This is a genomic window from Kitasatospora sp. NPDC054768 (genome assembly GCF_053612025.1).
Genome location: NZ_JBSHBN010000060.1, coordinates 1 through 49494 on the forward strand (window position 1 = coordinate 1; position 49494 = coordinate 49494).

Annotated in this window: 37 protein-coding genes and 1 riboswitch; of the genes, 20 read left to right on the forward strand and 17 right to left on the reverse strand. The window is 74.7% G+C overall.

What is annotated here, in order from left to right:
- The 9 genes from ACWGKU_RS19485 to ACWGKU_RS19525 all read left to right on the forward strand — a co-directional run.
- On the forward strand, positions 1–1568 hold a 1568-nt coding region (locus ACWGKU_RS19485; RefSeq protein WP_452191495.1), incomplete at its 5' end, for a hypothetical protein.
- The gene (locus ACWGKU_RS19490) at positions 1558–3177 is read left to right on the forward strand and encodes a CpaF family protein (RefSeq protein ID WP_401050689.1); all 1620 of its coding nucleotides are present in this window, start codon (positions 1558–1560) and stop codon (positions 3175–3177) included. The genes ACWGKU_RS19485 and ACWGKU_RS19490, both read left to right, overlap by 11 nt.
- Complete coding sequence (locus tag ACWGKU_RS19495; RefSeq protein WP_401050687.1) at positions 3177–4142, forward strand: type II secretion system F family protein; 966 nt, start codon at positions 3177–3179, stop codon at positions 4140–4142. The genes ACWGKU_RS19490 and ACWGKU_RS19495 overlap by 1 nt, the downstream gene beginning before the upstream one ends.
- The gene (locus ACWGKU_RS19500) at positions 4139–5017 is read left to right on the forward strand and encodes a hypothetical protein (protein WP_359913793.1); all 879 of its coding nucleotides are present in this window, start codon (positions 4139–4141) and stop codon (positions 5015–5017) included. Before ACWGKU_RS19495 ends, ACWGKU_RS19500 begins: the two co-directional genes overlap by 4 nt.
- A gap of 110 nt (positions 5018–5127) precedes the next feature.
- A complete protein-coding gene (locus tag ACWGKU_RS19505) occupies positions 5128–5418 on the forward strand; it encodes a hypothetical protein (RefSeq protein ID WP_401050685.1) in 291 nt (96 codons plus the stop codon).
- 38 nt (positions 5419–5456) lie between these two features.
- Complete coding sequence (locus ACWGKU_RS19510; protein ID WP_401050682.1) at positions 5457–5831, forward strand: TadE/TadG family type IV pilus assembly protein; 375 nt, start codon at positions 5457–5459, stop codon at positions 5829–5831.
- Positions 5832–5950: 119 nt separating this feature from the next.
- On the forward strand, positions 5951–6328 hold the full coding sequence (locus ACWGKU_RS19515) for a pilus assembly protein (RefSeq protein WP_380635259.1): 378 nt from the start codon (positions 5951–5953) through the stop codon (positions 6326–6328).
- A gap of 163 nt (positions 6329–6491) precedes the next feature.
- Positions 6492–6938, forward strand: a complete 447-nt coding sequence (locus ACWGKU_RS19520) for a hypothetical protein (RefSeq protein WP_452177484.1) — start codon at positions 6492–6494, stop codon at positions 6936–6938.
- Positions 6938–11011 carry a LysM peptidoglycan-binding domain-containing protein gene (locus ACWGKU_RS19525; protein WP_452177485.1) on the forward strand — a complete coding sequence of 1358 codons (4074 nt, stop codon included), beginning with the start codon at positions 6938–6940 and terminating at the stop codon, positions 11009–11011. The genes ACWGKU_RS19520 and ACWGKU_RS19525 overlap by 1 nt, the downstream gene beginning before the upstream one ends.
- Before the next feature lie 193 nt (positions 11012–11204).
- Here ACWGKU_RS19525 and ACWGKU_RS19530 read toward each other — a convergent pair whose 3' ends face one another.
- Positions 11205–11780, reverse strand: a complete 576-nt coding sequence (locus tag ACWGKU_RS19530; protein ID WP_401055771.1) for an HAD domain-containing protein — start codon at positions 11778–11780, stop codon at positions 11205–11207.
- A 419-nt stretch (positions 11781–12199) separates the two neighbouring features.
- On the opposite strand from ACWGKU_RS19530, the gene ACWGKU_RS19535 reads away from it, so the two are divergent.
- Positions 12200–14482 (forward strand): hypothetical protein, encoded by a 2283-nt coding sequence (locus tag ACWGKU_RS19535; RefSeq protein ID WP_452177486.1) that lies wholly within the window; start codon positions 12200–12202, stop codon positions 14480–14482.
- A gap of 207 nt (positions 14483–14689) precedes the next feature.
- On the opposite strand, the gene ACWGKU_RS19540 is transcribed toward ACWGKU_RS19535, so the two are convergent.
- The 4 genes from ACWGKU_RS19540 to ACWGKU_RS19555 form a co-directional block, all read right to left on the reverse strand.
- Positions 14690–16060, reverse strand: coding sequence for a S53 family peptidase (locus ACWGKU_RS19540; RefSeq protein ID WP_359913771.1), 1371 nt, complete (start codon positions 16058–16060; stop codon positions 14690–14692).
- Between the two features lie 209 nt (positions 16061–16269).
- Entirely contained in the window at positions 16270–17028 is a 759-nt protein-coding gene (gene fabG, locus ACWGKU_RS19545) for a 3-oxoacyl-ACP reductase FabG (protein WP_359913768.1), read from the reverse strand.
- Positions 17029–17097: 69 nt separating this feature from the next.
- Positions 17098–18297 (reverse strand): thiolase family protein, encoded by a 1200-nt coding sequence (locus ACWGKU_RS19550; protein ID WP_452180408.1) that lies wholly within the window; start codon positions 18295–18297, stop codon positions 17098–17100.
- 49 nt (positions 18298–18346) lie between these two features.
- Positions 18347–19510, reverse strand: coding sequence for an acyl-CoA dehydrogenase family protein (locus tag ACWGKU_RS19555; protein WP_452180409.1), 1164 nt, complete (start codon positions 19508–19510; stop codon positions 18347–18349).
- A gap of 173 nt (positions 19511–19683) precedes the next feature.
- On the opposite strand from ACWGKU_RS19555, the gene ACWGKU_RS19560 reads away from it, so the two are divergent.
- Positions 19684–20376, forward strand: coding sequence for a TetR/AcrR family transcriptional regulator (locus tag ACWGKU_RS19560; protein WP_452180410.1), 693 nt, complete (start codon positions 19684–19686; stop codon positions 20374–20376).
- Positions 20377–20598: 222 nt separating this feature from the next.
- Here the strand turns inward: ACWGKU_RS19560 and ACWGKU_RS19565 are convergent, their stop codons facing one another.
- From ACWGKU_RS19565 to ACWGKU_RS19595, 7 genes are all read right to left on the reverse strand, one after another.
- Positions 20599–22023, reverse strand: coding sequence for a sugar porter family MFS transporter (locus ACWGKU_RS19565; RefSeq protein WP_359901736.1), 1425 nt, complete (start codon positions 22021–22023; stop codon positions 20599–20601).
- Positions 22024–22167: 144 nt separating this feature from the next.
- On the reverse strand, positions 22168–23139 hold the full coding sequence (egtD, locus tag ACWGKU_RS19570; protein ID WP_452180411.1) for an L-histidine N(alpha)-methyltransferase: 972 nt from the start codon (positions 23137–23139) through the stop codon (positions 22168–22170).
- Between the two features lie 44 nt (positions 23140–23183).
- Positions 23184–23933: an ergothioneine biosynthesis protein EgtC gene (egtC, locus tag ACWGKU_RS19575; protein ID WP_359901730.1), complete on the reverse strand. Its 750-nt coding sequence runs from the start codon at positions 23931–23933 to the stop codon at positions 23184–23186.
- Positions 23933–25366, reverse strand: coding sequence for an ergothioneine biosynthesis protein EgtB (gene egtB / locus ACWGKU_RS19580; RefSeq protein WP_452180412.1), 1434 nt, complete (start codon positions 25364–25366; stop codon positions 23933–23935). Before egtB ends, egtC begins: the two co-directional genes overlap by 1 nt.
- On the reverse strand, positions 25363–26745 hold the full coding sequence (gene egtA / locus ACWGKU_RS19585; RefSeq protein ID WP_401044465.1) for an ergothioneine biosynthesis glutamate--cysteine ligase EgtA: 1383 nt from the start codon (positions 26743–26745) through the stop codon (positions 25363–25365). The genes egtB and egtA overlap by 4 nt, the downstream gene beginning before the upstream one ends.
- A gap of 189 nt (positions 26746–26934) precedes the next feature.
- A complete protein-coding gene (locus ACWGKU_RS19590; protein WP_452180413.1) occupies positions 26935–27975 on the reverse strand; it encodes an aminotransferase class I/II-fold pyridoxal phosphate-dependent enzyme in 1041 nt (346 codons plus the stop codon).
- Positions 27976–28136: 161 nt separating this feature from the next.
- Positions 28137–28655 carry an SRPBCC family protein gene (locus tag ACWGKU_RS19595; protein WP_452180414.1) on the reverse strand — a complete coding sequence of 173 codons (519 nt, stop codon included), beginning with the start codon at positions 28653–28655 and terminating at the stop codon, positions 28137–28139.
- Between the two features lie 248 nt (positions 28656–28903).
- On the opposite strand from ACWGKU_RS19595, the gene ACWGKU_RS19600 reads away from it, so the two are divergent.
- The 3 genes from ACWGKU_RS19600 to ACWGKU_RS19610 all read left to right on the forward strand — a co-directional run bounded on the left by ACWGKU_RS19600 (position 28904) and on the right by ACWGKU_RS19610 (position 35788).
- Positions 28904–29710, forward strand: a complete 807-nt coding sequence (locus ACWGKU_RS19600) for an SAM-dependent methyltransferase (protein ID WP_401044471.1) — start codon at positions 28904–28906, stop codon at positions 29708–29710.
- A 169-nt stretch (positions 29711–29879) separates the two neighbouring features.
- Positions 29880–31997 (forward strand): putative bifunctional diguanylate cyclase/phosphodiesterase, encoded by a 2118-nt coding sequence (locus ACWGKU_RS19605; protein WP_452180415.1) that lies wholly within the window; start codon positions 29880–29882, stop codon positions 31995–31997.
- A gap of 428 nt (positions 31998–32425) precedes the next feature.
- Positions 32426–35788, forward strand: coding sequence for a protein kinase domain-containing protein (locus ACWGKU_RS19610; protein WP_452191497.1), 3363 nt, complete (start codon positions 32426–32428; stop codon positions 35786–35788).
- 149 nt (positions 35789–35937) lie between these two features.
- Here the strand turns inward: ACWGKU_RS19610 and ACWGKU_RS19615 are convergent, their stop codons facing one another.
- Positions 35938–36567, reverse strand: a complete 630-nt coding sequence (locus ACWGKU_RS19615) for a GTP cyclohydrolase II (protein WP_387727691.1) — start codon at positions 36565–36567, stop codon at positions 35938–35940.
- Positions 36568–36910: 343 nt separating this feature from the next.
- Here ACWGKU_RS19615 and gdhA point away from each other — a divergent pair, with 343 nt between their 5' ends.
- From gdhA to ACWGKU_RS19630, 3 genes are all read left to right on the forward strand, one after another.
- On the forward strand, positions 36911–38317 hold the full coding sequence (gdhA, locus tag ACWGKU_RS19620) for an NADP-specific glutamate dehydrogenase (RefSeq protein ID WP_380539453.1): 1407 nt from the start codon (positions 36911–36913) through the stop codon (positions 38315–38317).
- A 200-nt stretch (positions 38318–38517) separates the two neighbouring features.
- Positions 38518–39393, forward strand: coding sequence for an AraC family transcriptional regulator (locus ACWGKU_RS19625; RefSeq protein ID WP_452177906.1), 876 nt, complete (start codon positions 38518–38520; stop codon positions 39391–39393).
- A 217-nt stretch (positions 39394–39610) separates the two neighbouring features.
- Positions 39611–40375 carry a VOC family protein gene (locus tag ACWGKU_RS19630; protein ID WP_452177905.1) on the forward strand — a complete coding sequence of 255 codons (765 nt, stop codon included), beginning with the start codon at positions 39611–39613 and terminating at the stop codon, positions 40373–40375.
- Here the strand turns inward: ACWGKU_RS19630 and lnt are convergent.
- Together lnt and ACWGKU_RS19640 are read right to left on the reverse strand one after the other, a co-directional pair.
- A complete protein-coding gene (gene lnt / locus ACWGKU_RS19635) occupies positions 40351–41985 on the reverse strand; it encodes an apolipoprotein N-acyltransferase (RefSeq protein WP_452177904.1) in 1635 nt (544 codons plus the stop codon). The two genes, ACWGKU_RS19630 and lnt, sit on opposite strands and share 25 nt — an antisense overlap.
- Positions 41986–42064: 79 nt before the next feature.
- Positions 42065–42199: a hypothetical protein gene (locus ACWGKU_RS19640; protein WP_401044857.1), complete on the reverse strand. Its 135-nt coding sequence runs from the start codon at positions 42197–42199 to the stop codon at positions 42065–42067.
- Between the two features lie 134 nt (positions 42200–42333).
- On the opposite strand from ACWGKU_RS19640, the gene ACWGKU_RS19645 reads away from it, so the two are divergent.
- Positions 42334–43479 carry a tetratricopeptide repeat protein gene (locus ACWGKU_RS19645; RefSeq protein ID WP_401044854.1) on the forward strand — a complete coding sequence of 382 codons (1146 nt, stop codon included), beginning with the start codon at positions 42334–42336 and terminating at the stop codon, positions 43477–43479.
- A gap of 27 nt (positions 43480–43506) precedes the next feature.
- On the opposite strand, the gene cobN is transcribed toward ACWGKU_RS19645, so the two are convergent.
- Entirely contained in the window at positions 43507–47130 is a 3624-nt protein-coding gene (gene cobN, locus ACWGKU_RS19650; protein ID WP_452177903.1) for a cobaltochelatase subunit CobN, read from the reverse strand.
- On the reverse strand, positions 47127–47303 hold the full coding sequence (locus tag ACWGKU_RS19655; protein WP_380539474.1) for a hypothetical protein: 177 nt from the start codon (positions 47301–47303) through the stop codon (positions 47127–47129). Before ACWGKU_RS19655 ends, cobN begins: the two co-directional genes overlap by 4 nt.
- A gap of 47 nt (positions 47304–47350) precedes the next feature.
- Positions 47351–47436: riboswitch (cobalamin riboswitch) on the reverse strand.
- Between the two features lie 328 nt (positions 47437–47764).
- Here ACWGKU_RS19655 and ACWGKU_RS19660 point away from each other — a divergent pair.
- Positions 47765–49132 (forward strand): hypothetical protein, encoded by a 1368-nt coding sequence (locus tag ACWGKU_RS19660; protein WP_401044847.1) that lies wholly within the window; start codon positions 47765–47767, stop codon positions 49130–49132.
- Positions 49129–49494: precorrin-8X methylmutase (locus tag ACWGKU_RS19665; protein WP_452191499.1), on the forward strand; the 366-nt coding region annotated here is incomplete at its 3' end. The genes ACWGKU_RS19660 and ACWGKU_RS19665, both read left to right, overlap by 4 nt.

Consider the following 49494-nt stretch of genomic DNA (forward strand, 5'->3'; position numbering starts at 1 on the left):
GCCGCCGCCACCGCTCCCGGGGGCGCGGCGCCCGGGGCCACCACGCCGGGCCCCGGCGGCGCCGCCTCCGGGGCCCCGGCGGCGACGGGCGGCGCCTGATGGCCGTGATCGCGGTGGTCGGCGGCCCGGGCGCACCGGGAGCGACCACCACCGCCCTGGCGCTGCTGCTGTCGTGGCCGCTGTCGCCCGGCCGGCGGATCCTGCTGGTCGAGGCCGACCCGGACGGCGGCGCGGTGCTCGCCGGCGCCCTGGAGGGCCGGGTCGAGGCGGTGTACGGGCTGCGCAACCTGGCCGTCGCCGACCGGCGCGGACTGCTCACGCAGACCATCTGGGAGCAGCTGATCGACCTCTCGCCCGAGGGCAACGCCGAACGGCTGCTGCTGCCCGGGCTGACCGACCCCACCCAGGCGCCCGGCCTCGCCTACACCTGGGAACCGCTCGCCGAACTGCTGCACGGCGTGGAACGGCAGGGCTACGACGTCATCGTGGACCTCGGCCGCTCCGGGGCCACCGGCCACAGCGCGGTGCTCGCCCGCCGTGCCGACGCGGTGGTGGCGACGGTGCGCACCACGCTGCGCGGGCTGAGCTCGGTCCGGCCCCGGCTCGCCGCCCTGACCGAGGACCTGGCCACCGCCGGTACCGGGTCGGACGCGCTCGGGCTGCTGCTGGTCGCCGAGGGGCCGTACACGAGGGCGGAGGTGACCCGCGAGCTCGGGCTGCCGGTGCTCGGGGTGCTGCCGCACGCCACCCGGACGGCGAAGGTGCTCTCCGACGGCGGGGACACCGGCGACCGGCGGTTCATCCGCTCGGAGCTGATGCGCACGGCGCGGTCGGCGGCGGACGAGGTGCAGCTGCTGATCCGCCGTCGGCGCCAGCGGCTCGCGCCGGGAGCGGCGCAGGACGCGGCGTCGGGCCGGCTGACGGCGGGCGGCCCGGCGGCGGCCCCGGTCGCGGCGGCGGTGCCGATGCCGCCGGTCCCGACGGCTCCGGTGCCGGCCCCGCCGATACCGGCCCCGCCCGTGCCGATGGCGCCGCAGCCGTCGGTGTCCGTGCCCGTTCCCGGGACCGGGCCCGTGCCGTCGTCCGGGGCGGGGCCGTCGTCCGGGGTGGGGCCGGTTCCTCCGCCCGCGTCCGCGCCGGGCCCGTACGGGCAGTCGGCCTACGGGACGGGCGGCCAGTCCGACCACGGGCAGCCGGGGTACGCCCAGCCGGGATACGGTCCGGGCGGCCACGGCCCGTCGCCGTACCCGCCGGGAGGGTACGGCACGGCGGCCCACGGCCGGTCCGTGCACGGCCGGTCCGGCTACGGGACGGCGGAGGGCGAGCAGCCCTCGTACACTCCGCCGCAGCCCGTCCCGCCGGTGATCACCACCGGCCCGGTGGCGCCGCTGGCCGGGCTGGCGCCGCAGCCGGCCGCGCCGGCACCCTTCCCGGCACACGTCCGGTCCGCCCCGTACGGCGAACCGGAAGACCAGTACCCGCTCCAGCAGCCGACAGTGACGAACCGTCAGGACGACATGGGCGGGCCGTACCCGAACAACCCCGGGGAGGTGCTCCGTGCGCGGTAGCCCCCTGCACCAGCGTCCCGCCTCCGATCCGGCCGCGCTGCCCTGGGCCGCGCCGCCGCCCGGACCGGTCGTCCCGCCGCACGGGTACCGGCCGGGACCGGTCGCGCCCCAGCCCGCCCCGGCGCAGCCCGTCGTGCCCCAGCCCGTTCCGCCCGGCGCGGCCGGGCCCGCCGCCGTGCCCTCCCAGCTGCCCTCGCTGGACCTGCGCGGCTCCGTCACCCGGCCCGCCGTCGACCCGCAGGTCGCCCGGGAGCTCAAGCGCCAGGTCGCGGCCGAACTGCACCAGCAGATCACCCGGTTGACCGCCGCCTCCGGCTCCGATCCGGACCGCGCCACCCGCCGTCAGCGCGGCCGGGCGCTGATCGAGGAGGCCGTCGCCCGGTGGTCCGACGCCTATGCGCAGACCCACGGCATCCCGCCCACCCGCGAGCAGGACCGCGCCCTCGCCGAGGCCGTCTTCGACCTGCTGTTCCGGGCCGGCCGGCTCCAGCCCTACCTGGACGACCCGGAGATCGAGAACATCCTGATCAACGGCTGCGACGACGTCTGGGTCTCCAAGGTGCACCAACCCCTGCGCCAGGTACCGCCGGTGGCCGAGAACGACGCCGAACTCATCGAACTGCTCCAGGACCTGGCCCGCCAGCACGGCGGCGGCGAGCGCAGCCTCTCCACCGCCAGCCCGACCCTCGCGCTGCGCCTGGAGGGCGGCATGCGCCTCCAGGCGCTCACCGAGGTGACGCCCCGCCCGTACATCGCGATCCGGCGCCACCGGGTGGCCTCGGCGACGCTGCCCGAGATGGTCGAACTCGGCACCCTGGACGCCACCCTGGCCGCCTTCCTGGCCTCCGCGATCCGGGCCCGGAAGAACGTGATGATCACCGGTACCCAGGGCGTCGGCAAGACCAGCCTGCTGCGCGCGATGGCCGCCGAGATCCCGCCGGACGAGCGGATCGGCACCCTGGAGTCGGAGTTCGAACTCTGGCTGCACACCCTCGGCCACCTGCGCCAGGTCGTCCCGATGGAGGCCCGCGAGGGCAACGGCGAGCGCGTCGAGGGGCGCCTGGCCGGGGAGTTGACCATCGGCGACCTCATTCCGGCCGCGCTGCGCATGACGCTCTCCCGGATCATCGTCGGGGAGGTCCGCTCCGGCGAGGTCGTCCCGATGCTGCGGGTGATGACCAACGGCGAGGGCGGCTCGATGTGCACCCTGCACGCCCGTGGCCCGCACATGGTCGTCGACCGCATCGCCGAACTCTGCCTGGAGTACGGCTCGCACATGACCGACTCGCTCGCCTACCGGCTCACCGCCAACGCCCTGGACCTCATCGTGCACGTCACCATGGTCGACGAGACCGCCGTCGGCGGCCGCCGGCACCGCTTCGTCTCCCACGTGCTGGAGGTCACCGGCCTCGGGGAGAGCGGCCGGCCCGCACTGAACACCGTCTTCGGTCCCCGGCCGGACCTCGGCGAGCCGCGGGCCGTCCCGCACACCCCGCCGCAGTGCCTGGACGACCTGCGCCGGGCCGGCTTCGACGCCTCGCTCCTCGGCTCCCGGTACGGGAGTTGGGCCACCCCGCTCCAGCTGCGGATCGGCGGTGGCGCGCGGTGATGCTGCTCTTCGCCCTCTGCGGGCTGGCGGTCGCGGGCGGCCTGGTCGCCCTGGTGGCCTGGGCCCGCGGCAGCGAGCCCGGCGCCGAGGACGGGGCCGAGCGGGAGCCCAACCCGCTGGCCGGCCGGATCCACGTGTTCTGGTACGGCGCCCCCGGGACGGCCGCGCACCGGATGGTGCGGATGCGCCGCGTCCAGCTGCCGCTCGCGCTCGCCGGCGCGCCGCTGGCCTGGCTGTTCACCGGCATCCCGCTGACCTCGCTGCTGGTGCCGCTGGCCGTCTTCGGCCTGCCCTGGCTGTTCGACACCACCCGCCCGGACACCCACCGGATCGAGCGGCTGGAGGCGCTCTCCGAGTGGACCCAGCGGATCGCCGACGTGCTGCTGCTCGGCGTCGGCCTCAACCAGGCCATCGTCACCAGCCGCCGCACCGCCCCGGCCGCCCTGGAGGACGAGATCGGCGAGCTGGCCGCCCGGCTGCAGGCCCGCTGGCGGCCCGAGGAGGCGCTGCGCGCCTTCGCCGACAGCCTCGCCGACGCCACCGCCGACAAGGTGCTCGCCGCGCTCGTGCTGCGGGCCGGGGACAGCGGCCCCGGCCTGGCCCGCACGCTCTCCGACATGGCCGACTCGGTGCGCGAGGAGGTCCGCCAGCGCCGCGCCATCGAGGCGGACCGGGCCAAGCACCGGACCACCATCCGCTGGCTGGTCGGCATCATCGTGCTGGTCGTCACCGTCGGCTCCTTCAACACCGAGTACACCCGGCCGTACGGGACCTTCCTCGGTCAGGTGGTGCTCGCCGTGGTCGCCGCCCTGTTCGTGGCGATCATCGCCTGGATGCGGGCGCTGGCCTCCCACCCGCCGGTGCCCCGGCTGCTGACGCCGGACCGGCGCAGCAGGAGCGGGCGCCGGTCCGCCGCACCGGCGGCCGCGCCGGAGCCGGCCGAGCAGCTCGGGGAGGTCCGGTGATCTCGCCCTGGTCCGTGCTGGCCGGCGCCTTCGCGGCCGGCGGCCTCGCCCTCCTGGTCGCCGAACTGCGGCCGGCGCCACCGGACCTGCGCCAGGCGCTGGACCGGCTGCACGCCACCCCCGCCGACCGCGAGCAGGACCCGGACGAGCGGCCCCGCTGGTACGACCGGATCGGCGAGCGGTCCGTCCACCTGCGCGGGGTCTCCGTACCGCGCCGTGAACTCGCCCTGATCGGCCGCACCCCGGCCCGGTTCATGGTGCACAAGCTGCTGTTCGCCGCGCTCGGCCTGCTGCTGCCCGCCTACCTGGGGGCGATGGCCGTGCTGATGGACACCGGCCTGCCGTTCGCGCTGCCGCTGGTCGCCGGGCCGCTGCTGGCCGGGCTGCTCTGGTTCGTCCCGGACGCCGTGGTGCGCGGCGAGGCCAAGGAGGCGCGCACCGAGTACCTGCACGGCATCGCCGCCTACCTGGAACTCGTCGCGATGGAGCGGGCCGCCGACTGCGGCCCCGCCGAGGCGCTGCGCCGGGCCGCCGCGGTCGGGCAGGGCACGGTGTTCCGGCGGATCCGCGACGCCCTGGAGCGCGCGGCCACCGACCGGCTCCCGCCGTGGGCCGGACTCGACGCGCTGGCCGAGGAACTGGGGCTCAGCCCGCTCCAGGACGTGGCCGACATCATGCGGCTGTCCGGCACCGACGGCGCCGCCGTCTACGACACCCTGCGGGCCCGCGCCAAGGGCCTGCGCGGGGAACTGCTCGCCGAGGACCTCGCCCGGGCGAACGCCGACAGCGAACGGATGGTCGCGCCCGGGGCCGCGCTGACCCTGCTGATGACCGTCCTGATCGTCTTCCCCGCCCTGCACCAGATGCTCAACTGACCGTGTTCCACGGCCGCGTACCGTCCCCGACGAGACCTCGCAAGCCCGACCCGCCCGTTCAGAGCAGCCGGCACCACCACACCACACCGCCACATCCCCGGGAGAACCCGATGACCGCACGAATCGCCCACCTGGCAGACCGGGTGCTGCGACCCGCCCTGCTACCGGTCCAGTTCGCACTGATGCTGTTCACCCTGCGGCTCGGCCGGCTGCGGGCCGCCCGGGCGCGCGGCGACCGCGGTGCGATCAGCATCGAACTCGCCCTCGCCATCATCGCGTTGGTCTTCGTCGCCGGTGCCGTGGCGACGGCGCTCTACCTGCTGAAGGACAAGGTCGTCAAGAAGGTCGAGCAGGACCCGAACATGCCGGGCGGCGCGGGCGCGGGCGGCGCCACCCAGTGATGCGTCCTGCTCTCCGCCGCAGGGGCGACCGGGGGTCGATGAGCGTGAGCCTCGCCATCGTCTTCCCGGTCGTCCTGCTGCTCCTGCTGCTCGTCGTCCAGGCCGCGCTGCTCTGGTACGACCGGCAGGTCGCGCTCACCGCGGCCCGCGAGGGTGTGGACGCCGGACGGGTGCAGAGCAGCGCGACGGACGGCGAGAAGAACGAGGCGGCCCAGCGGCAGGCCCGGGACTTCCTCGACCGGCAGGGCGAGCGCGGGTACGTGGTGCGGACCGACGGCAGCACGGCCCAGACCGTCCGGGTCACCGTGGAGCTGACCCCGCCGCTGCTGATACCCGGGCTCAGGGCGCCCACCGTCACCCAGTTCGCCGAGGCGCCGCGCGAGCGCTTCGTGGCGCCGGTGGTGAAGCCGTGAGGAGTGAACCGCGGGCACCCGGCGGGTGGCGGCGGCCATCGCGGCCGCCGCGGCGGCGGTTCTGGTCGCGGCGGCGCAGGCGGGACCGCGGCGGGATCGCGATCGAGGCGGCGATCGTCGTGCCGGGGGTCGTCGGGCTGGTCCTGGTGGCCATCGCCGCCGGTCGGGTGCAGACCACGGCCGGTACCGTGGAGGCCGCCGCCCGGGCCGGGGCCCGGACCGCCTCCCTGCAGCGCAGCGTGGACGGGATGGACCAGCCGGCCAGGGAGTCCGCCCTCGCCACCCTGCGCCAGCAGGGCGTGTCCTGCCGCAACGGGGACGTGCGGGTCGGCAAGGGGGAGTTGAACCTGCCGGGCGGACCGGCCACGACCGTCACCGTCACGGTGATCTGCGACGTGGAACTGGCCGACCTGCTCGGCGGACCGTCCGGGGTACCCGTGACGAAGCACCTCGTCGGCGAGTTCACCTCGGTGGTGGACCGTTACCGGGGCACATGACGGCGCGCGGCGCCGTCGCCGGGAAGACGGGGGATTGGAGACGGCCCGTGCGGGGGAGACGCAAGCGGAGAGCGCCCGGGGGATGACACAGCGGTACCGAGTGGCGCCCGGTGGGGGCCGGTGGGGAGAGCAGCGTGCGAAGTGGGGGGAGGGGACGGGAGTGGTGAGCCGTCTGCGGCGACGGCTGTCGGCGCGCCGGTCCGACCGGGGCGCGGTGGCCCTCTTCGTGGCGATCTGCGCGGCCTACGTCGTGCTCGTCATCGCCCTGGTGATCGACGCCGGCGGCCGGCTGCGGGTCGCCGAGCGGACCGACGCCTACGCTCTGGAGGCCGCGCGGGTCGGCGGCCAGCAGCTCGACCGGGCGGCCGTCCTGCAGGGCAAGGGCTTCAAGGTCCAGGAGAAAGACGTCCGGGACGCCGCCGACGCCTATCTGCGCCTGTACGGCCTGCACGCGGGCGACATCGAGTTCTCCGGTGACGGCAAGGTCGTCACCGTCACCGTGCAGGCCGACTACCGCCCGGTCCTGCTGGGCGCCCTCGGGCAACGGAAGGTAACGGGCAAGGGCAGTGCGACCCTCGTCCACGGAGTCGAGAAAGCGGAGACCGACTGATGGCCGCGCCACGTGCCAAGGACCAGGCCCGTACCGCCCAGGCCCGCAACGGCCGGGCCGGGACGTCCCATCGCGCCGGCGGCGCCCGAAGGCCCGCCGCCCCGGCGCCCCGACCACCCCGCGGGCGCGGCCGTGCCGTGATCACCGCGCTCGGCGCGCTGGTCGCCCTGCTCGCCCTGCTGTTGGGCGTCCCCGCACTGCTGCTGTACGGCACCCAGGCGGTCGCCGGGATGGGTGAGGTCGCCTCGGGCGGGGTGGGCGAGGCGCTCACCAGCCCGGACGACGGAAGCCTGTTCCTGTGGGCGCTGGTGGTGGTCGGCTGGCTCGCCTGGGCCTGCTTCGCGCTCTCCGTCCTGCTGGAGATCCCCGCCCAGCTGCGCGGCCGGATCGCCCGCCGCATCCCGGCCTTCGGCTGGAGCCAGCGGATCGCGGCCGGACTGGTCGGCTCGGTGCTCGCCCTGCTGCCGGTGGCCGGCTCGGCCTTCGCGGCCGTCCCCGACGCCGCCCACGGCCCGGTCGTCCAGGCGCAGTTGACGCCGGGCGTGCAGCGCGCCGCACTGCCCGCCGCGCCGGCCGCGCCGGCCCCGACCCCGGCCGCCGAACAGCAGAGCACCTACACGGTGCGCGACGCCCGGCCGGCCGACAGCCTGTGGTCCATCGCCGAGCGCCAACTGGGCTCGGGCGAGCGGTGGATGGAGATCGCCAAGCTCAACGAGGGCCGGGTGATGGGTGATTCGGGTGTCCGCTTCGACGCCGAGCGGCCGATCCAGCCCGGCTGGGAACTGCTGATGCCGGCGGACGCCAAGCCGGACGAGGCGAGGACACCGGCTCCGGCTCCCGCACCGGCTCCCTCCGGGGACGCGGCGCAGGGCACCCCGCAGGGGACGCCGCAGGGTGCCCCGCAGAACGTTCCGCAGTCCGGGGCGGAGGCCGGGACGGAGGCCGGGGGGCCCGGTGGCGCCGGCGGTGCGGGCGGATCGGGCGGGCAGCGGACCGTCACCGTCCAGGCCGGGGACAGCCTGTCGGCCATCGCCCAGCGGGAGCTGGGGGACGGGGAGCAGTGGCCGAAGCTGTTCGAGGCGAACAAGGGGGCGCAGGCCCCGGACGGGGAGCAGCTGACGGACCCGGACGTGGTGGTGCCGGGGATGGTGCTCACGGTGCCGGGGGCGGGCGGTGCCGCACCGGCGCCGGCGCCCGCACCGGCTCCTGCCGACCAGGTCCCGGCACCCGCCGACCAGGCCCCGGCGCAGGGCGCTCCCCCGCAGGGCGCACCCTCGCAGGGCACGCCGCAGTCGGCCCCGGCGCCCGCGCCCACGCACGCACCGGCCCACGCGCCCGCCCCCGCCGCGCACGCCGACCCGGCCCCCAGCGACGACTACACCGTCGCGCTCTCGGCCTCCACCGTCGGCGTCCTGCTCGCCGCCATCATGGTCGGCGCCGTCGCCCACAAGCGCGGCGGCCAGCAGCGCGCCCGCCGCCCCCGGCACCGCATCGCGATGCCCGACGCCGAGGCCGCCGCCTTCGAGAACGAGCTGATGGCCCGGCAGGACCAGGCCGGACTGGAACTGCTGGACCGCGCCCTGCGCACCATGGCCCGCAACACCGTGCGCGGCGGCAAGCGGCTGCCCGCCATCGTCGCCGCCCGGATCACCCAGGGCCAGACCATCGAGCTGCACCTGTCCGGCCCGGCCACCCCGATCGCGCCGTTCCGCGCCGCGCACGCCGCCAACGTGTGGTGGTGCAGCGCCGACTCGGGCGACCTGCTCAGCCCCGGCCAGGCCCGGCGGACCGCCGCGCCGTACCCCGCGCTGGTCACCCTCGGCACCTCGCCGGACGGCTCGGTGGTCCTCGCCGACCTGGAGGCCGTCCGGCTGCTCCACCTGTCCGGCCACCCGGACGACGCCCGGGACGTGCTGCGCACCCTCGCCATCGAACTGGCCCACAGCCCGCTGGCCGACCGGCTCCACCTGCACCTGGTGGACCTCGCCGAGGAACTGCCGATCAGCGGACCGGCCGCCGAACGGGTGCACCGCCACCCCACCCTGGAGGCCGCGCTCGCCGCCCTCGGCCCGCGCACCGCCAAGGCCCGCGCCACCCTGGTCGCCGCCGAGGCCACCAGCCCGCGCGAGGCCCGCAGCCGGGGCCAGGCCGACGAGTCCTGGACGCCCGAGATCGTGCTCTGCGCCCACCAGCCCGGCGGGGACGTCCCGGCCGAGCTCGGACGCCTGCTCGATGCCCGCCCGCGCACCTGCGTCGCCGTCATCACCCGCGCCCCCGAGCGCGGCACCGGCCCGGTCGCCCGCTGGACCCTGCCGACCTCCGGCCAGGCCGCGATCCCGGGCCTGCACCTCACGGTCGAGCTCCAGCGGCTCAGCGGCCACCAGTACGACCAGGTCGCCGAGCTGCTCCGGGCCGCCGACGACACCACCCAGCACCCGGCCCCGGCCTGGACCCTGGACGGGCCGGAGGACGACCCCGACACCGCCGAACTGCCGGCCGCCGTACCGGTGCTGGCCGCCGTCGGGGCTTCGGCTGTCGGGGCTTCGGTCGGCGGGTTGTCGGTCGGTGGGGCCTCGGTCGGTGGTGCCTCGGTCGGCGGGGCGGAGGAGGGCGCGGACGCGGCCGCCGGTCCGCGGCTGCTCGCCCGGGTCATCGGCACCGGGGCCAGCCCGTTCGCGGGTACCGATCCGGTGACGCCCGCTCCGGGTCCCGCCGCCCTGCCGCCCGCGGCTTCGGCTGCGGTCCCGGCTCCGGCCCCAGCGCCGGTTCCGGCCGGTCCGGCGCGGTTCGTCGTCAACGGGCAGGGGAGGCAGGCGGCCACCGACGAGACCACCCGGGACCTGCGGCGCCCGGGCCTGCCGGAGGGCGAGGGGGCGGACGAGTCGGGGGACACCTCCTCGGAGTCCACGGCGACGGTCGTGCTCGCCGTCCAGCCGGTCGTCCCGAAGCCCGTCGTCCCGAAGCCCGTCGTCCCGACGTCCGTCGTTCCGCAGTCCGTGGTGTCGCCTCCCGTGGTGGCGGAGCCGGGGACGGCGGAGCCGACCGCGCCGGAGCGGGCCGAGGAGTCGGCGCCGTCGGCCGCGTCCGCCGCGGTGCCCGCCGTCGCCGCCGGGACCGGTCCGGCCGGGACCGCGGAAACGGCCGGGACCGCCGAGACGGTCGGGACCGCGGACCCCGCAGGTGCGGGGGAGTTCGAGCCCGCCGTCGAACCGGGCCCCGCCGCCGTCGCCCCGGTCGCCCGGACCACCCCCGGGCGCAGCGACAGCGACGACCTGCTCGCCATTCTCCGCTCCCCGGAGGCGCACGCCGCCCGCAACGCCCCCCGGATCCGGCTGCTCGGCCCGGTGGACGTCGCGGGGGTCCTCGGCACCGCCGTCCCCGGCGCGCTGCCCCGGCTCACCGAGCTGGCCGTCTACCTGGCGCTGCGTCCGGGGTCGGACCGCCACGCGCTCGACCACGATCTGCACCCCGGCGCGGCGCACCTCGACCCGCACCCCACCTCGGCCGACGCCCAGAGCCCGGTGGTGGCCAAACTCGGCGACCTGGCCGCCTGGTTCGGCACCTCCCCGGAGGGCCGCGCCTTCCTGCCCACCGAGGGCACCGAAGGGTACTCCTTCGCCCCGGCGGTCACCTGCGACTGGGACGAGTTCCGCGGCCTCTACCGGCGCGGCATGCGCAGCACCAGTGCCACCGCCGACGCGGCCCTCGCCCATGCCCTGGCCCTGGTCCGCGGGGCGCCGTTCGCGGAGGCCCCGCCGGCCTCGTACGGCTGGGCCGAGGCCGAGCGGCAGGACATGATCGCGGCGATCGTCGACACGGCCCACGAACTGGCCGCCCGGCGTCTGCAGTACGGCGACCACCGCAGCGCCGAGGCCGCCGTCTTCCGCGGCCTCGCCGTCGCCCCGGACGTCGAACTGCTGCACCGGGACCTCTTCTACGCCTACGCCTCGGCCGGCGCCCGCGACCAACTCCTACGCGCCGTCAACCGGTTGGACGCGCTCAGCCGCCGGACCGGCCGGGACCTGGACGCCGACACCGTCGCCCTGCTGCGGGACCTGCTCGCGGGATCCTGAGGTGGATCGCCGACTGCCCGGCCACTCCCACGGGGGTGGCCGGGCAGTCGTGTTGACGGGCCGACTGTGGATGTGGCGGTCGTGTGGACATTCGGTACGGATGCGGTCGGCGGATCGGTCGGCGGATCGGTCGGTGGGCCGATCCGTGGAGCGGCGGTCCGGAGGACCGGCGGATCGGCGGGCCGGTGGCCGGTCAGACCGCCCGCAGCCAGGCGTCCAGGGCGGTGAAGTCCGCCTCGGTGAGCCCGCGTCGGGGATCCACCCGGTGGAGCAGGGTGCGGGCGGGGGAGTGGGCGGCGACCCAGCGGCGGTCGGGCTCGGTGATCTCGTCGTCCACCCAGGCGAACGGCCGCCCGTCCGCCCATGCGACCAGCGCACGGGTCTTCCAGTGCAGGCCGTCCGGCCCGTCCGGCCAGTTCGTGATGTCCGGCGGGTCCGTCGTCGCAGGGGCGTCCGGGGCGTCCATGGCACCCGTGTCGTCCACCGGCCAGTCCACGACGGGGAGTCGGGGCAGGCCGAGCCAGGGCGCGAGGCACTCGTTGGCGTCCTCCAGCCAGGTGGTGGCCCACACCGGCTCGCCCGGCAGACTCAGCAGCCGCGGCCCCAACTCCGGGTTCACGCGGGCGATCAGCGGATTCCCGCCCATCGCCGTGCCGGGCGGGACGTACGGGCTGCGGTAGGTGGGGTAGCCGCCGGGGGGAGGGTCGCCGAAGGGGATCAGCGGGCCGTCCACGTCGAGGAAGAGCAAGGGGCGATCGGCATCGACCATGACGGCACCTTAGCGGGGCGGCGCGGGTGGTGTGGTGCACCGATCGGCCACCCGGCCTGGAACGGGTGAGCCGGGATCTCGTAGGGTGGCGCGCACGGAGTGTGGTGGCAGGCGCCACACAGGCGAGGGCATCAGACGCCGCGGGAGCGGCGGGGCGGGGCGGTGACCAGGAGATGGCGGAGACGACAGCGGTTTCCGGAGGTCCCGACCCGGCCGGCGGCTCGGGGCCCTGGGACGCCGTACCGCCGCCCCCGCGCCTCCCGGCCGAGGAGCATCCGCCCGGCCCCGCAGCGCTGTACGAGCCGCCGCCGCCCCCGGCCGCCCCTGCCCCCGCTCCGGTCGCCGCTTCCGTACCGGGTGTTCCTCCGGGGGCCGTACCTGCTTCCGGGGCGGGCATGCAGGGGGGCACGCAGGGGGGCGTGCAGCCGGTCGGACAGGCGCCCATGCCGCCGCCCGCGCCCCCGGCCGCACCGCCCGTTCCGCCCACCGGGTGGACCCTCACCGGCCTGCCCACCGCCGGGTTCGCCTCCTCGGCGACCCCGCCGCCGTTCCCGGTCCAGAGCGCGACGCCGGCCACCGTCGGCGGTGCGGGCGGGCTCGGCGCGGGCGGCATCGGTGCGGGTGGCCTCGGTGCCGCGCCGCGCGGGCGGATCCTGGTGATCGAGGGCGGGTACGGCAACTCCGGCCGCCGCACCTGGGGCCGCGGCGGACCGGCCCAGGCGCCGGTGCTCTCGGCGATGCTCGCCGCCGTCTCGCCGCAGGTGCTGCTCGCGGCGGACGCGGTGGACGCCGTCCACCTCCCCGGCGCCGGTGACCCGCACACCGTCCTCGCCCACCTGCGCGCCGCCTCCCGCCACCCGGGACCGCTGCTGGTCCACCTGGGCGGCCACATCGTCGCCGACAAGCGCGGCGGGCAGCTCCAGCTGACCCTGCGCGATGCCAAGCAGGACGGCCTCCCCTGGCAGTCCGTCGCCGCCGAGCTGAGCCACCGTCCGGCGGAGTGGCAGACCCTCGTCATCGCCGACCTGAGTGCCGACCAGAACGCCTGGCCGTACCTCCAGGGCACCGTCTCCCCGCTCAGCGAGGGCATCCCGCTGTGGGCGGTGGTCAGCCCGGACCCGGAGCAGATCGGCACCTTCACCCGCGCGCTGATCGAGGCGCTGCACGGCGGACGGCCCGGCGCGGGCGAGGTGCTCGCGCCCGAGCAGCTGCGGCAGCAGGTGTACTCGGTGCTGCGGCCGGACGTGATCGTCCTGGCCACCCACGCCCCGGACCGGCCGTTCTTCCGCAACACCGCCCGTCGCGGCGAGGGCCTGCCGGTTGACGTGCCGCCGGTGCCGGCCGCCGGCGTGGCGCTCTCCGACCTGCCGCCGCCCCTGGCGTCGCCGCTGCCGCGTCCGACGGAACCGCGGGACGCCGTCCCGGGGTGGCCGTCGCCGGTACCGGCCGCGATGCCCGAGCCGTCGACCGCGGCCGTCGGCTCCCCGGCGACCGCGGGTGGTCCGGTCAGCCTGGTCAAGCCGGGCGTCCCGCCCACTCCGCAGCGGCCGGCCCGCCCGGTGAGCCTGCTGAAGGCGGGCGGAACGGCCGAGGCGCCGGGCGTGACCCTGCGCAAGCCCGCCCCGGCCGACGCCGTGCCCGTGGACGACGGCACGCCCCCGGCGGGCGTCACGCTCCTCAAGCCCCGGCCGGAGCCCGCGGACGTCGTGGTCGCCGAGCCCGAACTCCCCCAGGAGGAAGCCGTGGTGGCCTCCGAGACCGCGGTGGAGGCGGTCGAGCGGACGGGTGCGGAGACGACGGGGGAGACGACGGCGGAGACGGCCGGAGCGGCGGGCGGGGACGCGACCGGGGAGGCCGTCGCGGAGGAGTCCGAGGCTGCGGAGAGGCCCGGGGCCGAAGCGGCCCCCGCGGTCACGGAGCAGCCCAGGGACGCCGTCCCGGAGGCTCCCGCGGGGGCGGAGGAGGCGCCCGCCGAAGAGGCTCCCGCCGCCGCCGTTCCGGCCGACGAGGCGCGGACGGAGGAGGAGCCTGCTGACGCCGTCCCGGCCGACGAGCAGCCCGCTGACGAGGCACCGGTCGACGCCGTGCCGCAGGGCGAGGGACCGGGTGGCGAGGGACCGGCAGACGAGGGACCGGGCGGCGAGGGACCGGCCGGCGAAGCTCCCGCCGACGCGCCGCCCGCCCAGGCCGACGCCCCGACCGACAGCCCGGCCGGCACCGCTGCCGAAGCGTCGGCCGACGAGGCCGCTGCGGCCAGGCCGCCCCGGGCGGACTACCGCGAGGTCATCGGACGGATCGTCCGCAGCGCCGACGCCGGGGACCACGCCGCCGCCACCGACCTGGCCTTCGCCCTCGAACTGGAGGCGATCGCCGAGCACGGTGCCGTCTCCGAGCCGGTGCTGCAGGTCCGGCAGGTCCGGGCGCACGTCTGCCGGCTCGCGGGCCGGTCGGCCGAGGCCGCGGAGATCTACCGCGAGGTGGCCCTGACGCTGCTCCGTTCCCAGGGGCCGGACCATCCGGAGACCCAGCGGGCGGCCACCAACGCCGAGGCCTGCTGGCGTGCGATCACCGACCGCGCGGAGGCCATCCGGATCGCCCCGGAGATCATCGAACTGCGCGCCCACCTCCCGGGCCCCGACGGCCGCAAGCTCCGTGCCGCCGAGCGCTACCTCGCCCAGTTGGCCGCTGCCGCCACCGGCTGACAGTCGGCGTCCGCCGGGACCGCCGGCCGCCGTCCGCCACCGCGGCCGCTGTTCCCCGCCGTCCGCCGACCGGCGGGGAACGGCGGACGGCGGACGGACGGCAGCAGACGGAAAACAGCGAACAGCTGTCAGTTTTCGAAATCTGTCAGCTGTTCGCTGTCACCTGTTACCGGTCACCTGTCACTCGCGACCCGGCGACCGGGCGGCTCACCGACCGGCGATGGCGTGCACGAACTTCGCGCCGTCGATGGTGCCCAGGCCGCTGGCGAGGTCGTAGCCCTCGGCGGCGTTGTAACCGGTGACGCCGTTCCAGCCGTTGTCGCCCTGCTTGACGTCCACGATGCCGCTCCACTTGCTCGGCAGCAGGTTCATGCCGTAGAGGCGCCAGTTGAGCTGGCCGAGGCGGTGGCCGGCGAGCTGGTCGGCGAGCGCGACGACGCCCGAGAACAGCGGGGTGGCCTCGCTGGTGCCGCCGGTGAGGTGCCAGCCGACCGAGGTCGGGTCGTAGGACTCGTAGGTCCAGGCGGCGCCGTCCACGGCCGCGCTCATGCTGATGTCCGGGGTGCCGCGGTGGTTGCCGGTGACGTTGGCGACGCCGGCCTGGTACCACGGGCGCTCGAAGATGCCCGAGACGCCACCGCCGCCGGCGCCGGACTTGTCGTGCCACACCTTGTCGGGCGCGGTGCGGTTGCCGGAGTCGTCCAGGGTGAGCTGGGTGCCGCCGATGGAGGTGACCAGCGGGTCCGAGGACGGCCAGGAGTTGACCTTGTACGGGTACAGGTCGCTGCCGTTCTCCTGGGCGTCGGTGGCGCCGTTGTCGCCGGAGGCGGCGAGCACGGTGACGTTGTGGTCGGCGGCGGCCTGGAAGGCGTACCGCAGATCGGTGAGCGACTTGAAGTCGCCCTTGTCGTAGCCCGGGAAGGTGTTCTCGGTGGCGCCGAAGCTCTGCGAGATGACGTCGGCGCGGCCGGCCTTGATGAGGGCCTTCTCGGCGTCCATCATCTCGGGCAGGCCGGTGGTGCCCTCGGTCTCGGCGACGCCGGTCTCGACCAGGATGATGTGGGCGTCGGGGGCGATCGCGTGGGCGTACTCGACGTCCAGGGTGGTCTCGCCGGCCCAGCCGGTGTGGTCGGGGTTCTTCGGGTCCCAGGTGGGGACGTTGCCCCACTTGACCACCTCGACGTTGGTGTCCGGGATGCCCCACTGCTTGTCGAAGACCTCCAGGTCGTGCTGGATGGTCGGCGAGCCGAAGGAGTCGACGATGACGATCGTGCGGCCCTTGCCGGTGATGCCCTCCTGGTACAGCGGGTTCAGGTTGTAGGCGGCCCGGTACTGGAGCGGCGAGTAGCAGTGGATGCCGACCTGGCTGACGCACTGGGTGGTGCTCAGCGGGGCGGGGCGGCCCTGGGCGCTGTGCTGCCCGAAGGAGGCGGGGCGGACGTGGACGCCCGTGAGGTCGTGGGCGGGGGAGGCGATCGCGGTACCGGCGGCCGGTACGGCGACGGTGCCGGCCGTGAGGGCGGTGGCCCCCACGGCGAGAAGGGCCAGGGCGCGGCGGAGGGTGGCGGGGCTGCCCATGGGGCTCCTTGGGGCGCAGGGCCTGACCTGGTTCGGTCGGGTCGGTCCGGCCATCCCATCGAGAGCCGCATGATCATGCCATAGTCAATTGGTGGGGTCGTATGATCAAGGGCATGGTCATGCTCGGCCACGCGAAAAGGTAAAGGCCGTCCCAGGGGAAAGTAACTCCCCACCTGGGACGACCTGGTGACGATGCGTCAGGAAGGCGGCTAGCGCGCCCCGCCGTTGACGTACAGCGTCTGCCCGCTGACGTAGGAGGCCTCTTCGCTGGCCAGGAAGGCGACGACCGAGGCGATCTCCTCCGGCTGCCCGACCCGGCGCAGCGGCGTCCGGGCGGCGACCTCGCCCTGGTGGTCCTCGGCGCTGCTGCCGACCCGTTCGGCGGTGGCCGCGGTCATCGCGGTGGCGATGTACCCGGGCGCGACGGCGTTGACGTTGATGTTGAACGGGCCCAGCTCGATCGCCAGGGTCGCGGTGAGGCCCTGGATGCCGGCCTTGGCGGCCGCGTAGTTGGCCTGGCCCCGGTTGCCGAGGGCGGAGCGCGAGCTGAGCGAGACGATCTTCCCGTACTTCTGCGCCACCATGTACTTCTGTGCCACGTGGCTGCAGTTGTACGCGCTGGTCAGGTTGACCGTCAGCACCGCGTCCCAGTCGGCCTTGGGCATCCGGAAGAACAGGTTGTCCCGGGTGATCCCGGCGTTGTTGACCAGGATGTGCAGCCCGCCGAGGTCCGCCGCGACCTGGGCGAACACCGCCTCCACGGCGTCGTAGTCGGCCACGTCGCAGCCGTACGCCCGTGCGGTGCCGCCCTTGGCGGTGATCTCGGCGACCGTCCCGGCCGCCCGCTCGGCGGTGAGGTCGACGACGGCGACCGCCGCGCCCTCCTCCGCCAGCCGGCGGGCGGTGGCCGCCCCGATGCCCTGCGCCGCGCCGGTCACCACGGCGACCTTGTCCGCGAACCGCGTCATGTGAACTCCTCGGTGGTTGGGATCGACAGTCGACAAGTCGACGGTCGACAAGCGGTGGACCACGGATGGTCAGACGTTCTCGACCAGCACGGCCGTTCCCTGCCCCACACCCACGCACATGGTGGCCAGGCCGCGCCGGGCACCGGTACGGCGCATCCGGTGCAGCAGGGTGGTGAGGATGCGGGCGCCGGAGCCGCCCAGGGGGTGGCCGAGCGCGATCGCCCCGCCGCTGGGGTTGACCACCTCCTCGGCCTGCTCCGGTCCGAAACCGAGGCCGTCGGCGGAGGCCAGCGCCTGGGCGGCGAAGGCCTCGTTCAGTTCGGCGGTGTCCAGATCGGCGAGCGACCAGCCGGCCCGCGCGAGCACCTTCGCCGTGGCCGGCACCGGGCCGATGCCCATGACGTCCGGGTGCACCCCGGCCGAGGCGCCGGCCACGTACCGGCCGAGCGGCTGGAGCCCGAGGTCGCGCAGCGCCTCCTCGCCGACCAGGACGAGCCCGGCCGCGCCGTCGTTCATCGGCGAGGCGTTCCCGGCGGTGACCGTGCCCCCGGCGCGGAACACCGGCTTGAGGCCGGCGAGCTTCGCCAGGCTGGCGTCCTCGCGGATGCCCTCGTCCCGGCTCACCGTCACCCCGTCCGGCCGCTCGACCGGGACCAGTTCGGCGTCGAAGTGCCCGTCCTTGCGGGCGGCGCCGGCCCGTCGGTGGCTGCGCAGCGCGAAGGCGTCCTGGCGCTCCCGGCCGATGCCGTACCGGGCGGCCACCTCCTCGGCGGTCTCGCCCATGCCGAGCACGCCGTGCAGTTCGGCCATCCGCGGGTTGGTGAGCCGCCAGCCGAGCCGGGTGTCGAAGGTCTCCATCCGGTGCGGCAGCGCCTCGTCCGGGCGGGGCAGGACGAAGGGGGCGCGGGTCATCGACTCGCAGCCGCCGGCCAGCACCACGTCCGCCTCGCCGGAGCCGATGGCCCGGGCGGCGAGGGTGACGGCCTCCAGGCCGGAGGCGCAGAGCCGGTTGACGGTGGCTCCGGGGACGGTCTCCGGCAGGCCGGCCAGCAGGACGGCCATCCGGGCGGCGTTGCGGTTGTCCTCGCCGGCCTGGTTGGCGGCGCCCCAGTAGACGTCGTCGATCCGGGCGGGGTCGAGCGCGGGGACGTCGGCGAGCAGGGCGCGCAGCACGGTGGCCGAGAGGTCGTCCGGGCGGACCGTGGCGAGCGCGCCGCGCAGCCGGCCGATGGGTGTGCGGCGGGCGGCGGCGAAGTAGACGGGACGCACGTCGTCGGGCTCCTTGTCGGGTGGCGGGGCGGGGGTGTCCGTGGCGGGTTCAGAAGGCGTTGACGCCGGTCAGGGCGCGTCCGATGAGCAACTGGTGGATCTGGCTGGTGCCCTCGTAGAGCGTCATCACCCGCGCGTCGCGCAGGTACTTGCCGACCGGGTACTCGTCGATGAAGCCGTAGCCGCCGAAGACCTGGAGCGCGTTGTTGGCGGCCCGCACGGCTGCCTCGCTGGCGTACAGCTTGGCGACGGAGGACTCGGTGGCGAACGGCAGGCCGCGCTCGATGTGGTCGGCGACCTTCCAGGTGAGCAGCCGGGCCGCCTCGACGTCCACGGCGATGCCGGCCAGCAGTTCCTGGATGAGCTGGTGCGCGGCGATCGGCTTGCCGAACTGCTCGCGCTCGCCCGCGTAGCGGACGGCGGCCTCCAGGCAGGCCCGGGCGATGCCGACGCAGCCGGCCGCCACCGACATCCGGCCCTTGGCCAGCGCGGCCATCGCCACCGTGAAGCCCTTGCCGACCTCGCCGAGCCGGGCGGTGTCCGGCACCCGGACATCCTCGAAGGAGAGCCCGGCGGTGGCCTGGCCGCGCAGGCCGAGCTTGCCGTGGATCTCGGTGCGGGTGAAGCCGGGCAGGTCGGTGGGGACGAGGAAGGCGGTGATGCCCCGGTGGCCGCGCTCCTGCGGTCCGTCGCCGCCGGTGCGGGCGAAGACCAGCGCGACGTCGGCCCAGGTGCCGTTGGTGATGAAGGTCTTGGCGCCGCTGATCAGCCAGTGGTCGCCGTCCCGGACGGCCCGGGTGGTGAGGTCGGCGGCGTCCGATCCGGTGCCCGGCTCGGTGAGCGCGAAGCAGGCGAGGGACTCGCCGGAGGTGAGCCGGGGCAGCCAGTGCCGCTTCTGCTCCTCGGTGCCGAAGGCGTTGACGGACTTGCCGACCAGACCGAGCGAGACCGAGACGATCCCGCGCACGGCCGAGTCGCCGCGCCCGAGCTCCTCCAGCACGAGGCAGTACGCGAGGTGGTCGCCGCCGCTGCCGCCGTACTCCTCCGGGATGGTCAGTCCGAGGAAGCCGACCTTCGCCAGCTTGCCGACGATCGCCCGGTCGACGGACTCGGCGCGGTCCCACTCGGCGGCGTACGGGACGATCTCGCGGTCGGTGAAGGAGGCGGCGAGGTCACGGACGGCGCTCTGCTCCTCGGACAGCTCCAGGTTCACGGCGGCTCCCGAATCCGGTGTCCTGGGCCCGGTGCGGGGTCCGGGCCGATTAAACTAGCGCTGCAAGTTTTATGGGGGCGACTGTAGCCCCGCCCGGCCCGCGCTGGGAAGGGGCGCCTGCCAGAATCGGTCCCCGACACACCCGACCGGAGGAACCGGAGGAACCCGCCGCGATGGCCCGTCCACGCACCCCGCTGCTCAGCCGCGAGCGCATCGTCGCCGCCGCACTGCGGCTGATCGACGACGAGGGGCTGGACGCCCTCTCCACCCGCCGGCTCGCCACCGAGCTGTCCGTCAGCGGGCCCTCGCTCTACAACCACTTCGCCACCAAGGACGACCTGCTGGACGCGGTGGTGGACAGCGTCATCGGCGAGGTCGACCTGTCGATGTTCGGGGCCGCCGCCGGGGCCGTGGGGGACGCCGGGGCCGCGGGAGCTGCTGGGAGCACCGGGGGCGCCTGGCCGCAGGCGCTGCGCGACTGGGCGCGCTCCTACCGCGCCGCGCTGGCCGCCCACCCCAACATCGTCCCGGTCCTGGCCCAGGGCCCCGGGCGCCGGCCGAACGCGCTGCGGCTGGCCGACGCGGTCTTCGGCCACCTGGTCGAGTCCGGGTGGCCCCGCGGACAGGCCACCAGGATCGGCGCGCTGATGCGCTACTTCGTCACGGGCTCGGCGCTCGCCTCCTTCGCGGCCGGCTTCCCGGCGGACGCCGAGGTTTACGACGCGGCCGACTACCCGCACCTCGGTGAGGCGCACCGGCTGGCCGGGCACCGCGGGACGGTGGACGAGGGCGCCTTCGAGACCGGGCTGGAGGCGCTGCTCGACGGGCTCGCCCTGCGCTACGCCAGGCTCGCCGAGCGGCCCTGACCCGTCGAGATGCCCCGCCGCGCGGCGCCTCGCCCGGCCCGTTCGCCGCGCGACGCCTCGCCCGGCCTCGCCCGTTCGTCGCGCGATGCCTCGCCGGACTTCCCCTTCGCCGTGCGGGCCTGCTTCGCCGTGCGGGCCCGGCCCCGCGGAAACGACGCGGCCCCCGCGCCTCCGCGCCGATCGCGCGGGGGTGCGGGGGCCGGGAGGCCGAGGGGCGGCGGATCAGCCCATGTCCTCCAGCCGGACACCCTTGGTCTCCTTCATGAACTTCGCCACGAAGAGGACGGACAGCGCCGCGAAGGCGGCGTAGACCAGGTAGGTCGCCGACAGGTTCCAGCGCGACATGGACGGGAACGAGACGGTGATCACCCAGTTCGCGATCCACTGCGCGGAGGCGGCGACGGAGAGGGCGGCGGCGCGGATCCGGTTCGGGAACATCTCGCCGAGCATCACCCAGACGACCACGCCCCAGGACATCGCGAAGAACAGCACGAAGGCGTTGGCGGCGACCAGCGCGACGGTGCCCTGGAGGTCGGGCAGGGTGAGGTTGTCCCCGCTGCCGGTGGCCGAGGAGAAGGCCCAGCCGGCGGTGCCGAGCGCGACCGCCATGCCGACCGAGCCGATCAGGGCGAGCGGCTTGCGGCCGATCCGGTCGACCAGCACGATCGCGATCACGGTGCCGAGGATGTTGATCACCGAGCCGACGAAGCTGATCAGCAGCGAGTTGCTCTGGTCGATGCCGACCGACTGCCACAGGATCGACGAGTAGTAGAAGATCACGTTGATGCCGACCAGCTGCTGGAAGACCGACAGGCCGATGCCGACCCAGACGACGGGGAGCAGGCCGAACCGGCCGCCGAGCAGGTCGCGGAAGCGCGGGCGGTGGTCGGAGGCGATCAGCGACTGGATCTCGGCGATCCGGGCGTCGGTGTCCGTTCCCTCGCCCTCGACCTCGGCGAGCACCTTGCGGGCGTCGTCCAGGCGCTCGGCCTGGATCAGGTAGCGCGGGGACTCGGGGATGACCGAGGAGAGCACGAAGTAGACCGCGGCCGGGACGACGCAGATGCCGAGCATCCACTGCCAGGCCTCCAGCCCGAGCAGCTGGCCGCGGGTGTCGCCGCCGGCCGCCTGCGCCAGCACCCAGTTGACCAGCTGGGATATCGCGATGCCGAGCACGATGGCGGCCTGCTGGAAGGAGGCCAGCCGGCCCCGGTACTTGGTCGGCGCGACCTCGGCGATGTAGGTCGGGGCGATCACCGAGGCGATGCCGATGGCCGCGCCGCCGAGGACGCGCCAGAGGGCGAGGTCCCAGGCGGAGAACGGCAGCATCGAGCCGACCGCGCTGATCGCGAAGAGCAGCGCGCCCGCCTTCATGACCTTGATGCGGCCGTACCGGTCGGCGAACCGTCCGGCGAACGCGGCGCCGACCGCCGAGCCCAGCAGCGCGGAGGAGACGATCAGGCCGGTCACGCCGCTGCCGACGCCGAACTTCTCCTGGATCCCGGAGACGGCGCCGTTGATCACGGAGCTGTCGTAGCCGAAGAGGAAGCCGCCGAGGGCCGCTGCCGCGGTGATGAAGACGACGAAGCCGAGGCGGCCGGGCGCGGGGGCCTCGACCGCCCCGGAGGGCTTCTGGGTGACGCTCACGATCTGACTCCTGGTACTCAACGCTGAGCTCGGTAGCCGAGATCGTAACCCCTCTTCGTTTAAGTCTTGTACACCTGGACCCTCAAGTTTCGCTCTGAGAATTCGTAAGGTGAACAAGCAAATTGGGCCGCCCGGGTGCGCCGGTCAGGCCGGCGAGGCGAGGGAGAGCCCGAACCGGCCCCGGGGGTCGGTCCACCAGTGGCTCAGTCGCAGCCCGGCCGCCGACAGCTCCCGGGTCACCCGTTCCCGGCGGAACTTGGCCGAGACCTCGGTGCGCAGCTCCTCGCCCCGGGCGAAGTGCACCGGCAGGTCCAGGGTCGGGATCTTCACGGTCTGCGAGCGCAGCGAGCGCAGCCGCATCTCGATCCACTCCTGCTCGGCGTCCCAGAGCGCGACGTGCTCGAAGGCCTCCGGGTCGAAGTCGGCGCCCAGCTCGCGGTTGAGCACGTTCAGCACGTTCCGGTTGAACTCGGCGGTCACCCCGGCGGCGTCGTCGTAGGCGGCGACCAGTACCGCCGGGTCCTTGACCAGGTCGGTGCCGAGCAGCAGGAAGTCGCCCGGGTCGAGGGTGGCGCGCAGGCCGCGCAGGAAGGCGGCGCGCTCCTGGGGCAGCAGGTTGCCGAGGGTGCCGCCGAGGAAGGCGACCAGGCGCGGGCCGCCCTCCGGCGGCAGCCCGAGCCGGGTGGTGAAGTCGGCGAGCACGCCGTGCACCGCGAGCCCGGGGTACTCGGCGGCGAGCGCGGCGCCGGCCGCGGTCAGGGCGCTCTCGCTGACGTCCACCGGGACGTACGTCTCCAGGGTGCCGAGCGCGCGCAGGGCGTCCAGCAGCAGCCGGGTCTTCTCGGAGGAGCCGGAGCCCAGTTCGACCAGGGTGCGGGCCCCGGTGGCGGCCGCGATCTCGCCGGCCCGGGCGGTCAGGATGGCCCGCTCCGCGCGGGTCGGGTAGTACTCGGGCAGTCGGGTGATCTCCTCGAACAGCTCGCTGCCCCGCGCGTCGTAGAACCACTTCGGCGGCAGCCACTTGGGCTGCGAGGTCAGTCCGTGCCGCACGTCATGGCGCAGCGCGGTGCTGAAGTGGTCGGAGGGCAGCAGTCGGACGAGATCGAATGTGTCCATGACAGGGTGGTTCCTCTGTTCAGAAGATGAAGGGAGAGTGGGGGTCAGTCGCGGCCGGGGAGGCGGTTCACGGCGATGCCGCGCGCGTCCACCAGCAGCAGCGAGCCGTCCGGGACGGGCGTCCAGCCGGGCGCGTCGTCGTACGGCTCGGAAGCCACCACCGTGCCGAGGCCCGGCAGCGTGCGGTGGTACAGGGTGTCGCCCCAGGTGGTCGCGGCGATCGCGGTGCCGTCGGTGAGCAGCAGGTTGAGCCGGCCGGTGGTGTGCGCGGCGACGTCCGCCACCGTGCCCGCCAGCGCCTCACCGAGCCCCGCGCCGGCCCGCAGCCGGTGCAGGGCGAGCGCCCACAACAGCGCCGAGTCGGTGCGCGCCTGCAGGTCCAGCAGCTCGGCCGGGGGCAACAGGGCGGCCAGGGCGTCCAGCTTGCCGGGCCAGCCGGCCACCGCGCCGTTGTGGCTGAACAGCCAGCGCTCGGCGGCGAACGGCGCGGCCGCGCCCTCGCCCGGCGCGCAGCCCTCGGTGGCGGAGCGGACGGCGGCCAGCAGCGCCCGGGTGCGGACCACCCGGGCGAGGTCGGCGAAGGTCTCGTCCGCCCAGATCGGACCGGTCCGGCGGTAGCGGGCGGGTACTTCGTCGCCGTCCGCGTACCAGCCGAGGCCGAAGCCGTCCGCGTTGACCGTGCCGTACTGCTGGACCCGGGGGGCCCAGGACTGCCGGTACAGGCCGTACGGCGGGTGCACCAGAAGTTCCCTGGGGGTCAACGGTTCGCCCAGATAGGCGATGTGACGGCACATCAGGCCGACTCCAGGTCGCGCGCGGTGCGGAACCCGGCGAAGATCTGCCGCCGGATCGGGTAGTCCCAGTTGCGGAAGGTGCCCCGGCAGGCCACCGGCGCCACCGCGAAGCAGCCGCCGCGCAGCACCTTGTACTCGGGGCCGAAGAACACCTCCGAGTACTCCCGGTACGGCCAGGCCCGGAACCCCGGGTAGGAGCGGAAGTCGCTGGCCGTCCACTCCCACACGTCGCCGATCAACTGGCGTACCCCGTACGGGGACTGCCCCTTCGGGTAGCTGCCCGCACCGGCCGGGCGCAGATGGCGCTGGCCGAGGTTGGCGTGCTCCGGGCCGGGTGGCCCGTCGCCCCAGGGGTAGCGGCGGGAGCGGCCGGTGGCCGGATCGTGCCGGGCCGCCTTCTCCCACTCGGCCTCGGTCGGCAGCCGTCGTCCGGCCCACCGGGCGTACGCGTCCGCCTCGTACCAACTGACGTGCAGGACCGGCTCGTCCGGCTCGACCGGCGCGACCGTGCCGAAGCGCCGGCGCAGCCACTGGCCGTCCAGGTGGCGCCAGAAGAGCGGGGCGGTCAGGTCGGCGCGCCGGCGGTGCTCCCAGCCCTCCGGCGTCCACCAACGCGGGTCGTCGTAGCCGCCGTCCGCGATGAACCGCTGGTAGGCCGCGTTGGTGACCGGGGTGGTGTCCAGCAGGAAGGCCGGCAGGTCGACGGTGTGCGCCGGGCGCTCGTTGTCCAGCGCCCACGGCTCGGTGTCCGTTCCCATGGTGAACGGCCCTGCGGGGATGAGGACTTCGGCGGGCAGGGTGGCCGCGTCGGCGGGCGCGGGCGGCGGTGGGGGAGCGGCCAGGGCCGGCTCGCCGGTGCGCAGCTGGTGGGTGATCAGCATGGTCTCGTCGTGCTGCTGCTCGTGCTGGGCGATCATCCCGAACGCGAACCCGGCCTCCAGCAGCGGCGCGCCCTCCAGCGGGCTGGCGGCCAGCAGGTCCAGCACCCGGCCGCGCACCTCGTGGGCGTAGGCGCGGGCCTCGGCCGGCGGCAGCAACGGCAGGGCGGGGCGCTCGGCGCGGGGGTGCTGGAAGGCGTCGTAGAGCGGATCGATCTCCGGGTGCATCGGGTCGCGGCCGCCGACGTTGCGCAGCAGCCAGAGCTCCTCCTGGTTGCCGATGTGCGCGAGGTCCCAGACCAGCGGGGACATCAGCGGGGAGTGCTGGGCGGTGAGATCGCTGTCCTCGACGCAGTCGGTCAGGGCGGCGGTGCGGGCGCGGGCGGCCAGCAGCTCGGTGGCGATGCTCTCGCGCAGTGCCTCGGTACCGGCGGTACCGGCGGTGCCGAGGTCGTCGAGGCCGTCGGTGGTGCCGGTGCTGCCGGTTCCAGCTGTGGCGTCGGTGCGGTCCGTGCTGCCTGCCCCGGCATCCCCGTGGGGTCGGACGTCGGTCATGATGCGGCCTCCTCCGGGGGAGTGCGTCGGGTGCCGGAGCGCAGGGCGTCCAGCTGGTCGTCGGCCGGGCAGCGGCCGCGCGCGGGGTAGCGCTCGGCGAACTCGGCGACGGTGGTGCGCAGCCGCCCGGCACCGGGCAGGCGGCCCAGTGCGGCGTCGGCGGCGGCGAAGCAGGCGAGGGCGGCGCGGCGCAGCTCGGGGTCGGCCGTCGCCAGGGTGGCGGCGCGGCGCCAGACCCCGCTGCGCGGCGGTCGCGGACCGTCCGCCCCCTCCCGCCGGTCGATGACGTCCAGCGGCTCCAGCGCGGCCAGTGCGGCATCGGCGGCCAGCGCGTCCTCCAGCAGTGCGGTGACCAGCGCGGTGACCACCACCCAGCCGTCCCCGGGCTGGGCGTCGATCATCCGCAGCTCCAGGTGGCCACGCGGGCGCACCGGCGGGAAGAGGGTGGTGCGGTGGTAGTCCAAGTCGTCGAGGGTGGGCGGGCGTTCGCCCGCGCCGCGGATCCAGTCGCGGAACGTCAGACCGGCCGGGGCCGTCCAGGGCAGGCCCTCGGGCCGTCGCACGCACAACACCCGGGCGTCCAGCACGTACTGCGCCCACGCCTCGCGCGGATCGCCGTGGTCCGGCTCGGGGGCCAGCGTGCGGGTCGGGTCCATCCGGGACCAGACGGTCTGCCGGGTGGACCGGTGACCGGTCGGACTGCCGTCCAGGATCGGCGAGTTGGCGAAGGCGGCGACCAGCACCGGGCCCAGCAGATGGGCCAGTCGCCAGCGGCGCTCCACCGCGTGCGGACCGTCCGTGTCGCCGGCGTCCAGGCACACCTGCACCGATGCGGTACCCGTCATCATGATTCGGCCCCAGGGCCCCGCGGAGTCGAAGAAGCGCTCCATCGCGAGGTAGCGGGGGTGGTCCAGCACCATCGGTCGGGGACGGGCCAGCGGGTCCGTTCCGGTGCCGGTGAGTCGAAGGCCCTGCGCCGCGAAGGCGGCCCGCAGGGCGGTCAGATCACGTCGGGTGTCCTCGACGCAGGCCAGGAGGCCGGTGGCGGGCGGGGAGCTGAGCTCGACCTGTCCGCCGGGTTCGAGCGTGAGGCGCGAACCGGAGGGGAGGGAGTCGCCGTCCGGGCCGCCGAGGGGCAGCGAATCCAGTGCGGCGTGGAGCAGTTCCGGCCGTACGGGCCGGGTGGGACATTGATCGTCATGGACGAACCACTCGACCTCCACCCCCACGAGGCGGGGCGGTCCGATCTTGAAGCAGACGCCCGACACGTGGCTGCGCGCCCCCGATTCGGTCAACGGGGTCACCCCCGACGGGGGGAGTGGCGTGCTCTGCCGTTCGGGCGGAGTGGTGCGGGATACCGGTATCACCGGACTCACCATCCTCGGGATCACGATTGCGGCCCGGTCTACCCTGCCCAGTCTGCTACGGAGCATGCGGGGGCGCCCCGCAAAATTCGCGTGAACGTTCTTTTTTGCAGGTCAGGGGGGTGGCGAACGGGTGAGGGCGGGATTTTCCGGCCGACCGGCGGGCGGGGCCCGGGCCCGATCCGGCCGGGGCATGTGCCGGGGTCACAGGCGCTCCAGCCGCTCCAGGACGGTCATCAGGACCGGCCCCGGCAGGGCGTAGTTCAGCCGCAGCGAACCCCGGCCGCCGGAGCCGAACTCGGCGCCGTCGGAGGCCTCCAGGCCGCAGCGCTCCAGCAGGGCCCGGCGGGCGTCGGCGGGCGGCAGGCCGAGCGCGGCGGCGTCCAGCCAGAGCAGGTAGGAGGCGTGCGGGGCGGAGCGGACGGCGGGTCCGAGCCGGTCGGTCAGCCGGGTGCGGGCGGCGGCCAGGTGGGCGAGCAGCGCGTCCAGCCAGGGGCCGCCCTCGCGCAGTGCCGCCTGCTGCACGGTCTGCTCCAGCAGGCCGCCCTCCCAGAGGCCGTAGCCGGCCAGCGCCTCGGCGAACCGGGCGCGCAGCCCGGCATCGGGGACGAGGGCGAAACCGCTGGGGATGCCGGAGCAGTTGAAGGTCTTGCCGACGGAGTTGAGGGTGACGACGTGGCGCAGGTGCGCCGGGTCGGCGGTGGCGACGGCGACGGGGTGGGCGCGGCCGGGATGGGTGAGGTCGCCGTGCACCTCGTCCGAGACCAGCAGCGCGCCGCTCTCGGCCGCCCACGCGGCGAGACCGCGCACCGCGTCGAGGGGCCACACGGTGCCGGAGGGGTTGTGCGGGTTGCTCAGCAGCACGGCGCCGGCGGGTCGGGGGAGCGGGCCGTGCGGGAGCCGGTAGCCGTCCGGGCCCAGGTGCAGCGGCAGCGCGTGGTGCGGGAGGCCGGCCGCGCGGCAGAGCTGGGCGAAACCGCCCCACTCGGGGGTGGGGAAGAGGACGGGGGCCTGCGGCCGTACGGTCTCCAGCAGGATGCGCAGCGCGGTGCGCGGGCCGCAGGGCAGCAGCAGGACCCAGTCCGGGTCCACCGCGGCGCCGTGCCGGGCGCGGTACCAGTCGGCCACCAGGGTGCGGCCGGCCGGGTCGCACACCGTGTAGCCGTACGCGCGGTGGCGGGCGCGCCGCTCCAGCGCCTCGGCGACGGCGGGCGGGCCGGGCAGGTCCATGTCGGCGAGGCTCATCGGGATCACCCCGGGGGCGTCCGCGCGGGCCCACTTGCTGCTGCCGGTGCCGGTCCGGTCGAAGGGGGCGTCGAACCCGAAGTCGGGGGCGGAGCCGGGAGCGCCGCAAACAGATGACAGATTTCGAAATCTGTCATCTGTTCGCTGAAAGCTGTCGTCCGTCATCTGTTCGCCGTCACCCGCCGCTCGTCGTCCGTCGTCCGTCGTCCGCCGCCCGCCAGATGGGCGGCGAGCCCCCGCCGCCCCCGGCGCATCATCACCGCGTGGTTGGCCCGGAACAGCGGGTGCAGCGGCAGGGCGAGCCGGCGCAGCAAGGGCTTGCCGGGCCGGGTGTCCTCCTCGAACAGCACCCGGCTGCCCGCGCTGCCCTGGCTGCCCGTGCCGCCGGTGGAGTCCGGCGTCACCGTGAACCGCGTCCACCCGGTCAGGTCGCCCCGCATGATCACCTCCAGTACCCCGGCGGCCGGGTCGCGCCGGCTCGCCACCAGGCCGATCACCAGCCGGTACGGCAGCAGCGCGCGCACCACCACGTCCCCGCGGTCCTCGCCGGTCGGCCGGACCTCGCGGATCTCCGGCCACCACAGCGGGTAGCTCCGCACGTCCTCCAGTGCCGCGTACACGGCGGGCGCCGGAGCCGCGAGCCGCCAGACGCCCCGGAATCGGTAGTGGTTGGGGTCCACCACCCCACCCTAGTGCGGCCCGGCCGGCCCGAGGGGCGAACGCCGGTGGACCGTTGTCGAGTTGGTCCCCGGTGCGGACCCGCGCCGGAGGGCGGGCGTTCCGGAGGTGCCCGTCCTTCGGGAAGGGCGCATTCCGCTTGCACCCGTTCGGGGTGCGGGGGAGGATCTTGTGTGCTTGTAGTCTCAACAGTCACAGCAGCATCCCCAGGGTGCTGCCACCCCAGAACCGGAGTGAAGGAGTCACAGGCATGCGGCGACCGAGCTGGGTACCGGAGGGTACGGACCTGGACAAACCGAACGCCGCGCGGGTCTACGACTACTACCTCGGGGGCTCCCACAACTTCGAGGTCGACCGGGAGATGGCCCGCAAGGCGATGGCCCTGTGGCCGGAGCTGCCGCAGATCATGCGCTCCAATCGCGCCTTCCTGCGCCGCGCCGTGACCTTCCTCGCCGAGCAGGGCGTCAGCCGCTTCCTGGACATCGGCTCCGGCATCCCGACCTTCAGCGCGGTGCACGAGATCGCCCGCGAGATCCGCCCCGGGGCGAAGGTCGTCTACGTGGACCGCGACCCGGTCGCCGTCGCGCACAGCCGTCTGCTGCTGGAGGACGACCGGGACAGTGCCGTCGTCCAGGCCGACCTGCGCGACGTGGCCGACCTGCTGGCCCGCCCCGAGGTCGGCGAGCTGCTGGCGGCCGGCGAGCCGGTGGCCGTGCTGCTGGTCGCCGTCGCCCACTTCGTCAGCGACGAGGAGGACCCGTGGAAGCTGATCGGCGTGATCCGCGACGCCCTCCCGCCCGGCAGCGCGCTGGTGCTCTCGCACGCCTCCCTGGAGGGCCGCCCGGACCAGGCGGAGGACCACCAGAAGCTGTACCGGATGACGCCGACCCCGCTCACCATGCGCACCCACGAGCAGATCACCGCGATGTTCTCCGGCTTCGAGCTGGTCGAGCCGGGCGTGGTCTACCTGCCGCAGTGGCGCCCGGACCAGCCCGGTACGGTCGGTGAGCACCCCGAGCGGATGACCGGGGTGGCGGGCGTGGGGTTCCGCCCTTGATCGGACGCGACGGACGAGGCACCGACGGCCGTGCGCCCCGCGCGGCGGCCGCCGGAAGCGCGGTGCCGGGCCCGGGCGGCAGCACGACCCGGGGCAACGGGAGCGGCCGAGCGGCCGTCGCCGGGCCCGCCGCAACCGGCGCGCACAGCAGAGGAACCAGGTTCAGCAGATGAGTAGCACCCCGGTGCGCGGCAACGCGGAGCGCTTCCACGAGGACTGGGCCCGGCTGCTCTCCGCCGACCACGGCATCGCCGTCCACCCCGGCCTGCTCGGCCGGCTGGTCGCGCGCACCGCCGCGCTGCTGCACCGCGCCCAGGAGGGCGACCCGTTCGAGCCGCGGCTGGCCGCGCAGGCCGGCGCCGAACTGGTCGACGCGCACTTCACCGACCCGGTGCTGCTGGCCCGGGCGGTCGAGCTGCTCCAGGCGCAGCCCGTCCACGACGACCGCGGCCCGGCCCTGACCGGCGCCTTCGCGGCCGGCTGGGCGGGCGCCCTGCGCGAGCGCACGCTGATCGAGCAGGAGGCGATCCGCACCGCCGCCGACGCCGCCCGCAAGGAGGCCGAGCGGGCGCTGCGCGCGTCCGAGGCCCGGTTCCGGGCGCTGTTCGAGAGCGCCGCGATCGGCATCGGCATCGGCGACACCGACGGCAACATCATGGCGGTCAACAAGGCCCTCCAGGACCTGTTCGGCGCGGGCCCGGAGGACATGATCGGGCGCCGGGTCGGCGACCTCGTGCACCCCGAGGACACCCCGGGCGTGTGGGAGGCGTACGAGGAGCTGATCAGCGGAAAGCGGGACTACTTCCAGTTCGACAAGCCGTACTACCGCCAGGACGGCGAGGTGATCTGGACCCACCTGACCGTCTCGCTGATCCGCGACGACGACGGCATCCCGCAGTACCAGGTCGCGATGCTGGAGGACGTCACCGACCGCTACCGGCTCCAGGAGCGGCTGCGCCACCAGGCCACCCACGACCCGCTGACCGGCCTGCCCAACCGCGCGGCCTTCTTCGAGCGGCTGGAGAAGCTGTTCGAGGAGCCCGAGCCGGGTGCCCGCTTCGGCCTCTGCTACGTCGACCTCGACGGTTTCAAGGTGGTCAACGACAGCCTCGGCCACGACATGGGCGACCAGCTGCTGGCCGCCGTCGGCGCCCGGCTGAAGGCCGCCCTCAGCCCGCTGGGCCACCTGGTCGCCCGGCTCGGCGGCGACGAGTTCGTCGTCCTGCTGGAGCGCTGCCGGGGCGAGCAGGAGGCGGTGGCCGCCGCGAAGACCGTGCTCAAGGCGCTCGCCGGGCCGGTGCTGATCGGCGACCACAAGCTCGCCGTCGGTGCCAGCGTCGGCGTGCTGGAGCGGCGGGTGTCCACCACCACCCCGGGCGCGGCCGTCCGCGCCGCCGACCTCACGCTGTACCGTGCCAAGGAGGCCGGCCGCGGCCGCTGGACGCTGTTCGATCCCAAGGAGAACGCCCGCGCGGTCAGCCGCTACGCGGTGTCGGTGCGGATGCCCGCGGCCCTCGACCGCGGCGAGTTCTTCATCGACTACCAGCCGCTCTACCGCCTCGCGGACGGCCGGCTGGCCGCCGTGGAGGCGCTGGTGCGCTGGCGCCACCCGCAGCTCGGCGTGCTCGGCCCGGACGAGTTCGTCACCACCGCCGAGGAGACCGGGCTGATCATGCCGCTCGGCCGCTGGGTGCTGGAGCAGGCCTGCGGCCAGGCCGCGAACTGGATCAAGCGGTACGGCGACGCCGCCCCGCAGCTGAACGTCAACCTGGCGGTCCGGCAGGCCCGCAGCGCCGCCCTGGTCACCGACCTCGGCCGGATCCTCGACGGCACCGGACTGGACCCGGCCCGGCTGCAGCTGGAGATCACCGAGTCGACCGTGGTCGGGCCCGAGGACGAGGCGCTGCGCACCCTGCACGGGCTGGTCGACCTCGGGGTGTCGCTGGCCGTGGACGACTTCGGCACCGGCTGGTCCAACCTCGCCTACCTGCGCGACCTGCCGGTCTCCGGGCTGAAGATCGCCGGTTCCTTCGTCGGCGACCTGCACGAACCGGGGAAGGACGAGTCCACCGGGTGGCGGATCGTCAGCGGACTGGTGTCGATGGCGCACGCGCTCGGGCTGAACGTCACCGCCGAGGGCGTGGAGACCCACCGGGACGCGGAGCGGCTGCGGACCATGGGCTGCGACTGGGCGCAGGGGTGGCACTTCGGGCGCCCGGTGCGGCCCGACGAGATCGCCCGGCGGATCGTGGAGGAGCCGACGGGGCGCCCGGTCGGGGAGCACTGAGGGCCGACGGCGCCCGGTTCCGCGTCGCGGGAGGCGCTTGCGTACCGGTCCTGCGACGGGTCGGTCCTGATCCGGAAAAGCGCCCGACACCCGCGCCCGCCGTGCGGGATGATGACGCGTCACAATCCACCCCGGCACCGGTGCGCCCGCGGTCACGACCCCGCGCCGGTCCGGGCTGCGGGGGAGGGAAACGTCGCATGGGCACGACGGAGGACGCGGATCCGGCCGAGGGCGAACGGCGCGGGCCGAGGCCCCGGTCGGCCGCCGGAGCCGAGCCGGGGAATCCGCCGGGGAGCAGGGTGGAGCGGTGGTCGCGGGGGCGTTGGCGGGGCTCCGAAGCCGCCTCTGACCGGCCCTCCCGGCTCGGGTCGGTGCCGCCCGGGTCGGCGCCTTCAGGGTCGGTGCCTTCAGGGTCGGTGCCGCCCGGGGTGGATCCGCCGACCCGGGTGGACCCGCGCGCCGCGACCCGTCGGGCGCCCGCCGTCCCGCCGCGCTTCGACCCGGAGGCGGCGACGCGTCGGACGTCCCGCGCCGAGCCGCGGTTCGACCCGGAGGCGGCCACCCGCCGCAGGCCGGACGCCGGGCGAGGGTCCGATCCGGACGCGCTGACGGAGGTCCGGCCGGGGAGGCCGGGGAGTCCGGGCCGGCCGGGGCGTCCGACGTACCCGGGACATTCGGGCGGCGCCGACCCGGAGGCGGTCACCGAGGTCGTCCGGCCCAGGTCCGGGGCGGGAGGCGGAGGCGGCTCGCCGTCCTGGCAGGACGGCATCGGGCCCGGCGGTCCCGCTCCGGCCGGAGGCCCCGGCGGACGCCCGGGCTCCGACGGCCCGTTCGAGGGCGCCTTCCCGGACGCGCTGCGCGGCCGCTTCATCCCGCTGGGCCGGGCCGGGGCCGGTTCCGAGGGCACCGTCTGGTACGTCCGGCGCACCGACGGAGGCGGTGACGCGGCCGTCAAGGTGGCCGTCGCCGGCCACCCGATGGACCACGACCTGCTCGCCCACCTGCGCAACGACGGCTTCCGCCGGCACGTCCCGCACCTGATCGACTTCGGCCGGGTCGGCCACCACGGCGCCCAGGTGGACTGGGTGGCCATGGAGTACCTGCCGGTCACCCTCGCCGCGCACGTCGCCGGGCTGTGGCGGGAGGGCGGTCACGGCGACCGGCGGACCGCCGAGCAGATCGTCTACGAGCTCGTCGCCCTGCTCGACTTCTGGCAGCAGCGGATCAAGCGCAACCCGCTGGACTTCAAGCCCGCCAACATCCTGGTGCGCCCCGGCAGCGGGTCCGGGGAGTTCGTGATCGCCGACTTCGGCGGCGTCGACCGGCTCACCGACAGCCGCCGGTTCACCTCCGCGATGATGGTCACCGTCGCCTACATGGCCCCCGAGCAGCTGGCCGGCAAGAACCACCAGGCCGGGCCCTGGTGGGGGCTCGGCAACGTGCTGTACGAGCTGTTCGTCGGCCGCCCGCGCTTCATCGGCGCGGACGGCGAGCGCCCGGCCGACCAGGAGCTGGAACTGGAACTGGTCATGGGTGAGGAGGTGGACCTCTCAGCCGTCCGCGACCCGCGCCAACTGCTGCTCCTCCAGGGGCTGTTCACCAAGAAGCCGGAGGACCGCTGGACCGCGCCGCAGGTCCGCGGCTGGCTGGCCGGCGGCACCCCCGAGGTGATCCGCCGCCGGCCGCAGGCGCAGGCCCGGGCGCACCGGCCGGTCACCTTCCTCGGCAACCCGTTCACCGACCCGGTCCGGCTCACCGAGGCGCTGCTCAAGAACTCCGGCGCGGCGGCCCGCTGGCTCTCCACCGGGGGAGCGGAACGGGTGCGCGACTGGCTGCGGGACGAGGTCGAGGACACCGTCTTCGACCTGCACTACCTCTCCGACGTGGCCCGGGCGCCCGGCTCCCGGCGCGAGTCCGTGGCGGCGGTCGCGGTGCTCGCCCTGGGCGCCGCCTTCGCCCCGGGCACCGTCCCGCACTACCGCGACCGCCCGATCGACACCACCGGCCTGGAACGCGTCGTCACCGAACCGGACGGCGCCGAGTTCATCGACGAACTGGTCCGGGGCGGGGCGCCGACCGTGGTCGCCCGCTACGACTGCTTCCACCCCGAATGCGCGGGCGAGCACTGCTCCCGGCTGCTCGCGCTGGCCGGACTGCCGGAAGTGCTGGCCGAGGTGGACCGGCTGGCGCGCACCGTCGGCGGCGGCCGGCGCGGCGGCGACGGGCTCAGCCCCGAGGAACGCGAAGAGGCGCACCGGCAGGCGGTCTGGCTGAGCATCCGGCCCGAGGAGCGCGCACGGCTGCTCGGCCGGCTCTCGCCGCTGCCCGCCGCCCTGCACCGGCTGCCGCTGCCCGAGCGGGTGTCCGAGCTCGCGGCCGTGGTGGCCGCCACGGTGGTGGACGGCGCGCTGGCGGTGGACGCGGGCGCCCGCACCGCCGCACGGGCGGCGGCCCGCAGGCCGGCGCCGGACCCGGCGGCGGCCACCGCCCGGGACGTGGTGCGGCGCCGCTGGTCCGCGCTGCGGCGCCGGGCGGTGGGCGCCGACCCGGCGCAGCCGGGCGGGCGGGCGGCCCTGATCGCGGCGGAGGCACTGCGGCGGCGCGGCCGGGGACGGTCCGAGCAGCGCGAGCGGCCCGAGCCGGAGGCCGGGGTACGACAGGAAGGGCGGGTGGCCCGGCTGTGGCACAACCGGCGCCGGCGGCCCCCGGTGGACCGGCGGGCCCGACTGGCGGCCTGGTGGCCCTACGCCCGCGCCGCGCTGCCGCGCCGCGCCGGGGCGGTCCTGCTGCTGCTCCTCGCCTTCGGACTGCTGCTGTGGGCGGGAGCGGTGCTCCGCTACCCGGTCGAGGCGGGCGACAAGCTCGACCTCTCGCCCGCGGGCGCCTTCGGCGGACACCTGCGCAACGCCGGCGACCACGCGGCCCGGCAGGTGGTCGGACAGCTCGGTGCGGGGCTCGTGGCGGCCGCCGTGATCGCCTTCTTCCCCGCCCGGGTGGGCATCGGCACGGCGCTGCTGACCGGGGCCGGGGCCCTCGCCATCGGCTACCTGCGGCTCGGGCCGCCGATGACCGCGCCGGCGACGCCGCAGTCGGTGGCCGACCGGGTGGTCGTGTTCGAGGGCGGGATGGGGAGCTGGGCCGGCATCGCGGCGGTGGTGGCGATCGTGGTCTCGCTCGTCCTGGTGGAACGGGCCTCCAACCGGCTGCTGAAGCCCGCCCAGGAGGCACGCACCCAGGTCCGGGCGGCCTGGCGGCGGCTGGACGAGCGGAGCGCGGAGCAATCGCCCGGGGCCGCCGGCGGCGAACGGGTGTGGAGCGCGCCGTCCGGGCGGTGGCGGACGGGCGGCGCGGGGACCCGCGACCGGGTGCGGTTCGCGCTCGGGACGACGGCGGTGCTGGTGCTGCTGCTGTGGGGGGCGGTCGAGGTCAGGCTCGCGGCCACCGGGGTGCACCGGACGCCCGGCTCCTGGGGGACGGGACAGAGCGGCGCGGCCTACCAGGCCGGGTTCGTCCTGCTGCTGGCGGCGGTGTCGCTGGTGAGCGCCCTCGGGACTCCGGCCACCGCCCGGGGGCTGTTCGCGCTCTGGGTCCCGGCCACCCTGTTCCTGGGGGCCTGGCCCGGGCCGCTGGGACCGGTCGAGGCACTGCGGATACCGGTGTTCGAGGGGCTGTTCAGGTCGATCGCCGGGCTGTGGGGGCACGGGGCCTTCTGGGCCGCCCTGCTGGTGATGCTGCCACTGGCGGCGTACGGGGGGCTGCGGACGGTCCGGGGACGGGCGGGGCGCAGCTGAGGGGCGACGACTGACAGCTGGCAGCGGACAGATGACAGATGACGAGTGACGGATGACAGCTGACAGATTTCGAAATCTGTCAGCTGTCATCCGTCATCTGTTCCGTGTTCCCTGTTCCGTGTTCGCTGCGGCCCGTTCTCTGCCGGCGCTCAGCCGACCAGTCGGGAGAGCTCGATCGAGTGTCCCGTCCGCTCCACCTTCGCTCGCAGGTAGCGGACGTTGCTCGCCGACAGGTGCACGCCCGTCGGCACCCGGTGCCGCACGACGATCCCCAGCTCGGCCAGCTGCGCCGCCTTGTCCGGGTTGTTGCTCAGCAGGTCGATGCCCGTGGCGCCGAGCGCGGCGAGCATCTGGGCGGCCGCGGTGTAGTCCCGGCCGTCCTCGGGCAGGCCGAGGGCGGTGTTGGCGTCGTACGTGTCCAGGCCGGAGTCCTGGAGGGCGTACGCGTCCAGCTTGTTGTAGAGCCCGATGCCGCGGCCCTCCTGCCGCAGGTAGAGCAGGTACCCGCCGGCCTCGCTGATCCGCTCCACCGACTCGCGCAGCTGCGGCCCGCAGTCGCAGCGGTCGGAGCCGAAGACGTCGCCGGTCAGGCACTCGGAGTGAAGCCGCACCAGCGGCGTCCCGCCCTCGGGGACCGTGCCGAGCGCGAGCGCCAGGTGCTCGGCACCGTCGGCGAGGCCGTGGAAGGTGAAGGTCTCCGCCTCGGCGCGGTAGCCGTCGGGGAAGGTCAGCGGGATGCGCACACGCGAGCGCACCGTGGCGGAGCCGGGCTGCGGCATGGGTGGGCCTCCGTGGATCGGGGGTGGACCGGGACGAATCCGGGGTGGACCGGGACGAACCGGGTGGGTTCGACCGGTCCGGACGGATCGCGGTGGATCGGAGGTCGACCGTACTAGGTAGTTCCAATTTGAACAACTGCCGGGCCGATGGGGCGGGGATCGACCGCGGAGGCGCACAACACCCCACCGGTCCCGACTGTTCCCACCAGGCCTTCCAGCATGTGGATGGTGCGGGACCCGCGGTGTGGACACTGCGAGACTTGCCGCGTTTCCTGGGCACGTCCCTCAGGCCCGCCGGGACACCGCGCACGCCCATCGACGACCACGGAAGGGTCCTGACCAGATGCCGCTGACCCCCGCCACCCCCCACTCCTCCCTCGACTCCTCTCTTGACTCCTCCCTCGACGCCGAGCGGCGCGCGATAGAGGCGCTCTACGCGGACGTGGTCCGCCGCAACCGGGGCGAGGACGAGTTCCACCAGGCCGTCCACGAGGTGCTGGAGACCCTCGCGCCGGTGCTCGCCCACCGCCCCGAGCTCCTCGACGCCCGGATCATCGAGCGGATCTGCGAGCCCGAGCGGCAGCTGATGTTCCGGGTGCCGTGGACGGACGACTCCGGTGACATCCACGTCAACCGCGGCTTCCGGGTGGAGTTCAGCAGCGCCCTCGGGCCGTACAAGGGTGGGCTGCGCTTCCACCCCTCGGTGAACCTCGGGATCGTCAAGTTCCTGGGCTTCGAGCAGATCTTCAAGAACGCGCTCACCGGTCTGCCCATCGGCGGGGGCAAGGGCGGCTCCGACTTCGACCCCAAGGGCCGGTCGGATGCCGAGATCATGCGGTTCTGCCAGTCCTTCATGACCGAGCTCTACCGCCACCTCGGCGAGTACACCGACGTGCCGGCCGGGGACATCGGCGTCGGCGGCCGGGAGATCGGCTACCTCTTCGGCCAGTACAAGCGGATCACCAACCGGTACGAGAGCGGCGTGCTCACCGGAAAGGGCCTCGGCTGGGGCGGCGCGCAGGTCCGTACCGAAGCCACCGGCTACGGCTGCGTCATGTTCACCTCCGAGATGCTGCACAGCCGCGGCGAGAGCCTGGACGGGCGCCGGGTGGTCGTCTCCGGGGCCGGCAACGTCGCGGTCTACGCGATCGAGAAGGCCCAGCAGCTCGGCGCGACCGTGCTCACCTGCTCCGACTCCTCCGGTTACGTGGTGGACGAGAAGGGCATCGACCTCGACCTGCTCAAGGAGGTCAAGGAGGTCCGGCGCGGGCGGGTCTCCGACTACGCCCGACTGCGCGGTGGCCACGTCCGGTTCGTCGAGGGCCCGGGCGTGTGGAGCGTCCCCTGCGACGTCGCGCTGCCCTGCGCCACCCAGAACGAGCTGGCGGAGGCCGACGCGCTGGCCCTGGTGCGCAACGGGGTGCTGGCCGTCGCCGAGGGCGCGAACATGCCCACCACCCCGGAGGCGGTGCGGGTGTTCCAGGAGGCCGGGGTGGCCTTCGGCCCGGGCAAGGCGGCGAACGCCGGCGGCGTCGCGACCAGCGCCCTGGAGATGCAGCAGAACGCCTCGCGCGACTCCTGGACCTTCGAGCACACCGAGGAGCGGCTGGCCGGGATCATGAAGCACGTCCACGACTCCTGCTTCACCACCGCCGAGCGCTACGGCCACCCGGGCAACTACGTGGTCGGTGCGAACATCGCCGGCTTCGAGCTGGTCGCCGACGCGATGCTGGCCCAGGGCCTGATCTGAGCCGCTGACGCGAGACCGCTGGCGCAAGGCCGCTGCCTCGGCGCCGCCGAGGCAGCACCGCCGAATCCGAGCCGCCGACGGCCGTCACCCGACGATCGGTACCCGACGATCGGTACCCGACCGGAGCGGGCACCGATTGTCGGGTGCGGCAGGGTGGGGCCTTCCTACGGTGAGTGTCACAAGGGAAGGGCGGGGTTGGCGTGCTGGAGCACCTGAACCGGGCGATGGACCGGATCGAACGAGACCTGGACCGCGAGGTCGACGTGGCCGAGCTGGCGCGGATCGCGATGACGTCGGAGTACCACTTCCGGCGGCTGTTCTCGATGCTCGCCGGGATGCCGCTGTCGGAGTACGTCCGGCGTCGGCGGCTCACCGTCGCCGGGGCCGAAGTCCTCGACGGTGAGCGGACGTTGCTCGACATCGCGGTCCGGTACGGGTACTCCTCGGGGGAGGCGTTCGCCCGGGCGTTCCGGGCCATGCACGGAGTCGGGCCCGGCGAGGTCCGGCGCGACGGTGCGGTGCTCGTCTCCCAGCCCCGGATGTCCTTCCGACTCGTCGTGGAGGGGAGCAGCAGCATGGAATACCGGATCGTGGAGAAGCCGGACTTCCGGATCGTCGGCAAGAAGGCCCGGGTCACCCTGATCTACGTGGGGATCAACCCGGGGATCGCCGAGTTCATCAAGGGGCTCGACAAGGACACGGTCGCTCGGATCGCGGCCCTGTCCGGGGACGACCCGGCCGGGATCCTGTCGGTGAGCGACGACTTCTCGCCGAACCGCGAGGAGGGGTCCGAACTCGACTACTGGCACGCGGTGGTGGCGCGCGACGGTGTCGCCGTCCCGGCGGATCTGGACGTGCTCGACGTCCCGGCCGGCACCTGGGCGGTGTTCACCAACACCGGGCCGTTCCCGCAGGCCCTGCAGGAGATGTGGGGGGACGTGGCGAGCCAGTGGTTCCCGTCCAACCCGTACGAGGCTCGGCCGGGTCCGGAGATCCTCCGGGTCCGCCCCGTGCCGGGGACGGGCGACGCCGAGGCGGAGCTGTGGATCCCGGTGGCACGGGCCGTACGCAGCTGACGGATGGCGGGCGGCAGCCGACAGATAACCGATGACGAATGACAGATGACAGCTGACAGATTTCGAAATCTGTCAGCTGTCATCTGTTCGTCCACCCCGTTCGGCCCACCACCGCCCGCCAAGCTCCGCCCCCGCCCCGCATGCTGGGGCGGGAGGTGCGGGGGCCGAGGCGCCGAAAAACCCGGGAGTTCCCGAGCAAGCTGCGAGGACAGACGCCATGAAGCAGACCTCCGTGACCACCAACGCCCCCTGCTGGACGGAGCTGGGCACCTCCGACCCGCCCGCCGCCCTGGCCTTCTACACCGAGCTCTTCGGCTGGCAGGTGGACGACACGGCCCGCCCCGGGCACGGCGACTACACCCAGATGCTGGTCGGGGGCGCCCCGGCCGCCGCCATCACCCCGCGCTACGCCCCCCAGCAGCCGATCGCCTGGACGGTCTGCATCGCGGTCGCCGATGCCGACGCCACCGCCGCGAGGGTCAAGGAGTCCGGCGGCCGGGTCCTGAAGGACCCCACCGACGTCTCCGACTTCGGCCGCTTCTCGGTGGCCGCCGACCCCTCCGGCGCGGTGCTCATCGTCTGGCAGGCCCGCGCCTTCCGGGGCGCCGGGGTGTTCAACGAGCCCGGCTCGCTCGGCTGGGTGGAACTGCTCACCCGTGACCCGGCCGGCGCGCTCGCCTTCTACCCGAAGGTCTTCGGCTGGTCCGTCGCCCCGTCCGAGCACTACCCCCAATGGGGTCTGGACGGACGGGACTTCGGCGGCATGCTGACGATGGACGACCGCTTCCCGCCCCAGGTGCCGCCGCACTGGCTGCCGTACTTCGCGGTCGCCGACGTCGACAACACCGTCGGTCGGGCGACGGCGCTCGGCGGGGACGTCCTGATGCCCGCCACCGGACTGCCGGGGGGACGGCGGATCGCCGTGCTGCGCGACCCCCAGGGCGCCGCGTTCGGGGTCTACGCCGCCGGCGCCGAGGGCTGACCGGCCCGCCGGGCGACGCGCGAGCGCCGCCACCCGGCCACGGCCACTAGCGCCGCCCCCGCCGTGACCAGCAGCGCCCCGAGCGGCACCACGTCGCCGATCCGGTCGTACCAGGTCAGGGTTCCGGGCGCGGTGAGCGGCAGCCGGACGCTCAGCGCGCCGGTGCCGCCGGTGCCGCCGGTGCCGCCGGTGCCGCCGGTGCCGAGCCGGGCGAGCTCCCGGCCCTGGGCGTCGAAGGCGGCCGAGACCCCGGTCAGCGAACCCTGCACGGCCGGACGCCCCGTCTCGGCGGCCCGGATCGCCGCCAGCGAGACGTGCTGCTCGGGCGCCCAGGTGCGCTGGAAGGTCGAGGTCGAGGACTGGTAGACCAGCACCCGGGCGCCGTCCCGGGCGGCGGTGCGGGCCATGTCGGGGAAGGCCGACTCGAAGCAGATCAGCGCCCCGACGGGCAGCGGCACGCCTGCCCGGTCGGTGGCGGGCAGGACGTGGAAGGACGTGCCGGGCGCCCGGTTCTCGCCCGCCGCCCGGCTGACCCCGGCTATCCAGCCGAGCGCCGGCCGCAGCGGGATGTACTCGCCGAACGGCACCAGCCGGATCTTGCGGTAGCGGTCCACCACGCCGGCGGGGGAGACCAGTACCGCGTCCTTGGAGATCCGCCCGTCCGCCTTGCGCGCGTCCTCCCCGGCGACGACCTCGGCGCCGGTGGTCGCGGCGAGCCCGCGCAGCGTGTCCAGCGCGGCCGGGTCGCGGTCCAGGTCGGCGGTGGTGCTGCTCTCGCCCCACACGACCAGGTCCACCGGCTGCCCGACGAGTCCGGCCGTGATCCGCGCGCTCGCCTCGAACCGGGCCTTGGGGTCCTCCACGATGCCGGGCTGGACCAGTGCCACGGTCGCGGCCCCGTCCCTGGCGGGCGCCTCGCGCAGTGCGAACAGCAGCGGGCCGGAGGCCAGCACCAGCACGACGGAGCCGGCGGCGACGGCCCGCGGCCGCCGGTGCACCGCGGTCAGCGCGATCAGCACCCCGGTGTTCACCGCCGCCACCGCCGCACTGACCAGCCAGATCCCGCCGGCCGAGGCCAGGGCGAGGATCGCCGGGTGCCGCCACTGGGTGGCGCCGAGCAGCGCCCACGGGCCGCCGAGCGCGGGCCAGGACCGCGCGTACTCGGTGGTCACCCAGACCGCGGGGACGACCAGGAGCGCCAGGAGCGCCCGCCGGGCGGAGAGCCGGGGGTGCAGCAGCCGGTGCACGGTGTACCCGACGCCGCTCTGGAGCGCCCCGAGCAGCACCGCGAGCACCGGCAGCCCCGGCCCGATGGACGGGACCAGCCAGGACATCGCCGCGAGGATGAACCCCGCCCCGAACCACCAGCCGCGCACCGCCGCCTCCCGGCCCGACGGCGCCCGCTGCATCAGCAGCAGCCCGGGCACCAGCGCGATCCACGCCAGCCACGCCTGCCCGGGTTCGGGGAAGGCGAGCACCGGAACCGCTCCGGCCGCCAGCGCACCGATCCGCCCCCGGTACCGGTGCGGCGCGTGCGGCTCCCGCCCCTCGGTGGGGGTCGTGGTCGTCGTGGTCGGAGCAGGGCTGGTGGGAGCGGTGCGGCGCGACATGCCCCGTATTGTCCGCTCGGACCGCCCTCGGTGCCAGATGGCCGCACACGAGGCCGACGCGGATCGGCGGACAGGCGAATCATCGGAACAACTGGATCACCCCCGAAATCACCTGCGTGAGGAGATTGGCCGCGGAAAGGAGGCTGATCGCGACTTTGATGCGCTCGTGGAGTTTCCCGTTCCCGGCCGTGCTGGTTTCGGTGTTCGTCGTCATGCTTCAAATCTGGTGTACCGGGACGTGTCGAATACGGGGCCGGGCAAAGCGTTACCGAGTGATACGTGGCGGGACCCGGCGGGACGGGAGTGGTGTAACGTTTTACGAGGGATTACGGAAAAAGGGGGCAATACGTGCAAAATGGTGGAGCGCTCGCCGACCTGACCGTGCGACTTCGTGAGCTGCACCTCAACGCCGGCGAGCCCAGCACCCGCCGGATCGCCGCCGGGACCGCCGGCGCGGTGAGCCACAGCACCGTCCACCAGGCGCTGACCGGCAAGCGCCTGCCCCGGTGGGGCGCGCTGGAGCTGATCGTGGAGGCGCTCGGGGGAGATCCGGAGGAGTTCCGCGCCGCCTGGAAGTCCGCTCGGCTTCAGGAGGACCGCCCGGAGGAACCAGCCGACCGGGCGACGCCCACGGACAGTCGCCGCTATCGGCTGTCGGAAGGGACGGAAACAGGTCTGGGGAGGCAGCGCATTGCGTACCGCATCGCCGAGAGGATGCTCGACTCCGGAAATCCTCAAGAAGCTGCGAAATTCCTGAAGAAGGAATTCGAAGGGAGCCCTCGGAGCCCGTTGACGGTGTTGTACCTGCGCGCTCTGGCCAAGTCGAATGACAGCGGGATCACAGCTGTTCTGAAGGTGCTCCGGGGCGTGGACATGGAGTCGGCGGACGCGGCCGAAGCGGTCGCCGATTACCTGGAGGACCACCTCGGGGACGTCGAGGCGTCGCTCGGACACATGCTGAACGCCCTTCGGCTCGACCCCGGCAACGGGCTGTACGCCTGGTCCGTGGCGGGCTATCTCGACTACCTGAACCGTCCCGAGGAAGCTCTGCCGTACTACCGGCGGGGCGCTGAGCTCTTCCCGACCGACAACCTCTGCGTGGCCGGCTGTGCCAGGGCGTTGGTCAAGGCCGGCCGGTTCGCCGAGGCCGAGCGGGTCGCCCGGTCGTCGGGCAGTGATGACATCGAGGTCAAGGAGTGGCTCGCCCAGGCCCTGGCACTCCAAGGGAAGTTCGACGAGGCGGAGCAGGAGCTGCGCCCGTTGACGGACCGGGCGTACATCGCAGAGATCCTGGCCCGGATTCTGCTGACCGCCGGGAGGTACGACGACGCGCTGAAGCTGGTGGAACGACGCGTCGACGACGACCACGTCGGTCTCGCCTTCCAGGCCACCTACCTGGACGTCCTGGTCGCCGCCGGCCGGACCGGGGAGGCCGACCGCTGGCGGGCCCGCCTCGAAGCGCAGTGGTGGGAACGCGAAGGCCGCCGGTCCTGACACCGGCGGCCTCCGCTCAGCGGGGCGTCAGTCCTCGCCGCCCTCCAGGTCACCCTCGGTCTCCAGGAACGCGGCCTGCAGCTGCTCGATCAGCCGCGGGTCCGGCTGCTCCCACAGCCCGCGGCTCGCCGCCTCCAGCAGCCGCTCGCTGATCCCGTGCAGCGCCCACGGGTTGGCGCCCGCGAGGAACTCCCGGTTGACCGGGTCGAGGACGTACTCCTGGGTCAGCTTCTCGTACATCCAGTCCGCGACCACGCCCGTGGTGGCGTCGTAGCCGAACAGGTAGTCCACCGTCGCGGCCATCTCGAAGGCGCCCTTGTAGCCGTGGCGGCGCATCGCCTCGATCCAGCGCGGGTTGACCACCCGGGCGCGGAAGACGCGGGCGGCCTCCTCGGTCAGGGTGCGGGTGCGGACCGTCTCCGGGCGGGTCGAGTCGCCGATGTAGGCGGTCGGCGCCTTGCCGGTGAGGGCGCGCACGGTGGCCACCATGCCGCCGTGGTACTGGAAGTAGTCGTCCGAGTCGGCGATGTCGTGCTCACGGGTGTCGGTGTTCTTCGCGGCGACGGTGATCCGCTTGTACGCGGTCTCCATCTCCTCGCGCGCCGGGCGCCCGTCCAGCCCGCGGCCGTACGCGTAGCCGCCCCAGACCGTGTACACCTCGGCCAGGTCGGCGTCGGTGCGCCAGTCCCGGCTGTCGATCAGCTGCAGCAGGCCCGCCCCGTACGTGCCCGGGCGGGAGCCGAAGACCCGGACGGTGGCCTTGCGCTCGTCGCCGTGCACGGCGAGGTCGGCCTGGACGTGGGCGCGCACGTAGTTCGACTCGGGGGACTCCTCCTGGGCGGCGGCCAGGCGCACCGCGTCGTCCAGCAGGGCGACGACGTGCGGGAAGGCGTCCCGGAAGAAGCCGGAGATGCGCAGCGTGACATCGATGCGCGGGCGGCCCAGCTCCTCCAGCGGGATCGGCTCCAGGCCGGTGACCCGGCGCGAGGCGTCGTCCCAGACCGGGCGCACGCCGAGCAGGGCGAAGGCCTCGGCGATGTCGTCGCCGGCCGTGCGCATCGCGCTGGTGCCCCAGAGCGAGAGCCCGACCGAGGGCGGGTAGGCGCCGTCGTTGTCGGCGGTGTACCGCTCGACCAGCGAGGTGGCGAGGGCCTGGCCGGTCTCCCAGGCGAGCTTGCTGGGGACGGCCTTCGGGTCGACGGAGTAGAAGTTGCGGCCGGTCGGCAGCACGTTGACCAGGCCGCGCAGCGGCGAGCCGGACGGGCCGGCCGGGACGAAGCCACCCTGGAGCGCGTGCAGCACGGCGTCCAGCTCGTCGGTGGTGGCGGACAGCCGCGGCACCACCTGGGTGGCGGCGAAGTCCAGCACCTTGCGGACGGCCTCCTGGACGGTCTCCGGCAGCTCGGCGGTGACCTTCTCGACCGCCTCGGGCGCCCAGTCCTCCGCCTCCATGGCTTCGACCAGGGCGCGCGCCTTGGCCTCGGCCGCGTCGGTGGCGCCGAGGGTGAGCGCCGCCTCGTCCAGGCCGAGCGCCTCGCGCAGGCCGGGCAGGGCGCTGACGCCGCCCCAGATCTGCCGGGCGCGCAGGATGGCGAGCACGATGTTGACCCGGTCGGTGCCGGCCGGAGCCTGGCCGAGGACGTGCAGACCGTCGCGGATCTGGGCGTCCTTGACCTCGCAGAGCCAGCCGTCGACGTGCAGCAGGAAGTCGTCGAAGCCGTCGTCCTCGGGGCGCTCGTCCAGGCCGAGGTCGTGGTCGAGCTTGGCGGCCTGGATCAGGGTCCAGATCTGGGCGCGGATCGCCGGCAGCTTGGCCGGGTCCATCGCGGCGATGTTGGAGTGCTCGTCCAGCAGCTGCTCCAGGCGCGCGATGTCGCCGTAGGAGTCGGCGCGGGCCATCGGCGGGACGAGGTGGTCGACGAGCGTGGCGTGGGCGCGGCGCTTGGCCTGGGTGCCCTCGCCCGGGTCGTTGACCAGGAAGGGGTAGACCAGCGGCAGGTCGCCGAGGACGGCGTCCGGGCCGCACTCGGCGGACAGCGCGGCGGTCTTGCCGGGCAGCCACTCCAGGTTGCCGTGCTTGCCGAGGTGGATCACCGCGTGGGCGCCGAAGCCGCCGTCCTCCTGGGCGGCCTCGATCCAGCGGTAGGCGGCCAGGTAGTGGTGGCTCGGCGGCAGGTCGGGGTCGTGGTAGATGGCGACCGGGTTCTCGCCGAAGCCGCGCGGCGGCTGGATCAGCACGAGCAGGTTCCCGGAGCGGATCGCGGCCAGCACGATGTCGCCGTCCGGGTTCTGCGAGCGGTCGACGTACAGCTCGCCGGGGGCCGGGCCCCAGTGCTCCTCGACTTGCTCGCGCAGGCCCTGCGGGAGGGTGGCGTACCAGCGGCGGTAGTCGGCCGCGGGGATGCGCACCGGGTTGCGGGCCAGCTGGTCCTCGGTGAGCCAGTCCTGGTCGTAGCCGCCGGCCGCGATCAGGGCGTGGATCAGCGCGTCGCCCTCGTGGCCGCCCTCGCCGTCGTCGAACGAGGGGAGGTCGTTCCCGAGGTCCATGCCCTCCGCGCGCAGCCGCTCCAGCAGCCGCACCGCACTGGCCGGGGTGTCCAGGCCGACGGCGTTGCCGACCCGGGCGTGCTTGGTCGGGTACGCGGACAGCACCAGGGCGAGGCGGCGCTCGGCGGCCGGAACGTGCCGCAGCTGGGCGTGCTTGACGGCGGTGCCGGCGACCCGGGCGGCGCGCTCCGGGTCGGCGGCGTAGACGGTGAGGCCGTCCTCGTCCAGCTCCTTGAAGGAGAACGGGACGCTGATCAGGCGGCCGTCGAACTCCGGCACGGCGATCTGGGTGGCGGTGTCCAGCGGGGACAGGCCGTCGTCGCTGGCCTCCCACTGGGCGCGCGACCAGGTGAGGCAGAGCGCCTGGAGGATCGGCCGGTCGAGGGCGGCCAGCGCGCCCGCGTCCCAGGCCTCCTCGTCCCCGCCGGCCTGGGCGTCGGCCGGGCGGGTGCCGCCGGCGGCGAGCACGGTGGTGACGATGGCGTCGGCCTCGCCGAGCGCGGCCAGCAGCTCCGGCTCGGCGCCGCGCAGCGAGGCGCAGTAGTAGGCCTTGGCCCGGGCTCCCTGGTCCTCGACGGCTCGGCAGAGCGTCTCCACGAAGGCGGTGTTGCCGCTCATGTGGTGGGCGCGGTAGTAGAGCACCGCGACGGTCGGTCCCTCGGTCGTACGGGCTTCGCGCTCCAGCGGGCCCCAGGCCGGGGCGGAGGCGGGCGGGGCGAAGCCGTGACCGGTCAGCAGCACGGTGTCGGAGAGGAAGGCGCCCAGCTCGGCCAGGTTGGCCGCGCCGCCGTGGGCCAGGTAGGCGTGCGCCTCGGCGGCGATGCCGGCCGGGACGGTGGACAGCTCCATCAGCTGGGCGTCGGGGGCCTGCTCACCCGTCAGCACGATGACCGGGCGGGGGCCGGCCAGCAGCGTGTCCAGGCCCTCCTGCCAGGCGCGGCGCCCGCCGAGCAGGCGGACCACGACGAGCTCGGTGCCCTCCAGCAGCGCGGGCAGGTCCTCGGGGGTGAGTCGGGCCGGGTTGCCGAGCCGGTAGCGCACCGGGCCCTCGGAAGCGCGGGCGCTGAGCAGGTCGGTGTCGGACGTCGACAGCAGCAGGATCATATGAAGGCCCTCCCGGCCTCGTCGGTGGCCAGGGCGGCCGGGATCTGGGCCGGGTCGGCCGCAGAGGTGGCCGGAGCGGCCGCGCGGTCGACCGGGGTGGTCGTGGCGGCGGCCGGAACGGCCGTGATGGCGGCCGGGGACGCGGGCGCGGGCATGCGACAGCGCTGGAACATGTCTGCCTTCCTCGGGGTCCGCGCCCCGGGCCGGTGGAGGACGGCAGGAGTTCCTGGCTCCCGCGGCCGACCGGTCTACCGGTGAACCGCGGTCACAGTGGCGGGACCGCACCGGGTTCGCACCGGTTTCCTCCCCTGCGCCGTCGCTGGCGTGTGGGCGGCCCGCTGGGACCGCCCGTCAGCATCGTACGGGGTACGGCTGACCTGGGGGAGGGTGAGCTTTCGGACGTTCGGGCATGCGAGGCGACAACGAGGCGGCGGTGAAGCGGTGGTGAAGCGGGGGCGAAGCGGGGCCGAAGCGCGACGAAGCGGGGCCGAGGCGGGGGGGGGTGTAGCGGGGTCGAAGCGGGGCGCGGGGCCGGTGGTGAAGCCGATGAGGTGGTCGGGGTGCGGCCGGGGTGCGACCGAGGTGCGGCCCGGGTGTGATGCAGCGGACGGAGGCAAGCGATCGGATCATCTGTATGCTCGCCGCCATGCCACCGACACCCGACGCCACCGCGCCGGGCGCCGCAGGACCCGACCGGGAGGTGCCCGACCGGGGGCGTGCGGACGCCTGCCCCGGAGCGCTTCGTCTGCATACGGCCGACGACGGCGCCCTCGCCCGGATCCGCCTGCCCGGCGGGCTGCTGACGGATCGTCAGGCCCTCGCGCTGGCCGAGGCGGCCGAGGTCCTCGGCGACGGTGAGCTGGAGACCACCTCGCGCGGCAACGTCCAGCTGCGCGGCCTGGCCCCGCACTGCGCGGCCGAGCTCGCCGACCGGCTGCGCGCCGTCGGACTGCTGCCCTCGGACACCCACGAGCGGGTCCGCAACATCATCGCCTCGCCGGCGGCCGGACTGGACGCCGCAGGCGGCCCCGGCAGAGCCGATGTACAGGCCTGGGTACGGGAATTGGACGCACGACTGTGCGCGAGCGACTGGGCGGCCGGGCTCTCCGGCAAGTTCCTGTTCGCGCTGGACGACGGGCGGGGCGACGTCGCCGCGCTCGACGCCGATGTGACATTGATCGCAGGCCCGGACGGCACCCGGCTGCTGCGCCTCGGGCGAGCCGACCACGGACACCCGGTCGAGGCCGGGCAGGAGGTGACGGCCGTGCTGGACGCGGCCCGCTCCTTCCTGGCGGCGCTGCGGACCAACGGGCGCAAGGCCTGGCACCTGCGCGAGGCCCCCGACCTGCTGCCGGCCGGCCCGGTTCCGCTGCCCGCCTTCGCCGGTGCCGCGCCCGCCGTCGGCGCGCTGCCCGGCGGGCTCTCGGTGGGACTGCGCTTCGGCCGGGCGGGCGCCGGGCAGTGGCGGACGCTGGTCGCCGCCTCGGCCGGCGAACTGCGACTGACCCCCTGGCGCGGAGCGGTGCTGCCCGGCGCTCCGGCCGACCGGTTGCCGGCTCTCGCCGCGGCGGGCTTTCGCACCGAGCCCGGCTCGGCCTGGGAGCGGGCCACCGCCTGCACCGGGCTGCCGGGCTGCGCCAAGTCGCTGGCCGACGTCCGCTCGGACGCGGCCCGGGCGTTGGACTCCGGTGCCGCTGCGGCAGTCGGTGCCGCGTTGGACGCCGGTGCCGCTGCGGGGGCGGGTCTCGTGGTGGGGGTCGGTGCCGGGCCCACAGGTGTGCTGCCCGTCCACTGGTCGGGCTGTGAACGGCGCTGCGGCCACCCGGCCGGGCGCTGGGTGGACGTGCTCGCCACAGGGCGCGGCTATCGGGTGACGGTGAACGCCGCGGGAGCCGGTGCGACGGCTGCCGATGCGGCGGACGTCAAGGACGCGACGGGCGTCGACGTGACGAACGAGGAGATGGCCGAGGCGGTCGCCGAGGCCAGGAGGACCACGAAGTGATCGAGTACGAGAAGGACGGCGCGTCCATCTACCGCCAGTCCTTTGCCACCATCCGCGCGGAGGCCGATCTGGCCGCCCTTCCGGCGGACGTCTCCCAGGTCGCGGTGCGGATGATCCACGCCTGCGGGATGGTCGACCTGGTCGAGGACCTGGTGTACTCGCCCGGTGTGGTCGCCTCCGCGCGCGCCGCGCTGCACGCCGGTGCGCCCATCCTCTGCGACGTCAACATGGTCGCGAGCGGCGTCACCCGCAAGCGGCTGCCGGCCGACAACGAGGTGATCTGCACCCTCACCGACCCGTCGGTGCCCGAACTCGCCCGGAAGATGGGCAACACCCGCAGCGCCGCGGCCATGGAGCTGTGG

Bases quoted from the DNA above. Each gene is read 5' to 3' on its own strand.
- ACWGKU_RS19655 (WP_380539474.1), bottom strand. From the start codon at position 47,303: ATGTTCCAGCGCTGTCGCATGCCCGCGCCCGCGTCCCCGGCCGCCATC.
- egtD (WP_452180411.1), bottom strand. From the start codon at position 23,139: ATGGACACATTCGATCTCGTCCGACTGCTGCCCTCCGACCACTTCAGC.
- ACWGKU_RS19615 (WP_387727691.1), bottom strand. From the start codon at position 36,567: ATGCCGCAGCCCGGCTCCGCCACGGTGCGCTCGCGTGTGCGCATCCCG.
- ACWGKU_RS19560 (WP_452180410.1), top strand. From the start codon at position 19,684: ATGGCCCGTCCACGCACCCCGCTGCTCAGCCGCGAGCGCATCGTCGCC.
- gdhA (WP_380539453.1), top strand. From the start codon at position 36,911: ATGCCGCTGACCCCCGCCACCCCCCACTCCTCCCTCGACTCCTCTCTT.
- ACWGKU_RS19605 (WP_452180415.1), top strand. From the start codon at position 29,880: ATGAGTAGCACCCCGGTGCGCGGCAACGCGGAGCGCTTCCACGAGGAC.
- ACWGKU_RS19600 (WP_401044471.1), top strand. From the start codon at position 28,904: ATGCGGCGACCGAGCTGGGTACCGGAGGGTACGGACCTGGACAAACCG.
- egtB (WP_452180412.1), bottom strand. From the start codon at position 25,366: ATGACCGACGTCCGACCCCACGGGGATGCCGGGGCAGGCAGCACGGAC.
- ACWGKU_RS19640 (WP_401044857.1), bottom strand. From the start codon at position 42,199: ATGACGACGAACACCGAAACCAGCACGGCCGGGAACGGGAAACTCCAC.
- ACWGKU_RS19540 (WP_359913771.1), bottom strand. From the start codon at position 16,060: ATGGGCAGCCCCGCCACCCTCCGCCGCGCCCTGGCCCTTCTCGCCGTG.
- fabG (WP_359913768.1), bottom strand. From the start codon at position 17,028: ATGACGCGGTTCGCGGACAAGGTCGCCGTGGTGACCGGCGCGGCGCAG.
- ACWGKU_RS19525 (WP_452177485.1), top strand. From the start codon at position 6,938: ATGGCCGCGCCACGTGCCAAGGACCAGGCCCGTACCGCCCAGGCCCGC.
- ACWGKU_RS19660 (WP_401044847.1), top strand. From the start codon at position 47,765: ATGCTCGCCGCCATGCCACCGACACCCGACGCCACCGCGCCGGGCGCC.
- egtC (WP_359901730.1), bottom strand. From the start codon at position 23,933: ATGTGCCGTCACATCGCCTATCTGGGCGAACCGTTGACCCCCAGGGAA.
- lnt (WP_452177904.1), bottom strand. From the start codon at position 41,985: ATGTCGCGCCGCACCGCTCCCACCAGCCCTGCTCCGACCACGACGACC.
- ACWGKU_RS19510 (WP_401050682.1), top strand. From the start codon at position 5,457: ATGAGCGTGAGCCTCGCCATCGTCTTCCCGGTCGTCCTGCTGCTCCTG.
- ACWGKU_RS19530 (WP_401055771.1), bottom strand. From the start codon at position 11,780: ATGGTCGATGCCGATCGCCCCTTGCTCTTCCTCGACGTGGACGGCCCG.
- ACWGKU_RS19495 (WP_401050687.1), top strand. From the start codon at position 3,177: ATGCTGCTCTTCGCCCTCTGCGGGCTGGCGGTCGCGGGCGGCCTGGTC.
- egtA (WP_401044465.1), bottom strand. From the start codon at position 26,745: ATGGTGAGTCCGGTGATACCGGTATCCCGCACCACTCCGCCCGAACGG.
- ACWGKU_RS19630 (WP_452177905.1), top strand. From the start codon at position 39,611: ATGAAGCAGACCTCCGTGACCACCAACGCCCCCTGCTGGACGGAGCTG.
- ACWGKU_RS19505 (WP_401050685.1), top strand. From the start codon at position 5,128: ATGACCGCACGAATCGCCCACCTGGCAGACCGGGTGCTGCGACCCGCC.
- ACWGKU_RS19590 (WP_452180413.1), bottom strand. From the start codon at position 27,975: ATGAGCCTCGCCGACATGGACCTGCCCGGCCCGCCCGCCGTCGCCGAG.
- cobN (WP_452177903.1), bottom strand. From the start codon at position 47,130: ATGATCCTGCTGCTGTCGACGTCCGACACCGACCTGCTCAGCGCCCGC.